At 54.1% G+C, this 57203-nt stretch carries 57 protein-coding genes (1 of these 57 only partly in view); 32 read left to right on the plus strand and 25 right to left on the minus strand.

All coding sequences use genetic code 11. From position 1 onward, the window contains the following. Positions 1 to 49: 49 nt before the first annotated feature. The 4 genes from aqpZ to NMK_RS16035 form a co-directional block, all read right to left on the minus strand. Entirely contained in the window at positions 50 to 739 is a 690-nt protein-coding gene (gene aqpZ / locus NMK_RS16025) for an aquaporin Z (protein ID WP_109016769.1), read from the minus strand. A gap of 550 nt (positions 740 to 1289) precedes the next feature. Next, positions 1290 to 1715 (minus strand): hypothetical protein, encoded by a 426-nt coding sequence (locus NMK_RS18575; RefSeq protein ID WP_181376314.1) that lies wholly within the window; start codon positions 1713 to 1715, stop codon positions 1290 to 1292. A 262-nt stretch (positions 1716 to 1977) separates the two neighbouring features. Further along, positions 1978 to 3114 carry a PilT/PilU family type 4a pilus ATPase gene (locus NMK_RS16030; RefSeq protein WP_109016770.1) on the minus strand — a complete coding sequence of 379 codons (1137 nt, stop codon included), beginning with the start codon at positions 3112 to 3114 and terminating at the stop codon, positions 1978 to 1980. A 66-nt stretch (positions 3115 to 3180) separates the two neighbouring features. Beyond that, positions 3181 to 4224, minus strand: coding sequence for a type IV pilus twitching motility protein PilT (locus tag NMK_RS16035; protein WP_109016771.1), 1044 nt, complete (start codon positions 4222 to 4224; stop codon positions 3181 to 3183). A gap of 55 nt (positions 4225 to 4279) precedes the next feature. Between NMK_RS16035 and NMK_RS16040 the strand changes: the two genes are divergently transcribed. The 8 genes from NMK_RS16040 to NMK_RS16075 all read left to right on the plus strand — a co-directional run bounded on the left by NMK_RS16040 (position 4280) and on the right by NMK_RS16075 (position 12653). Then, positions 4280 to 4984, plus strand: a complete 705-nt coding sequence (locus NMK_RS16040; protein ID WP_109016772.1) for a YggS family pyridoxal phosphate-dependent enzyme — start codon at positions 4280 to 4282, stop codon at positions 4982 to 4984. A gap of 90 nt (positions 4985 to 5074) precedes the next feature. Further along, on the plus strand, positions 5075 to 5884 hold the full coding sequence (proC, locus tag NMK_RS16045; protein WP_109016773.1) for a pyrroline-5-carboxylate reductase: 810 nt from the start codon (positions 5075 to 5077) through the stop codon (positions 5882 to 5884). Then, positions 5885 to 6460, plus strand: coding sequence for a YggT family protein (locus NMK_RS16050; protein ID WP_109016774.1), 576 nt, complete (start codon positions 5885 to 5887; stop codon positions 6458 to 6460). Then, on the plus strand, positions 6457 to 6750 hold the full coding sequence (locus NMK_RS16055) for a DUF167 domain-containing protein (protein ID WP_109016775.1): 294 nt from the start codon (positions 6457 to 6459) through the stop codon (positions 6748 to 6750). The genes NMK_RS16050 and NMK_RS16055 overlap by 4 nt, the downstream gene beginning before the upstream one ends. A gap of 3 nt (positions 6751 to 6753) precedes the next feature. Continuing rightward, the gene (locus NMK_RS16060; RefSeq protein ID WP_109016776.1) at positions 6754 to 8739 is read left to right on the plus strand and encodes a dynamin family protein; all 1986 of its coding nucleotides are present in this window, start codon (positions 6754 to 6756) and stop codon (positions 8737 to 8739) included. A 163-nt stretch (positions 8740 to 8902) separates the two neighbouring features. Further along, positions 8903 to 10879: a TonB-dependent receptor plug domain-containing protein gene (locus NMK_RS16065; protein WP_109016777.1), complete on the plus strand. Its 1977-nt coding sequence runs from the start codon at positions 8903 to 8905 to the stop codon at positions 10877 to 10879. After that, on the plus strand, positions 10876 to 11415 hold the full coding sequence (locus NMK_RS16070; RefSeq protein ID WP_109016778.1) for a YfiR family protein: 540 nt from the start codon (positions 10876 to 10878) through the stop codon (positions 11413 to 11415). Before NMK_RS16065 ends, NMK_RS16070 begins: the two co-directional genes overlap by 4 nt. Continuing rightward, a complete protein-coding gene (locus NMK_RS16075; protein WP_109016779.1) occupies positions 11415 to 12653 on the plus strand; it encodes a sensor domain-containing diguanylate cyclase in 1239 nt (412 codons plus the stop codon). Before NMK_RS16070 ends, NMK_RS16075 begins: the two co-directional genes overlap by 1 nt. 85 nt (positions 12654 to 12738) lie before the next feature. Here the strand turns inward: NMK_RS16075 and rng are convergent, their stop codons facing one another. From rng to NMK_RS16090, 3 genes are all read right to left on the minus strand, one after another. After that, the gene (rng, locus tag NMK_RS16080; RefSeq protein ID WP_109016780.1) at positions 12739 to 14187 is read right to left on the minus strand and encodes a ribonuclease G; all 1449 of its coding nucleotides are present in this window, start codon (positions 14185 to 14187) and stop codon (positions 12739 to 12741) included. A gap of 66 nt (positions 14188 to 14253) precedes the next feature. After that, on the minus strand, positions 14254 to 14841 hold the full coding sequence (locus tag NMK_RS16085; protein ID WP_109016781.1) for a Maf family protein: 588 nt from the start codon (positions 14839 to 14841) through the stop codon (positions 14254 to 14256). A gap of 10 nt (positions 14842 to 14851) precedes the next feature. Then, complete coding sequence (locus tag NMK_RS16090; RefSeq protein ID WP_109016782.1) at positions 14852 to 15406, minus strand: DJ-1 family glyoxalase III; 555 nt, start codon at positions 15404 to 15406, stop codon at positions 14852 to 14854. Positions 15407 to 15465: 59 nt separating this feature from the next. Between NMK_RS16090 and NMK_RS16095 the strand changes: the two genes are divergently transcribed. The 3 genes from NMK_RS16095 to mnmA are packed head-to-tail and all read left to right on the plus strand — an operon-like array spanning position 15466 to position 17685. After that, positions 15466 to 16104 (plus strand): MarC family protein, encoded by a 639-nt coding sequence (locus tag NMK_RS16095; RefSeq protein ID WP_109016783.1) that lies wholly within the window; start codon positions 15466 to 15468, stop codon positions 16102 to 16104. A 35-nt stretch (positions 16105 to 16139) separates the two neighbouring features. Beyond that, entirely contained in the window at positions 16140 to 16583 is a 444-nt protein-coding gene (locus tag NMK_RS16100) for an NUDIX hydrolase (RefSeq protein ID WP_109016784.1), read from the plus strand. 25 nt (positions 16584 to 16608) lie between these two features. After that, positions 16609 to 17685: a tRNA 2-thiouridine(34) synthase MnmA gene (gene mnmA / locus NMK_RS16105; RefSeq protein WP_109016785.1), complete on the plus strand. Its 1077-nt coding sequence runs from the start codon at positions 16609 to 16611 to the stop codon at positions 17683 to 17685. Between the two features lie 466 nt (positions 17686 to 18151). Here the strand turns inward: mnmA and NMK_RS16115 are convergent, their stop codons facing one another. From NMK_RS16115 to NMK_RS16160, 10 genes are all read right to left on the minus strand, one after another. After that, on the minus strand, positions 18152 to 18520 hold the full coding sequence (locus NMK_RS16115; RefSeq protein ID WP_109016787.1) for a Rap1a/Tai family immunity protein: 369 nt from the start codon (positions 18518 to 18520) through the stop codon (positions 18152 to 18154). Positions 18521 to 18608: 88 nt separating this feature from the next. Beyond that, on the minus strand, positions 18609 to 19448 hold the full coding sequence (locus tag NMK_RS16120) for a radical SAM protein (RefSeq protein ID WP_109016788.1): 840 nt from the start codon (positions 19446 to 19448) through the stop codon (positions 18609 to 18611). A gap of 61 nt (positions 19449 to 19509) precedes the next feature. Beyond that, on the minus strand, positions 19510 to 20838 hold the full coding sequence (locus NMK_RS16125; RefSeq protein WP_109016789.1) for an ATP-binding protein: 1329 nt from the start codon (positions 20836 to 20838) through the stop codon (positions 19510 to 19512). Beyond that, a complete protein-coding gene (locus NMK_RS16130; protein WP_109016790.1) occupies positions 20835 to 21491 on the minus strand; it encodes a response regulator in 657 nt (218 codons plus the stop codon). Before NMK_RS16130 ends, NMK_RS16125 begins: the two co-directional genes overlap by 4 nt. A 9-nt stretch (positions 21492 to 21500) precedes the next feature. Beyond that, entirely contained in the window at positions 21501 to 22016 is a 516-nt protein-coding gene (locus NMK_RS16135) for a diheme cytochrome c (RefSeq protein WP_109016791.1), read from the minus strand. An 11-nt stretch (positions 22017 to 22027) separates the two neighbouring features. Beyond that, entirely contained in the window at positions 22028 to 22432 is a 405-nt protein-coding gene (locus tag NMK_RS16140) for a DUF1924 domain-containing protein (RefSeq protein WP_109016792.1), read from the minus strand. Further along, positions 22425 to 23063, minus strand: coding sequence for a cytochrome b/b6 domain-containing protein (locus NMK_RS16145; protein WP_109016793.1), 639 nt, complete (start codon positions 23061 to 23063; stop codon positions 22425 to 22427). The genes NMK_RS16140 and NMK_RS16145 overlap by 8 nt, the downstream gene beginning before the upstream one ends. 88 nt (positions 23064 to 23151) lie before the next feature. After that, complete coding sequence (locus NMK_RS16150) at positions 23152 to 25302, minus strand: putative bifunctional diguanylate cyclase/phosphodiesterase (RefSeq protein ID WP_109016794.1); 2151 nt, start codon at positions 25300 to 25302, stop codon at positions 23152 to 23154. Further along, positions 25299 to 26066 (minus strand): oxygen-binding di-iron domain-containing protein, encoded by a 768-nt coding sequence (locus NMK_RS16155; protein ID WP_109016795.1) that lies wholly within the window; start codon positions 26064 to 26066, stop codon positions 25299 to 25301. Before NMK_RS16155 ends, NMK_RS16150 begins: the two co-directional genes overlap by 4 nt. A gap of 156 nt (positions 26067 to 26222) precedes the next feature. Then, on the minus strand, positions 26223 to 26828 hold the full coding sequence (locus NMK_RS16160; RefSeq protein WP_109016796.1) for a glutathione S-transferase N-terminal domain-containing protein: 606 nt from the start codon (positions 26826 to 26828) through the stop codon (positions 26223 to 26225). A 96-nt stretch (positions 26829 to 26924) separates the two neighbouring features. Here NMK_RS16160 and nadC point away from each other — a divergent pair, with 96 nt between their 5' ends. The 9 genes from nadC to NMK_RS19110 all read left to right on the plus strand — a co-directional run bounded on the left by nadC (position 26925) and on the right by NMK_RS19110 (position 36499). Further along, positions 26925 to 27752: a carboxylating nicotinate-nucleotide diphosphorylase gene (nadC, locus tag NMK_RS16165; RefSeq protein WP_109016797.1), complete on the plus strand. Its 828-nt coding sequence runs from the start codon at positions 26925 to 26927 to the stop codon at positions 27750 to 27752. Further along, complete coding sequence (gene tfpB / locus NMK_RS16170) at positions 27749 to 29530, plus strand: type IV pilus assembly ATPase TfpB (protein ID WP_109016798.1); 1782 nt, start codon at positions 27749 to 27751, stop codon at positions 29528 to 29530. Before nadC ends, tfpB begins: the two co-directional genes overlap by 4 nt. Before the next feature lie 164 nt (positions 29531 to 29694). Beyond that, on the plus strand, positions 29695 to 31404 hold the full coding sequence (locus NMK_RS16175; protein WP_109016799.1) for an acetolactate synthase 3 catalytic subunit: 1710 nt from the start codon (positions 29695 to 29697) through the stop codon (positions 31402 to 31404). A gap of 1 nt (position 31405) precedes the next feature. Further along, positions 31406 to 31897, plus strand: a complete 492-nt coding sequence (gene ilvN, locus NMK_RS16180; RefSeq protein ID WP_109016800.1) for an acetolactate synthase small subunit — start codon at positions 31406 to 31408, stop codon at positions 31895 to 31897. 96 nt (positions 31898 to 31993) lie between these two features. Beyond that, the gene (gene ilvC, locus NMK_RS16185; protein ID WP_109016801.1) at positions 31994 to 33010 is read left to right on the plus strand and encodes a ketol-acid reductoisomerase; all 1017 of its coding nucleotides are present in this window, start codon (positions 31994 to 31996) and stop codon (positions 33008 to 33010) included. An 85-nt stretch (positions 33011 to 33095) separates the two neighbouring features. Then, positions 33096 to 33740 (plus strand): phosphatidylserine decarboxylase, encoded by a 645-nt coding sequence (locus tag NMK_RS16190; protein ID WP_109016802.1) that lies wholly within the window; start codon positions 33096 to 33098, stop codon positions 33738 to 33740. A 152-nt stretch (positions 33741 to 33892) separates the two neighbouring features. After that, positions 33893 to 35170, plus strand: coding sequence for a glycosyltransferase family 39 protein (locus NMK_RS16195; RefSeq protein WP_181376315.1), 1278 nt, complete (start codon positions 33893 to 33895; stop codon positions 35168 to 35170). 2 nt (positions 35171 to 35172) lie between these two features. Continuing rightward, positions 35173 to 36108, plus strand: a complete 936-nt coding sequence (locus NMK_RS16200) for a glycosyltransferase family 2 protein (protein ID WP_109016804.1) — start codon at positions 35173 to 35175, stop codon at positions 36106 to 36108. Further along, positions 36092 to 36499 carry a GtrA family protein gene (locus NMK_RS19110; RefSeq protein ID WP_109016805.1) on the plus strand — a complete coding sequence of 136 codons (408 nt, stop codon included), beginning with the start codon at positions 36092 to 36094 and terminating at the stop codon, positions 36497 to 36499. The genes NMK_RS16200 and NMK_RS19110 overlap by 17 nt, the downstream gene beginning before the upstream one ends. A 37-nt stretch (positions 36500 to 36536) precedes the next feature. Here the strand turns inward: NMK_RS19110 and NMK_RS16210 are convergent, their stop codons facing one another. After that, a complete protein-coding gene (locus tag NMK_RS16210; RefSeq protein WP_109016806.1) occupies positions 36537 to 37037 on the minus strand; it encodes an RNA pyrophosphohydrolase in 501 nt (166 codons plus the stop codon). Positions 37038 to 37171: 134 nt separating this feature from the next. Between NMK_RS16210 and NMK_RS16215 the strand changes: the two genes are divergently transcribed. The 8 genes from NMK_RS16215 to wecB all read left to right on the plus strand — a co-directional run bounded on the left by NMK_RS16215 (position 37172) and on the right by wecB (position 45702). Next, positions 37172 to 38152 carry a beta-propeller fold lactonase family protein gene (locus NMK_RS16215; protein WP_227871537.1) on the plus strand — a complete coding sequence of 327 codons (981 nt, stop codon included), beginning with the start codon at positions 37172 to 37174 and terminating at the stop codon, positions 38150 to 38152. Between the two features lie 39 nt (positions 38153 to 38191). Continuing rightward, positions 38192 to 38728 carry an SRPBCC family protein gene (locus tag NMK_RS16220; protein ID WP_109016807.1) on the plus strand — a complete coding sequence of 179 codons (537 nt, stop codon included), beginning with the start codon at positions 38192 to 38194 and terminating at the stop codon, positions 38726 to 38728. A gap of 196 nt (positions 38729 to 38924) precedes the next feature. Beyond that, the gene (locus NMK_RS16225) at positions 38925 to 39392 is read left to right on the plus strand and encodes a pilin (RefSeq protein ID WP_181376321.1); all 468 of its coding nucleotides are present in this window, start codon (positions 38925 to 38927) and stop codon (positions 39390 to 39392) included. A 330-nt stretch (positions 39393 to 39722) separates the two neighbouring features. Then, positions 39723 to 41444, plus strand: a complete 1722-nt coding sequence (locus NMK_RS16230; protein ID WP_181376316.1) for a tetratricopeptide repeat protein — start codon at positions 39723 to 39725, stop codon at positions 41442 to 41444. A gap of 2 nt (positions 41445 to 41446) precedes the next feature. Then, entirely contained in the window at positions 41447 to 42301 is an 855-nt protein-coding gene (locus tag NMK_RS16235) for a glycosyltransferase family 2 protein (protein ID WP_109016810.1), read from the plus strand. Positions 42302 to 42310: 9 nt separating this feature from the next. After that, on the plus strand, positions 42311 to 43390 hold the full coding sequence (locus NMK_RS16240; RefSeq protein ID WP_109016811.1) for a UDP-N-acetyl glucosamine 2-epimerase: 1080 nt from the start codon (positions 42311 to 42313) through the stop codon (positions 43388 to 43390). 64 nt (positions 43391 to 43454) lie between these two features. After that, entirely contained in the window at positions 43455 to 44579 is a 1125-nt protein-coding gene (locus tag NMK_RS16245; protein ID WP_109016812.1) for a glycosyltransferase family 4 protein, read from the plus strand. After that, entirely contained in the window at positions 44572 to 45702 is a 1131-nt protein-coding gene (gene wecB, locus NMK_RS16250; RefSeq protein WP_109016813.1) for a non-hydrolyzing UDP-N-acetylglucosamine 2-epimerase, read from the plus strand. Before NMK_RS16245 ends, wecB begins: the two co-directional genes overlap by 8 nt. Here the strand turns inward: wecB and NMK_RS16255 are convergent. From NMK_RS16255 to NMK_RS16280, 6 genes are all read right to left on the minus strand, one after another. After that, positions 45631 to 46527 (minus strand): glycosyltransferase, encoded by an 897-nt coding sequence (locus tag NMK_RS16255; RefSeq protein ID WP_181376317.1) that lies wholly within the window; start codon positions 46525 to 46527, stop codon positions 45631 to 45633. The two genes, wecB and NMK_RS16255, sit on opposite strands and share 72 nt — an antisense overlap. Then, the gene (locus tag NMK_RS16260; RefSeq protein ID WP_109016815.1) at positions 46524 to 47570 is read right to left on the minus strand and encodes a glycosyltransferase family 4 protein; all 1047 of its coding nucleotides are present in this window, start codon (positions 47568 to 47570) and stop codon (positions 46524 to 46526) included. The genes NMK_RS16255 and NMK_RS16260 overlap by 4 nt, the downstream gene beginning before the upstream one ends. Positions 47571 to 47637: 67 nt before the next feature. Then, positions 47638 to 48921 (minus strand): flippase, encoded by a 1284-nt coding sequence (locus NMK_RS16265; protein WP_109016816.1) that lies wholly within the window; start codon positions 48919 to 48921, stop codon positions 47638 to 47640. A gap of 68 nt (positions 48922 to 48989) precedes the next feature. Continuing rightward, entirely contained in the window at positions 48990 to 50066 is a 1077-nt protein-coding gene (locus NMK_RS16270; RefSeq protein ID WP_109016817.1) for a cyclic nucleotide-binding domain-containing protein, read from the minus strand. A gap of 2 nt (positions 50067 to 50068) precedes the next feature. Then, positions 50069 to 50833, minus strand: coding sequence for a 3',5'-cyclic-nucleotide phosphodiesterase (locus tag NMK_RS16275; RefSeq protein WP_109016818.1), 765 nt, complete (start codon positions 50831 to 50833; stop codon positions 50069 to 50071). Between the two features lie 15 nt (positions 50834 to 50848). Further along, a complete protein-coding gene (locus tag NMK_RS16280; protein WP_109016819.1) occupies positions 50849 to 53068 on the minus strand; it encodes a CHASE2 domain-containing protein in 2220 nt (739 codons plus the stop codon). A gap of 115 nt (positions 53069 to 53183) precedes the next feature. Here NMK_RS16280 and NMK_RS16285 point away from each other — a divergent pair, with 115 nt between their 5' ends. Further along, a complete protein-coding gene (locus NMK_RS16285; RefSeq protein WP_109016820.1) occupies positions 53184 to 53837 on the plus strand; it encodes an alpha/beta hydrolase in 654 nt (217 codons plus the stop codon). Here NMK_RS16285 and NMK_RS16290 read toward each other — a convergent pair. Next, complete coding sequence (locus tag NMK_RS16290) at positions 53834 to 55273, minus strand: cyclic-di-GMP receptor FimW-related protein (protein WP_109016821.1); 1440 nt, start codon at positions 55271 to 55273, stop codon at positions 53834 to 53836. The genes NMK_RS16285 and NMK_RS16290 overlap by 4 nt on opposite strands. A gap of 103 nt (positions 55274 to 55376) precedes the next feature. Between NMK_RS16290 and NMK_RS16295 the strand changes: the two genes are divergently transcribed. The 3 genes in view from NMK_RS16295 to dxs are tightly spaced (each overlapping or abutting the next) and all read left to right on the plus strand, a layout consistent with a single transcriptional unit that may run on beyond the window. Next, positions 55377 to 55604 (plus strand): exodeoxyribonuclease VII small subunit, encoded by a 228-nt coding sequence (locus NMK_RS16295; RefSeq protein WP_109016822.1) that lies wholly within the window; start codon positions 55377 to 55379, stop codon positions 55602 to 55604. After that, the gene (locus NMK_RS16300) at positions 55597 to 56484 is read left to right on the plus strand and encodes a polyprenyl synthetase family protein (RefSeq protein WP_109016823.1); all 888 of its coding nucleotides are present in this window, start codon (positions 55597 to 55599) and stop codon (positions 56482 to 56484) included. Before NMK_RS16295 ends, NMK_RS16300 begins: the two co-directional genes overlap by 8 nt. Beyond that, positions 56484 to 57203, plus strand: partial view of a 1-deoxy-D-xylulose-5-phosphate synthase gene (gene dxs, locus NMK_RS16305; protein ID WP_109016824.1) — the 5' end (the start) only. It continues 1122 nt past the right edge of the window; the window shows 720 of its 1842 coding nt (coding positions 1–720); its start codon is at positions 56484 to 56486; the stop codon falls past the right edge of the window. The genes NMK_RS16300 and dxs overlap by 1 nt, the downstream gene beginning before the upstream one ends.

Genomic DNA, 57203 nt, shown 5'->3' on the forward strand with positions numbered 1-57203 from the left:
CGATCGATTTCACATCGGCTATTGTTGGGCTTCACAAGTTCAGCCCAACTTAGCTTTCCTCGCTGGCAATGAATTTATAAGTCATGGCCCCCAGCACTGCGCCAACGATGGGCGCGAGCCAAAAGAGCCAGAGCTGACTAATAGCCCAATCGCCGACGAAAACGGCGACTCCTGTGCTTCGCGCGGGGTTAACCGATGTGTTGGTCACTGGAATGCTGATGAGATGAATGAGTGTCAGCGCCAGTCCGATAGGAATCGGGGCAAAGCCAGTGGGGGCGCGCTTATCGGTTGCGCCGAGGATGATCAATAGAAAGAACATGGTCATGACGATTTCGCAGACCAACGCCGCCATCAGGGAATAGCCGCCGGGTGAATGTGCGCCATAGCCGTTCGATGCAAAGCCTTTGGAAACGTCGAAACCCGCCGCGCCGCTGGCGATGACGTAGAGCACACCGCCTGCGACTATAGCGCCGAGAACTTGCGCCACAATGTAGGGAAGAAGCTTGTTAGCGGGGAATCTGCCGCCCGCCCAAAGGCCCACCGATACTGCTGGGTTGAGGTGACAGCCTGAGATATGGCCGATGGCGTAGGCCATGGTCAGCACGGTAAGACCGAACGCAAGCGCGACACCGTGTAAACCGATACCGACATTCGGAAATGCGGCAGCAAGCACTGCGCTTCCGCAACCGCCAAGAACGAGCCAGAATGTTCCAAGAAACTCCGCACCGTACTGTTTCATTTGTATCTCCTCCCGAATATGGGTAAATCGTATGCAGCGGTGAAATGGTTATTTCTCAAATAAGGCGATGAAATACTAGCAAAATATTCCATCGGTATCTTGCTCTCTTGGTGGGGGCGGACGGGGTGGTGGTTGGTGGAGCGTAGGTGCCTTGTATTTAGCGGGAGGATGTAAAAGCCGAGGAAACTCGGCTTTTGTTTTTTGTGCCGGGGGTAGCCCGGCGGCTAGTTCCTTTATTTTGCTTGTCCAAAATAAAGGAACCAAACAAAAAGACACCCCCTGCCGCGGTCCTTCGGACTTCCTTGCGCTGCGCGCCAAGCCGGGCGGCTGCGGAACTCGGGCTTTCGGCCCTCAGACAGTCCTCGCCGAAAGCCCCCGGCTTGGCTGTGCTGCTCAGCGCGGCAGAGGGGAGTTTGGCGGCTTAGGCTACTATTCTTCACACGTACGCTTGCGTTTCATTGGTTAGATCATCGCTCTGAAAGGCTTATTTCATGCAGGTTCCAAGTCAATCCAACTTTTAATGAAGAATCTTAAGACTCTTGATGCTTGCTCAGACCTTGCGTAGTAGCTCTTTGTCGAGTGACTCTATGACTGTTGCGGAAAGATAGTGAAGCGCTTCACCCTCAAGTACGGATATCTCTGCTTCTAGTGTTCCGGTTTCAAAGTGGAATACTTGTATTTGTACAGAGCCTTCACGTTCTTGCCAGACAAACGACCAATGGGCAAAGCCATTTCTAACCTTGCGAAATAGGTCTGTATTGAAGGCATCACGTGCACTTGCAAGTAATGGAAAACTTGAATAGGTGGACTTGAGCACCGCTGCGAGTGGTGAAGGTGCTTGCTTGAGAAGACGTCCAAGCGGTCCGTCTAGTAGCAGAAAAGTTGGTAGCCATCGAGCAAGATGTTGGCCGCGACGAGCCAATACATGTAGGGATGGTTGAGCTTGCTCCCACTTAACACCTGCTGAGAAAGCCAACTGTGTGAGAACTGTCTCAACAGACTGGACAATAACAGGATTTGCTTCAAGGTAATTGGCCAGTTGTGAGCGGAAATTTAGATCGGCAAAGAGCTGCTGGCACTGTTTAATGAGTTGATCTCGTGGAGACTACGCAAGTAGACCAGGCTGATGCAATGCCTTTCGCTTGAAGCAGCGCGAAGAGCATGCGGTCGATATTTTCTTTTGAGTGAGTTTCAACCTGCCTCATTTAGCATCTAGTAGTCAGAACCCGTCCAAAAACTTAAACAATATCCAAATGCTCCAATCCCGCCGACAAGTCCTTGTTCTTCGATTCCTTCCCTTCCAGCTTAATCCGTAGCCGCAGGTCGTTCACCGAGTCAGCATTTCGCAGCGCATCTTCAAACGTAATCTGGCCGCCTTCATAGAGGTCGAACAGGGCCTGGTCGAAGGTTTGCATGCCGAGTTCTCTCGATTTGGCGATGATTTCCTTGATCTCGTGGACGTCGCCTTTAAAGATGAGGTCGGAGATCAGCGGGGAGTTGAGCATGATTTCCATGGCGGCGACGCGGCCCTTGCCTTCTTTTTTGGGGATGAGGCGTTGGGAGATGAAGGCTTTGGCGTTGAGCGAGAGGTCCATCAGTAGTTGCTGGCGGCGTTCTTCGGGGAAGAAGTTGATGATGCGGTCTAGCGCCTGGTTGGTGCTGTTGGCGTGCAGGGTGGCCAAACACAAGTGACCGGTTTCGGCGAAGGCGATGGCGTAGTCCATGGTCTCGCGGTCGCGGATTTCGCCGATGAGGATGACGTCGGGGGCTTGGCGCAGTGTGTTCTTCAGCGCGGCAAACCAGTTGTCGGTGTCCACGCCGACTTCGCGCTGGGTGATGATGCAGTGCTTGTGCTCGTGCACGAATTCGACCGGGTCTTCGATGGTGATGATGTGGCCGAAGCTGTTTTCGTTGCGGTAGCCCACCATGGCGGCGAGCGAAGTGGATTTACCGGAGCCGGTGCCGCCGACGAAGATCACGAGACCGCGCTTGGTCATGGCGACTTCTTTCAGCACTTCGGGCAGGCCGAGTTCTTCGAAGGTCGGGATCTTGGTGGCGATGGTGCGGAATACCAGGCCGGTGCAGCCGCGCTGGACGAAGGCGTTGACACGGAAGCGCGCCAGGCCGGGCAGGGCAATGGCGAAGTTGCATTCCTTGGTGGCGTCGTACTCGGCCGCCTGCTTGTCGTTCATGATGGAACGCGCGATTTCCTTGCACTGCTGGGGGGTGAGCGATTGGTTGGTCACCGGGGTCATCTTGCCGTCGATCTTCATCGCCGGCGGAAAGTTGGCAGTGATGAACAGGTCGGACGAGTTCTTGGCCAGCATCAACCGCAAGAGATCGAATACGAATTTCTCGGCTTGGCTTTGATCCATGATGAAGTCCTTTTAAATGCGCGCTGAGAGGGAGATGGAGCGCGGCAATCCGCGCTCCGGGGAGATTTAGCCGACGAAGGTGTCTTTGTTGGCGGCCTTGGAACGAGCCTCGGGTAGGCCGATGATGTTCTTGCGGACCAGCTCGGTGAGGTTCTGGTCCAGTGTCTGCATGCCGAGGTTCTGGCCGGTTTGAATCGCGGAGTACATCTGGGCGATTTTGGCCTCGCGGATGAGGTTACGGATGGCCGGGGTGCCGATCATGATCTCGTGTGCCGCCACGCGGCCGTTGCCGTCCTTGGTTTTACACAGCGTTTGCGAAATAACGGCACGCAGGGATTCCGACAGCATCGAACGCACCATTTCCTTTTCCGCGGCCGGGAACACGTCGACAATACGGTCGATGGTCTTGGCAGCGGAGGAGGTGTGCAGTGTGCCGAACACCAGGTGGCCGGTTTCGGCGGCAGTCAGCGCCAGGCGGATGGTTTCCAAGTCGCGCATTTCGCCCACCAGGATCACGTCCGGGTCTTCGCGCAACGCAGAGCGCAGGGCGTTGGAGAACGATAGGGTGTGCGGGCCGACTTCGCGCTGGTTGATGAGGCACTTCTTGGATTCGTGCACGAATTCGATCGGGTCTTCTACCGTGAGGATGTGGCCGTATTCTTCTTCATTGATGAAGTTGATCATGGCGGCCAGGGTAGTGGACTTACCCGAGCCGGTGGGGCCGGTAACGAGTACCAAGCCGCGAGGATTCTGGGCGATATCCTTGAAAATCGGCGGGCAGTTGAGCTGTTCCAGCGTTAGCACCTTGGACGGAATGGTCCGGAACACGGCGCCTGCGCCGCGTTGGTGATTGAAGGCGTTGACGCGGAAGCGGGCCAGGTTGGGAATCTCGAACGAGAAGTCGCACTCGAGGTTTTCCTCGTATTGCTTGCGCTGGCCATCGTTCATGATGTCGTACACCATGTCGTGGACCTGGCTGTGGTCCATCACCGGTACGTTGATCTTGCGCACGTCGCCATGGACGCGGATCAGCGGGGGCATGCCTGCGGAGAGGTGCAGGTCGGAGGCCTTGTTCTTGACGGAAAAGGCCAGCAAATCGGAAATATCCATGAAACCCCCTGATATAATTTTTGAAAGATGTAGAGATTCGAACGATTCGAGGATTATGACAACAATCTCAGAGCGCTTGCAAGCCACACGGGACCGCGTTCGCAAGGCCGCCGAAGCCGCTGGGCGCGATCCGCAGGAGGTCTTGCTGCTGGCCGTGAGTAAGGCGCATTCGAGCGATGAATTGCAAGAGGCTTTCGATGCAGGCCAACGGGCATTCGGCGAGAGTTACCTGCAAGAAGCACTGGCGAAACAGGAACTGCTGAAATCGCTGCCTATTGAGTGGCATTTCATCGGGCCAATCCAAAGCAACAAGACGCGGCCCATTGCTGAACATTTTAGCTGGGTGCATGGTGTGGATCGCCTCAAGATCGCCCAACGGCTTTCCGAGGCGCGGCCGGAAACGCTGCCGCCGCTTAATGTTTGTTTACAGGTTAACGTCAGCGGCGAAGCGAGCAAAAGCGGTTGCGCGCCGAACGAGGTTGCGGCGCTGGCCGAGGCTGTGTCGGCCTTACCGCGCCTCAAGCTGCGCGGCTTGATGACGATCCCGGAACCGAGCGACGACATTGCATTGCAACACCGGCGGTTTAGAATGCTAAAGGAATTACGCGATGGCCTTGCTGCACAAGGCTATGCGCTGGATACACTGTCTATGGGCATGTCGGACGATTTTGCGACAGCGATTGCGGAAGGTTCGACCATCGTTCGTGTGGGAACCGCGATCTTCGGTCCGCGGCAATATCGGACCGAGACTGAAGCCTGAGCAGAAAGTTTCTAAAAATGCAGGCGAGGCCGTCTGCGCTACATTCAAGCTGCCATCATCAAGGCAGCCGGGGCTAAAAAAGGATTTCAATTGAGAATCGCATTCGTAGGCGGCGGCAACATGGCCCGCGCCATCATTATCGGCTTGTTGGCCAAGGGCTGCCCACCGGCAGACATCACTGTGGTGGAGATGGATCGCGACCGCCGTTATGCACTTAACCAGGATTTCGGCATTAACGTCGCGGCCGAGCTGCCGGCGGCGTCTTTGTCCGATGTCATCGTGCTGGCGGTCAAGCCGCAGCAACTGCGTGACGTGGCGATTTTCCTGGGCAGCCTGCTCAGCAATCAATTGGTGATTTCCATCGCCGCCGGCGTGCGGTGTTCCGATCTTGCCCGCTGGCTGGGCAACTACGGTGCCGTGGTGCGCGTCATGCCCAATACGCCGGCCCAAGTGCAGGCCGGAGTGTCGGCACTATATGCTGCTCCCGCTACCACACCCGAGCAGCGTCATTTGGCCGGTCAGCTTATGAGCGCTGTCGGCGGGGTGGTTTGGCTGGAGGACGAGGTGCAGATGGATGCTGTCACTGCGGTTTCCGGCAGCGGCCCTGCGTATGTGTTTTATTTTCTCGAGGCCATGCAGCAGGCGGGTGTCGAACTTGGATTGTCGGCCGAGCAAGTCCGTGTGTTGGCGATGCAAACCTTCTTGGGCGCAGCACAATTGGCGCTGGGCAGCGAGCACGATTTTGCCACTTTGCGCCAGCAAGTGACGTCCAAGGGCGGTACCACCGAGCAGGCGCTGCTCAGCATGGAAACCAACCATGTCAAGGACAGCATCGTGCAGGCCCTGCATGCCGCCGCGAACCGTTCGAGAGAGCTGGGCGATATCCTAGGGAACCAATAAATGATCGCGCAAGCTGCCATATTTTTGCTGGATACGTTGTTCGGCCTCTTTACGCTGAGCGTGTTGCTGCGCTTTTACCTGCAACTGGTCGGCGCGCCGTTCCATAACCCGATTTCGCAAGCCATCGTCGCCTTTACCAATTTTCTGGTTCGCCCGACGCGCCGCATTATCCCTTCGCTGGGCGGGCTGGATATGTCCACCTTGCTCCTGGCGTTCATCGCGCAACTCATCCTGCAAGCCGCAACCTTGTGGCTGCAAGGCTATCCGTTGATGCTGGCGACAGGCACAGCTTATGCAGCACTGGTTGGGCTGGCTGCATTAGGCTTGGTCAAGCTGTCGATTTATATCTTTCTTTATGCGGTCATCATCCAGGCGATCTTGAGCTGGGTGAATCCTTATACTCCGGTCGCCCCATTGCTCGATAGTCTGACGCGGCCCTTGATGCGGCCTTTGCGCGGCAAGTTCACCATGGGGTCCGGCATCGATCTGACGCCGCTCGTCGTGTTTCTAATCGCCCAGTTGCTCCTCATGCTGGTGGTCGCGCCGATTGAAATGCAGTTGCAGAGGCTGCTGTGAGTGCATTGTGGTACACCTTGAAGGAAGACGGTCACAAGCTGGTGCTGAACCTGCACATTCAGCCCAATGCCAGTAAAACCGAAATTGCCGGGCTGCATGGCGATGCACTCAAGGTCAAGGTGGCCGCACCGCCTGCCGATCATCAGGCGAACGATAAGTTATTGGAATTCCTAAGAAAATCATTTAAAGTCAGTAAGAGCCAGGTGGTGCTCAAGCATGGGGAGCACTCCCGCCAGAAGGTGGTGGAAATCCTGGACCCGCCGATTGCGCCGGAGACGCTGCTAGCCTAAACCATGAGTACGACACAATTCGAACAAAAAATTGCCGACTATCGCCAGTGGCGCGAGCTCATCGCGACGGCTATCGCCGACTATCGCAACTGGCTGGACGCCAACGGGACGTCTGATTCGGTGCAGGATCTGCGCCTTTACGACATGGCCGAGGCGTTGAAGCACGACCGCCTGGTGCTGGCCTTCGTCGCCGAATTCGCCCGCGGCAAGACCGAAACCATCAACGCGCTGTTTTTTTCCGATTACAAAACCCGGCTGCTGCCTTGTGATGCGGGTCGCACCACCATGTGCCCGACGGAAATTTTCTGGGACCCTGACGATGAGCCTTATATCCGCCTGCTGCCCATCGAGACGCGCAAGGGCGACGACAGCATCGCCCTGCTGAAACACAATACTAGCGCCTGGAACAAGCTGCGTCTGGATACCAGCTCGGCCGAGGCCATGCAAGAAGCCTTCCGCGCCCTAGTGCAGCAGAAGGAAGTCACGCAGGAAGAAGCCAAGTCGCTCGGCCTGTGGGACGAGAACGACGTGATGATGGTGCAGACGTTGAAAGCGCGGGGCAAGGTGGAGATTCCATTCTGGCGCCATGCGATGATCAATTTCCCGCATCCTCTGCTGGAAAGCGGCCTGGTCATCCTCGATACGCCAGGGCTCAATACCTTGGGTAGTGAGCCGGAGCTGACGCTCAGCATCATTCCAAATGCCCATGCGGTGATTTTCCTGCTGGCCACGGATACCGGCGTGACCAAGTCGGACATGACTATCTGGAGTAATTTCATCCGCGACCGGGCGAGCCGCAAGCTGGCCGTGCTCAACAAGATCGATATCTTGTGGGATGACCTCAAGAGCCGAGGCGAGGTCGAGGCCATGATCCAGGCACAGGTCGTCTCCACCGCGCGGCAACTCACGATTCCTCCGGCTGATGTTTTCGCTATTTCCGCCCAGAAAGCGCTGGTGGCTCGTGTGCGCGAAGATGAAGCCCTGCTCGAACGCAGCGGCATCGAACGCCTGGAACGGACGCTGGCAAAGAGCCTGACGGCTGGCAAACACGCCATCCTGCGCAAGACCATCCTGGCCGAAACCGGCAACATGGTGAAAATCTCGCGCAAGGCTTTCCAGCAGCGCGTGGAAGCTGCAAAGGCGCAGTACGACGAGCTCAACGCGTTGCGCGGCAAGAACCAGGCCGTGGTGCAAAAGCTGCTCGACAAGGTCACTGCCGACCGGCATGTGTATGAAGAATCGCTGCGCACTTACAGCGTTGCGAGCCAGAAGGTGCATCAGCAGGGCGAAGCGCTTATGCATCAGCTCAGCATGAAACGGCTGGACCAGATGCTGGACAAGGCCCGTGAGGATATAGGCGATTCGTGGACCACCCGCGGCCTTAACAATGGCATGAAGCGGTTGATCCAGCAAACCAGTGCTCTCGCCCAAGGCATTACCCAGGAAGGCCTGGAACTGCAAAAACTGAGCGAAGAACTCTACCGGATGTTCCACGCTAAGCATGGCTTCGAGCCGCGTATTCCACCCAAGCTCGACATGAGCGAATTCCGGCAGAGTATGGAAAACCTGGTAAAGCTTACCGAGGATTTCTGCGAAGACCCGGTGAACGTCATGACGGAAAAGCATTTCCTGGTAAGGAAGTTCTTTTTCAGCCTGGTGACCGAAGCGCGCAATATTTTCGAAACTGCCCATCACGACGCCGGTGTCTGGCTCAAGGGGCTGCTGGCGCCCCTCAAGCTGCAAATCGCCGAACACAAGGCGCAACTCGACAAGCGTACCGAGTCGCTGATGAAAATCCACGAAAACCTCGATGCGCTGCAAAAGAACATCGCGGAAGCCGAAGCCAATTGCAAGGCAGTACAAGCGCAAGGCGCCGCCATCGACCAGATTTTGCTCAAGTTGGTGAAAGCCGCTCAAGAGAGCGGAGAAGAATCCCCGGCAGCAGCAGAGGTAACGGCCGGAGGCCCGGAACTGAGCTTCTCATCCTGACATTCGGATGCAGCTTTTGGCTGCATCCGAATGTCAGCAAAGTACTAATTTAACTGAGGGATAAGCTCTAGCGTGTCGGCTTTTCCTCACTGAATATAAACATTTGATTACGGTTGTGCTACTATGGCAACCTAATGAAAACAATAATAAAAAGCCACTTCCAATGGCGAACCCAATAAAACAAAAAATCATTCTGGCTCTGGTGGCCGGTCTTTGGGCCGCACCCACAGTGGCAGCCGAATCGACGGCGCTGGATGTTACGCAGGTGCCGATCGAGCAACTGGTCCAGACCGAATTCATACCCGCCAGCCGTATTGCGCGTCAAATCAGTGATGCGCCTTCTGCCGTTTCCATTGTTACTGCGCAAGACATTCGCGACTACGGTTATCGCACCTTGTCCGATGTCCTCAAGAGCATGCGCGGGCTCTATGTGACCTCCACGCTGATACAAGACTCCTTGGGCGGTCGCGGATTGGGGCATCCCGGCGACTATGCCGGCCGCATCATGCTTATGATTGATGGCTATGCGGTCAATGATAATGTCCAGAATCAAGTGTTTATCGGTGACGATGGACTGATCGACGTTGAACTCATCGATCGCGTCGAATTTATCCCTGGCCCTGGCTCAACCAGCTATGGCAACAATGCATTTCTCGGTGTTATCAATGTCACCACCAAGCGAGGTCGGGACATTGATGGGGTCCAGCTAGGCGCCGGATTCGGCAGTGAAAATGCCAATCAGCGCATGCAAAGGTTCTCCTACGGTAAGCATCTGGATAACGGCGCAGAGTTATTGCTTTCTGCCTCCCGTTATGAGGATGAGGGCCGCAGTATTGTATTCCCGGAACTGAGCGCCGTCGGGTTGGGGGATCATGATTTCCGCCATATGAAAGAGACGGATAATCATCGTCTGTTCTTCAAGGGGAGCTATGAAGGCTGGACCTTGGAGTTCGGCAATGCCAGATATGCGCTCTACGACGACACGTTCTTCGATAATGGCGTCCCAACAGAAGTTGGGCGTCGCGATAGTTCAACTATCAACGATAACGGGTTTATTAGCCTTAATTACGATGCCGAGCTGAATGAGCGGCTCAAATCATCAAGTCATGTGTATTACGGACAATACCTGTTCCGTTCCGACTACCGAGACCCGACCATCGATCCCGGTAATCCAGATCTACCCTACGTGCAGCTTAATAATGGGCGCTGGTGGGGGACTGATGTCAAGTTCGTCGGAACCTGGTTCGACAACCATACCGTTCTGTTCGGGGCTGAGCTACGCAACAATTATCAACAGAAGCTATCCGATAGCAGTGCTTCCGACGAGCCTTTGATCGATACGAGCGCGAGGACGCTCAGCCTGTACGCTCAGGACGAATACCGCCTGACCAATAACTTCGCGATTACTCCCGGGTTCCGCTACGACCATGACAGTCGAAATGGTGGGGCGTTCAGCCCACGTTTGGCAGGCGTCTATCAGCCCTGGTCATCTTCAACTTTCAAACTGTCCTATGGCAACGCATTCAGGTACAGAAATCCCTGGGAAGATACGCTCGTAGCGATCGATCCAAACAGGACCACCTTCAAGCAGGAAGTTGTCTCGACGACAGAACTGGTCTGGCAGCAGCAATTCTCAAGCAAGTCCCGGCTGACGACATCGCTTTACCATAGCCATATCACGAATGTCGTCGCTGAGTTTCACAAGGAGGTTACAACCGACGGGCAGGAAATCGGCTTGGAGCATATTACAGATGATGGTATGCGGCTTAATACCAGCTACATCCATCAGTATGTCGAGAACAATTTGGGACCGCATATCGCCAATGTTCCCCATTGGCTGGCAAAGCTGAATATTGCAAAACCGCTATTGCAGAATCAGCTGACTGCAGGGTTTGAGGTTCAGAGCATTGGGCCAAGGTATAAATTCGTCAATTTGTCCAAAGCCAAATCCGAAACGCTGGCCAACCTGACCCTAAGTTCAAGCCACCTTATTGAAAACGCGAATGTTTCGTTAAGTATTCGCAATCTCTTCAACACCTACGCAACCGATATCGCCCAACCAGGATATGTGAGCGATCTTCGCTTGTTGCCGCTCCCGCGTCGCAATCTCTGGCTTCAACTGGAGTACAACTTCAGATGAGGACGATATTGAGACATTGGGTGTTGTGCTTCTCCATTGTGGCTTGTGGATGGCATATTTCATTCGCCAACGCGGCTGGGGCGTTGCCGGAATATACGGTCAAGGCGGGCTATCTCTACAATTTCGCGATGCTGACCGAGTGGCCGGCGAATAGCCTGGGAGCCAGCCTCGAGCTGTGCTACCTGGGGCATGAGGACTTGGGGGCCGCCCTGGATGCCTTGCAGGATAAGGTGGTCAATAACCGGCGTATCAATATCCGACGGCTTGAAGCCTTGGGCGATGCCAAGGAATGTCAGGTGCTATTCGTTTCGGAAGTCGGACATTCGGACGTGTCCAAGCTCATGCGGGAAATTGCCGGGCGGCCAGTCTTGACTGTTACCGACGACGAGAATGTGGCGCGCGCCGGAATGGCGATTTTCCTGCGACCGGAAAGCAAACGCTTGGTCTTCGAGATCAATAACAACGTCGCCAAGAGCGTCAATCTCAACATCAGTGCACGGTTGTTGCGTCTGGCCCGCGGAGGCGGGAGTGAATAATGACTCGGCTGAACGATTGGTTTAATAATCAGCCGATTCAATCCAAGCTGATACTTACCAATACGTTCGTCGTATTGATCGCGCTTATTCCTATCGTATTCGTTCTGTTCGGCTACGAATACTACGCAACGCAACAGGCTACTTTGCAGGAAATCCGTATCCAGGCCGATATCGTCAGCGACAATGCTGCGGCGGCGATGGCCTTCGATGATGCGACCATGGCAAGAGAGGCGCTAGCGACGTTGCGCGCTTCTCCCGACATGCAACGCGCCACGCTAATGGCTCCAAATGGGGCCGTGCTGGCTTCTTACCGGCGATATGATCTACCGCAGCGTGATACTGAGCGCATCGAGATTTCCACGAAATCGACCGAAGTCTTGAGTTGGAAAGGGTTCAAGCTGACCAAGCCGGTTTACCTCAAATCTCAGTTCGTCGGCATGTTGGCGTTGGAAACCAGCCTGGATTCGTTTTATCACCGGGTGTGGCTGTACTTTATCGTGATCTCAGTCACGGTCTTCCTGGGGCTCGCGATTTCGCTCTGGCTGGCCATTCAGCTCAAGCATTCCATTACCAAACCGTTGTCCCAACTCATGGCGATGGTCAACCGCGTTGCTGACGAACAGGATTACAGCGTGCGTCCAGTGGCAGAAAGACTGGATGAAATCGGCGACTTGTCCCGGGCTTTTCGCGACATGATGTCTAACCTTCAGGAGCGCGACGAGCGGTTGCAGGAACTGGCGTTCTACGACAGCGTGACTGGGTTGCCGAACCGGCATTTTTTCAAGGAGCGCATCGAGCAGGCGGTGGCCAATGCCAAGCGTTATCACATGCGGTGCGGCTTGATGTTCATCGACCTCGACGATTTCAAGATCGTCAACGATACCTTGGGGCACCATGTTGGGGACGATTTGCTGCGAGAGGTAGGCAACCGTCTGAGCGCCGTCCTACGCAACAACGATCTTGTTTGCCGTATCGGCGGAGATGAATTTGCCGTGATCCTGGAAAACGTCAAGGACTTGCAAACACCTGCGATGCTTGCGGAAAAAATTATCGCAGCGGTATCCCTGCCGGCGTTACTGCATGGGCATGAGGTGGTGGTCGGCGCGAGTATCGGTATCAGCATGTGCCCGGACTTCGCCGACGATACTTCCACACTGCTGCAAACGGCCGATGCAGCGATGTATATCGCCAAAGGCCATACCAAGAATACCTACCATCAATACAGCATAGAACTGTAGCAAGCGGCTTGCCGGTATCAGCCTGTGTAACTTGTTTTACTGCACGAGGCTGTCTGCGCTACAGACTGATCTCCTCCGGGCGATCCTACATCAGCACGATATCGAAAGTTTCCTGCCCGTACTGCGCTTCTACCTGCAATGAAATCGGTTTACCGATAAAGTCGGACAGCATCGCAAGCGCCTGCGACTCCTCATCCAGGAAGAGATCGATGACCTTCTGCGAAGCCAGGATGCGATATTCGCGAGCGTTGAACTGGCGCGACTCGCGCAGCAGTTCTCGCAGGATTTCGTAACACACCGTCTGGGCCGTCTTGAGTTCCCCGCGGCCCTGGCAGCAAGGGCAGGGCTCGCACAGGATATGCCCCAGGCTTTCGCGGGTGCGTTTTCGCGTCATTTCCACCAATCCCAGCCCGGAGAACCCGTGGATGCTGGTGCGTGCGCGGTCGCGCGTCACAGCCTTGTGCAGTTCATCCAGTACAGCAGCGCGGTGGGTTTCATCCTCCATGTCGATGAAGTCGATGATGATGATGCCGCCGAGATTTCTGAGCCGTAGCTGGCGCGCTATGGTCTGTGCGGCCTCAAGATTGGTCTTGAAAATGGTGTCGGCAAGCGTGCGGCTGCCGACAAAGCTGCCGGTATTGACGTCTACCGTGGTCAGCGCCTCGGTCTGGTCGAAAATGAGGTAGCCGCCGGATTTGAGCTCGACCTTGCGCGAGAGCGCTTTCTCGATCTCGTTCTCGATGTTATGCAAATCGTACAACGGCCGCTCGCCAGGATAATGTTCGATGCGCTCCAGCGATGCGCTTGCATAGCGCTGGGCGAAGTCCTGCATCTTCTGGAACGTCTCGCGCGAGTCTACATAAATGCGTTCGGTTTCCTCGTTGACGAAGTCGCGCAGCACTCGCATCGGCAGGCTGAGGTCCTGGTAGATGAGTGAACGGTTCTTGGCCGTGCGGCTGGTCTCCCGGATATTGGCCCAGGCCTTGTGCAGGTAATCCAGGTCGGCCAACAGTTCCGCATCGGTCGCCGTTTCGGCCATGGTACGAATGATATAGCCGCCTTCCACGCCTTCCGGCAGCAGCCTGGTCAGGCGCTCGCGCAGCGCCTCGCGTTCGGCTTCGTTTTCGATGCGTTGGGAAACCCCGATGTGTTCCTGTTCCGGCAGGTACACCAGGAAACGTCCCGCGATGCTGATCTGTGTGGTCAGCCGTGCGCCCTTGGTGCCGATGGGCTCCTTGATCACCTGCACCATCAGCGGCTGGCCTTCGTGCAGCAGTTCCTGGATTTCTTTTTCCTGGTTGTTGCCGAATTCCAGCAAGTCCGCAATGTGCAAAAAGGCTGCGCGACTCAAGCCCACTTCGACGAACGCCGACTGCATGCCCGGCAGTACCCGGCACACTTCGCCCTTGTAGATATTGCCCACCAGGCCGAGGCTGCTGGTGCGCTCGATATGCAGTTCCTGTACCACGCCTTGTTCCAGCACGGCGACGCGGGTTTCCTGCGGGGTGACGTTGATCAGTATTTCTTCGCTCATTTTTATCCCTGTGGGAGCGGCGCCTCGCCGCGACAGCTATTTTGAAATCGCGCCGAGGCGGCGCTCCTACAATACATTGAGCCCGGCCTTTTTAAGTAATTGTGCAGTCTCGTACACCGGCAACCCCATCACGCCGGTAAAGCTGCCCTCGATGCGGCGGATGAATGCGCCTGCCAGCCCCTGAATGCCGTAGCTGCCGGCTTTGTCGTGCGGTTCGCCGGTGGCGATATAAGCCGCAATTTCTTCGTCGGAGAGCGGCGCCATTTCGACCTGCGTGCTGGAAATCAAGACTTCCACTTGCCCGTTCCAAGCCAGGGCCACGCCGGTATGCACGCTGTGCCAGCGGTCCGCCATGCGACGCAGCATGGCATGGGCCTCGGCGTCGCTTTCCGGTTTGCCCAGGATTTCGCCGTCAGCGCATACCGTGGTGTCGGCTGCCAAAATCGGCATCAATGGGCGACCGTCCTGTTGCAGCCGCTGCATGCAAGCTTCGGCCTTTTCGCGTGCGAGGCGCAGCACATAGTGTTCCGGTGCTTCACCCGGCCGCACCGATTCGTCGATGTCCGAAGGCAATACTTCGAAATCCACGCCGATCTGGCGCAGTAGTTCTCCGCGCCTGGGGGAGCGCGAGGCGAGGTAGATCTTGACCGTCATGTTGGGAGCGTTATTTTCCTGGACGTTGCAGTTCGGCTTCCACGGCGTCGCGTTTGGTTTTTCCGGCGAGCAATTCGACCAGTTGCAGCGCGAAATCCATTGCTGTACCCGGCCCGCGCGAAGTGACGATGTTGCCATCCATTACTACCGGATCTGTTTCGTAACGATGCGTGCCCGGCATTTTGTCGATGACGCCGGGGAAACTGGTGGCACGTTTGCCTTCCAACAAGCCGGCCGCCTGCAAGGCCATGGGGGCGGCGCAGATGGCGGCGACGTACTTGCCTTGGGCGGCCATGCTTTTCATGAGTTGGCCGAGTCGCGCATCGTTCTTAAGGTGTTCCGAACCCGGCATGCCGCCGGGCAAGGCCACCATGTCGTAATCCTTTCGGAGTGCTTCGTCCAACGTGACATCCGGCATCAGAACAGTGCCGCGGCTGGCACGAACCGGGCCGGGCTGCAAGCCTGCTGCAATGACTTCGATACCGGCGCGGCGTAAGATGTCGATAGCCGTGACGGCTTCAATTTCTTCGCACCCAGGTGCGAGCGGAATCAATACCCTAGCCATTTTCCGCCTCCTTGTTCAGTTGGGGAGTCGATACTAACCGATTCACTTGAGGCCATCAAATGATCGACTGGAACTATTTAGTCAAGATTGGTGTGGGCTTGTTCGCCATCGTTAACGCCATCGGCACGATTCCGATTTTCATCTCCGCCACGGACGGCTGGTCGGCGGCGCATCGCGCGAAAACGGCACGTATCATTGGTATTACCGTGTTTACAGTGCTGGCGCTCTCGCTCTTCATCGGCGACAGCATGCTGGATTTCTTCGGCATCAGTATCGCTTCGTTCCAGGTGGGAGGCGGCATCCTGCTGTTATTGATGGCGATTTCGATGATGCACGCCAAGGAGAGCGAAGCGCGCCAAACGCCGGAGGAAGCCCAGGTCGCCATCGAGCACGATGCTGTGGCCATCGTTCCGCTGAGTATCCCGCTCCTGGCCGGGCCGGGTGCCATCAGCAGCATGATTATCGCCGCGGAGCATAGCGGCGGCGTGGTCGGCCATATCAGCTTGTTGATTCCGGTAGCGGTAGTGAGCGTGCTGTCGTGGCGCATCCTGCTGCTGTCGGACTTCATTGCAGAGCGCTTGGGCACGATCGGCATCAACATCGTCACACGGCTGATGGGCTTGATCCTCGCGGCAATGTCCGTGGAGTTCATGGCACGCGGATTGGCAAGCCTGTTCCCAGGCCTCGTTAACGGGTAAAATTGCACGTTTTTTGCGCAATCTCGAGTAACTCCATGGTTTGGAAACCCAATGTCACCGTTGCCGCGGTTATCGAACACGACGGCAAATTCCTGCTGGTGGAAGAAGAAACCAATGAGGGTGTGATGTTCAATCAGCCCGCCGGCCACCTGGAAGAGGGGGAAACCCTGATCGAGGCCGCCATCCGTGAAGTTCAGGAAGAAACCGCCTACCGCTTCCAGCCCGAGGCACTGCTTGGCGTGTATCACTGGAAGCATCCCAGAAAAGACATCACTTACCTGCGCTTCGCCTTTATCGGCAAAGCGGATGGACATGATCCCGCTCAATCGCTGGACGAAGGCATTCTGCGGGCGGTGTGGCTGACCCCTGACGAAATCCGGGCTTGCGCGGATCGCCATCGCAGCCCGCAAGTACTCACCTGCTTCGAACATTACTGGGCCGGCCAGCGCTTTCCGCTCTCGGTCCTGACCCACTTGTGAAATCGTATTGATTGAAATTGCACCTATGAAAAAACAGCGCGTAGTCGTCGGCATGTCGGGCGGCGTGGATTCATCGGTCACTGCCTTGCTGCTGAAAGAGCAGGGGTATGAAGTCGTCGGCCTGTTCATGAAGAACTGGGAGGACGACGACACCGACGAGTATTGCCCCGCCAAGCAGGATCTCATCGACGCCGTGGCTGTGGCCGACCGGTTGGGCATCGAGATCGAGGCGGTGAATTTCTCCAAGGAATACAAGGACAAGGTGTTCGCCAACTTCCTCGCCGAATACCAGGCCGGCAGGACGCCGAACCCGGATATTTTGTGCAATTCCGAGATCAAGTTCCGTGCATTCCTCGATCACGCCATGACCATGGGGGCCGACAAGATCGCCACCGGCCACTATGCAAGAGTTCGCGAGCGCGACGGTCTGTTCCAGCTGTTGAAGGCGGAAGACGGCAGCAAGGATCAGAGCTATTTTCTTTACCGCCTCAACCAGGAACAACTTTCCAAGACCATGTTCCCGCTGGGCGACCTCTACAAGCGCGAAGTGCGCGAATTGGCCCGCAAGGCTGGTTTGGCGACCAGTGAGAAGAAGGATTCCACCGGCATCTGCTTTATCGGCGAGCGCCCGTTCCGCGAATTCCTCAACCGCTACCTGCCCAAGACGCCGGGCGAGATGCGTACCCCGGAAGGCAAGGTGGTCGGTAAGCACGAGGGCTTGATGTATTACACCCTGGGGCAGCGCCAGGGACTGGGTATCGGCGGAGGCAAGGACGGCACCGGCGAGCCGTGGTTTGTGGCTGGCAAGGACATGCAGAACAATGTGCTCGTCGTGGTACAGGGCCACGACCATCCGCTGCTGCTCAAGGACGGCCTCAAGGCGACCGACATGCACTGGATCGCCGGGCACGATCCCAGGACGCATTGGGTCTACTGCGCCAAGACGCGTTATAGGCAGCCGGATGCGCCTTGCGAGATCGATCTGATCGATGGCAAGGAATGCGAGATCAAGTTCGCTGAACCGCAGTGGGCGGTGACGCCGGGGCAGTCGGTGGTGGTTTATGAAAGTAATGTTTGCTTGGGTGGGGGGATGATTGCCTAGGTTTGGCTAAGCGTCCGCTGGCAATGGAAATTCCCTCTCACCTTGAGGTAGAGGGTTATGGTGAAGGTTGTCGTTTCATAAAAGCCGAGAAATCGGCTTTTTTATTTGCCGGGGGTAGCCCGGCGGCTAGTTACTTTCGTTTGCTCGCCCAAACGAAAGTAACCAAAGGAAATGGCACCCCCTGCTGCGGTCCTGCGGACTGCCTTGCGCTGCTCGCCAAGCCGGGCGGCTGCGGAACTCGGGCTTTCAGCCCTCAGACAGTCCTCGCCGACAGCCCCCGGATTGGCTGTGCTGCTCAGCGCGGCAGAAGGGGATTTAGGATATGGTGGCAAGTTCGAGATGAGGACTGGTTGTTGGAACGGCTTGAGCTTGAACTGTAGGGCAGGCGGCCTCGCCTGCATTTTTCGATAGCAGATGAGGCCGCCTGCCCTACGAGGAGAGCGGACACTTTGTGTCTTTCCAAGCGCTATTTACCCTTCTCCCCAGGGCACGTCATCTTGTCCAACAGCGCGCGGTACATTGCAATACTCTTGAGTTCCTTCTGATCTTCCTGATGTTCGCCCAGGTGGTCGACGACGGCTTTCAGCACTTGGCGTCTGGAGCGTTTTTCAATGTCGCTGCAGATTTGCGGGCTGCCTTCGATTTCCTTTTTGAAGCGGTAGCCTGAGATGTAGCCGTCGATATAGCCCATGCAGAGGCCGAAGGCGAGGTCGTTGCGTTTGGCGGGGTCGGCGGCTTGTTTGCATAGGGCGTATAAGTCCTGCCCGGTTTCGAAGTTGTCGGCTGATGCTATTTGCGGCAGTAGCAGGGCGAGTAGCCAAATCCAGCGGTTCATGCGCAAGGTCCTGTCATTTGTAGCGCAGGCGGCCTCGCCTGCATTTTGGAAATATTAAATACTGCAGGCGAGGCCGCCTGCGCTAAGGCTAGGGGCTGACGTTAACCGTTACGCCGAGGGCTCGAATGCGTTCACCGTAAGCCAGCAGCGCATCTTCCGACAAAGCCGATAAGTGTTCGGCGCCGGGCTGCATGGGTTGTCGGGCGATGCCGTAGAGATGGACGCCTTGGATATCCAACGCCACCGAGCGGATGAGCTCAAGGTAAGCCATTACTTCCGTCTCGGGCGGCGCTAAACCGTCGATGGCGAACCAGCAGGTTTGCAACCATGTGGGACAGTGGGCAACGCAAGCCAATAGTCGGCGTTTCGCGCCTTCCACGTTGCCTTCGACTTGATTGATTTCCGCCATGCCGGTTGCGGTGGCACGATCCACCTTGAACCATACCTCGCCGTTCATGGTCGCCAAGCGGCCGATAGCTTCCAGTACCGATTCGCGGTGCATGAGGCTGCCGTTGGTGATCAGGCGCACTTTCAGCTTTCCCAATAAACCCAGGTCTTGCAGCACGCGCTGTACTGTTTCAATGACGGCTGGGAACTCCTCGGCGCTGGTGGGCTCTCCGTTGCCGGAAAAAGCGATGTCTTGCAGTTGGCGCATGCCTCCAGGCACATGTCGATCCAGCCAGTCTCCATGCAGCACCTGGCCGAGAAACTCGCGGAGTTCCGCTTCTAGCTGGGCGATGTCGATCTTCGGCGCAGCACCGCGGACGAGGTTGGGCACCTGGCAGTAGATGCAGGCCCAATTGCAGGCGTTGTTCGGGTTGAGGTTAATGCCGACCGATACGCCGCCAGCGCGGCGTGATACCACGGGATACACGTAGGTGTAGCCGGCAACGTCGCGGCGGTGGTCGGTGGGGGTTAGCACGGTCATGGCGTGGATTTTAAACGTCTAGCCGCAACTCCGCTGCTTAAAAGCGTGCGGCAGGTTCGGTCTAAAGGGGGAAAACGACGCGGACGATCAATCCAGAGCCGGAGGAGGGTAATGATAGCGTCAGCTCAGCATGGTGTAGTTCTGCGATCCTGCGCACGATGGAAAGGCCAAGCCCGCTGCCTTCGGCGGCATTACCGGTCACGCGGTAGAAACGCTCCAACACTCTTGAACGCTCGGCTTCGGGAATACCGGGACCTGTGTCGCGAACCTCGAGCGTGGGGTGAGGATGGTCGATTAAGGCGACGATGACTTGCCCGCCCTCCGGGGTGTAGCGAATGGCGTTGTCGAGCAGGTTGCGCAGCAGGACGGAGAGTTGCGCGGCGTTGCCCTGGATGATGCAGGGCGCGTCGTTTTCCAGCGCCAGTTCGATATGGCGAGCCTGCGCCATGGGGGCGATATCGGCCAGGCTGGACGCAGCCAGGGTATGCAGGTTAACCGGTACATGTTCTGTGGCGGCAGCGTCCGGATCGACCCGTGCCAGGGTGAGCAGTTGCTCCACCAGATGCGTGGCGCGGTCTACGCCATGAATGACGTTTTTAAGCGCGTTGGTGCGCGCTTCATCTTCTGCGGCTCGCAAGGCGACCTGAGCCTGAATTTTTAACGCGGCGAGAGGCGTCCGCAGTTCGTGCGCAGCATCCGCGGTAAAGCGGCGTTCGGTTTCAAACGCGCGTTCCAGGCGGCTGAACAGATCGTTCAAGGCAGCGGCCAGCGGAGCGACTTCGTCCGGTACGCCTTGCATAGAGAGCGGGTCGAGCCTATCGACTTCGCGGCGTGCCACTTCGGCTTTCAGGCGGCGCAGCGGCAGTAGCCCGCCACTGACTGCCGCCCAGATCGCCAGCGCCAACAAAGGAAGCGCCGCCAGACTGGGCAGGAACATGCGAAGCGCGATATGCCGGGCCAGTGCTTCACGGGCATTCATGGGTTCTCCGGCTTGAATGACCAATGTTTGGTCCGGGTCACGGTAAGTGAAGACTCGCCATGTCTCGCCTCCAATAGGTACGTTGCTGTAGCCGGGCATGGGAGCGGCCATGGCATTCAATGGGGCGATGGGCGAGCGGAGTAGCAGGTGATTGCCCTCCCAAATCTGGAAGGCGATTTTTTGTTCGTATTCATGCAGGGGCGGGGCTTCGTCGCTGCCTTGCTCGAGGCGTTCGTACAACTCGTGACCGGCGGTGCCGATCAGGATTTGCGCCGATTGCGCGAGCTGGGCGTCGAACAGTTTATCGACCTCGGCACGCGCCTCGATATGACTCAACCAGGCGGCAAAGCCCCAGGCGAGGCTGAGCGCCACGCAAAGCATGAGCATGAGGCGAAGGCGGAGGGAATTCATTTATCGATGACGTAGCCGATGCCGCGCAGAGTGCGGATGAGTTCGGTGCCGAGCTTTTTGCGCAGATGGTGAATATGCACTTCCACCGAATTGCTCTCCACTTCCTCGCCCCAGCCGTAGAGTCGCTGTTCCAGCTGCTCGCGGGATTGCACGTGGCCACTGTGTAACAGCAGCTCATGCAATAAGGCGAATTCGCGCGAGGAAAGCTCGACCGGTTGGCCGGCCTTGCTGACCTTGTGGGCGGCAGGGTCGAGTTCGACGTCGCCGTGGCGCAATACAGGCGTGGCTTGTCCGCCGCTACGCCGCAGCAAGGCACGCAGGCGGGCGGTGAGTTCGTCCAGGTCGAAGGGTTTGATGAGGTAATCGTCGGCGCCGGCATCGAGACCGCTTACACGGTCGGCGACCGTATCCCGCGCAGTGAGGATCAGCACCGGCAGCTGGCGACCGCTGGTGCGCAGCCATTTCAACACGTCGAGTCCGGAAACCTTGGGCAGGCCGAGGTCGAGCACGACCAGGCAATATTCCTCGGTTTCCAGGGCCAGCCGCGCGGCATGGCCGTCGGTAACCCAGTCCACGGCAAAGCCGGTCTCTTTCAGACCAGCCTTGATGCCGTCGCCCAGCAGGGCGTCATCTTCGACAAGCAGGATGCGCATGGCCGAATCTTAACGCGGAATGTGGATTTGCGATTCCGAAAAGTCACCTTTCTCGGCGTTTTTGTGACAGGCCGCGCAGTTGGAGGCGCTACCTACACTCTTGCGCTTGAAGGTCGAAGGCGACACTTCGTCGTGACGTGCCTGGAAATAGCGCGTTTCCGTAATGCGCAACGGTGCGGTATCGGCCGGGATTGACTGAGCGATGCGGTGCGAGCGGCGGTTGTCCTGCTTGTCGGCGCTGTTGGCGACGAGGAAGTGCAGGATATCGTCGCGCGTCGGCGCGTCCAGCGCCGCATTTTCGCCGAAATGCTTGTCCAGCCCGTTCATCAGGCTGCGCCACGAGCGCTCGGGCAATAGTCCAGGGTGGTACAGCATATGGCAGCTCGAGCATTCGGCCTTCCAGGCAGCGTTGTTCACGGCTGGCATTTGACGGCTACCGCCTTCTTCGATGCCGCCGCTGGCAAGCAGAGCACCGGCAGCGGTTATGCCGGTGGTCAGGATTAGTAATTGCATCCATTTTTTCATGATTCGGCTCCCTATTTAACGTTGACCAAAAAGCGAATGAAATCGCCCTTTTCTTGCGCGGTACAGGCACGCTCCAGTACGTCCTTGCAGTTGCGGCCGAACCATTTCTCGACTTTGTTGATATCGGTGAAGCGCTGCGGGTTGACGATGGGCGCTAGCGGCTCGATCACCTTGTTGGCGCGGGTTTTCCCCTGCTGGCGCGGGTCCGGCGTATGGCAAGTGGCGCAGCTGGTTTGTCGGCCGTTGCTCGCGTGTTCGGTCTTGAAAAAAGCGGCGCCGCGCTCTGCCGAAAAACCGGTAAACGCCGGATTCTCCTGTTTGGCCTGGGCGGCATAGCCGTCAAGCAACTCCTGTGGCGTCGCTGCTTGAACAGCCAGGCTGAAGAGGCAGCTTGTAATGGCGATGAGCTTACGCATGGTGTTCTCCTTGGCTTTGGGAATGTTGCGTTGCCTGGTACTGGTAACCGCTCACCATGGCCTGGGCGAGGGGTGCACGGTCGTGCTTTTCGTGCCAGATCAACGCCCCGAGGTGCACGACGACGAAGGCGATGAGCAAGTTGTAGATTAATTCGTGGGGTTCTTCGAAAATATCCTTCAGCCAGGGCATGTCGCCTACCCAGGCATCGAGCGGCCCCATGCTGTGCCCCACGGCGGCAAGTCCAAGTCCGGTCGCGGCCATGACAACGAGCAGGAGGTAGACCGCAAGGTAGGCGCCGCTTGCGAGCGGGTGATGACCGAAGCGGTGCTTGGTTTCCAGACTGCGTGTGCGAAAAACTTGCAGCCAGGCTTGCGGATGCCAGAAGTCGGTAAAGCGAGCGTGCTTCGGCCCGATGATCCCCCACAGAATCCGTGCCGCGATGCCGGTGACCAAGGCGTAGCCCAGGTAGATATGCAGGGTCCACAGCGTTTTTTCGCCTGGACCTTTTTCGAACAGTTCGGACAGCCAGACGGTGGCCATCAGAAACAGGATGGCGAGGCCGTTCCAGGCGTGAATGACCCGCAGGATGGGGTCGTAAACCTTGAGCCTGCGATAGGTGAGGGTTTGCATGATCGTCTCCGGTTGTTGCAATGGAGCGAACTTTAGACCCGAATTCTTAAATCACCCTTAAGCCCTAAGGATTTTCCGGGGGATGCTTCTAGCGATGCATTTCTCGCGAGGGCATGCTGATATGGAAGCCTTGTGCGTAATTGATGCCCATGTGCTTTAGCGCATCGTAGATATCCTGGTTTTCCACGAATTCGGCCACGGTTTGGATGCCGATGTCCTGGCACAGCTTGGACAGGTTGTGCACGAGGGCATAGTCGATCTTGGAATGGAGAATGTTCCGGACGAAAGTGCCGTCGATTTTAACGTACTCGAACCGCAGCTCCCGCAAATAGTGGAAGGAGTTGTAGCCGCTGCCGAAATCGTCCAGGGCGAAGGCGAACCCTTTTTCGCGCAGGTTGCTGAGGAATTTGCGCATGTTGGTCATGTCGCCGATGGCGTCGCGTTCGAGGATTTCGAACACGATGCATTCAGGGGGTATTTGCAATTCAGCGCAAAGCTGCTCGGCGTAGCCCAACACGCCCCGTCCCTGGATTTCCTGGGCGGAAAGGTTGATGAACAGCTTGGCTGGACTAACCCCGTGCTGCATGCGCTGGTGCTTGGCCGTCAAGGCGGCATTGATCATGGTGCGGTCGAGTTCGCGGCCCAGGCCGTACTTCTCGATGGCTTCGATGAATGCCCCGGCCGAGATAATGTCACCATTGGGCTCACGCAGGCGAGCCAGGGTTTCAAAGGCGAAGATGTCCCCGCTGCTGCAATCCACGATGGGGTGGTAGAAGGGGACGATGCGATTTTGTTGCAAGGCTTCGCGCAGTTTTTCGGCGTAGTCCCGTGTCGCCCGACTGACTTGTACGTGGTCGCCCAGTTTTTCCAGCGCGCTGCTGGTGTTCTTACCCAATTCCTTGGCACGATACAGCGCGAGATCGACCCCGGCCAGCAGATCCGAATCGTTCTCTGCGTCGTGCGGGAAGGTAACGATGCCGACCGACATGGTGATGTGGAAGCGTCGGCCGTCCGTTGCGCTGAAGGAAACTTTGCGCAGGGCTTCGCGGAGTGCCTCGGCCACCTTGGCGGCGCCTTCCCGTCCGGTTTCCATGAGAATGATCGCGAACTCGTCGCCGCCGATACGGGTGACGAGATCGCCCATGCGGACATGTTCCCGCAATACCTCGGCGACGCCGCGCAATGCTTCGTCGCCCGTGGGATGGCCGTAGGAGTCGTTGACGTCCTTGAAATCGTCGAGGTCGATCAGGAGCAGCGAAAACTCGTGTCCATGACGCGCCGAACGGCCAATTTCGTATTCCAGCATGGCATTGAAATGGCGCCGGTTGTAGAGGCCGGTCAACGGGTCGTGCGCCGAGTAATACTCCAGTTCGCTCAAGGTGCGCGAAAGCGCCTTGCTCGACCCCACCACCATGACCATGACGGCGAGGATGGAGCGCACGATGCTTTCTTCCTGGACGCTCAGTTTGCCGCTCGAGACATAAGCCACGCCTAACAGCCCGGCCAGCTTGGGTGTGTGATCGGGCACGGTGACGGTAATCATGCGGATATCGTTGATATCCACTTGGGGGCCGTCGTGCTTGACGATGAACTCCTCGATATCCAGCGGCGCATCGTCCGGCAAGTTGAGGTTGGCCAGCATGCGGGCGCTTAGCATGTGGCGGGCTTGCTGCTTGACCTCTTCGGAGTAGTTGCCGAGGTAATACATGAACAGCGAGAGCGTGTGCTCCTCGGCAAAGGCGATGAAAAAGAAATTGAACGGGAAAATGGCATGGAATTCGGCGAGGATGTCCTGCACGAACTCTTTCCACTGCGAAATATGCTCGTGCGACAGGATGATCTTTTCCAGCACTTTGCTCTGTCGCTCGAGCAGGTCTTTTTCCACCAGCGTCGCGGCGAGATCGGTCAGGGTCTCGTTGAACTCGCCCATCATGGCCTGTACATGGTTGCCGTCGTTGATCCATTGGCGCTGCCGCTCGTTGATCAATAAATCCATCGTATCGTTGAGACGAGTACACATTTCCATCGTGTGATGGATGCGGTCCGCCAACGCCTGGGAGTCGGCCAGGGCCATAGTGCTCTCAAGCTCGGCGACGATTTCCTGATGCGTTTCCCTGACCAGATGACTCAGGCTGTTGGCGAAAGTCTTGGTTCGGGTTTTGCTCTCGAGTAGAGCCGCCATGCGATTGATGACTCGCAGGCGGGCTTGTTCAAGGTGATGTGGCAACGAAAGAGTCATAGGTTTTGAAAGCGGCCTCCGCTTTGCATGAGGTCGATCCCGCATTGCAAGTCGCGCAGCCAGGCGAGGAAGTCATGGACTGCTGCGCCGCGATAGATGGGGCCATGCTGTGGGGCGATCATGTCGATATCGAGGTCGGCGATAGTATCCAGCCAGCATCGGATGGCTTTGTTCGAACACATGTAGCGCCGATGAAAGCCTTCGATGTAGGGCAGGTGGGCAGCAAAATCGTCGACGAAAACTTCATCCTGGTCGTTCGGCAACATGGCCGCGCCGATATCGCCGCTGAAGAGAATTCTGGATACAGGGTCGTAGATGTTGATTTGGCCTTCGGAATGAAGAAAGTGGGCCGGCACGATTTGCAAGTTGAGTCCCGCCGTGGTCTCAAGGCGCATGCCTTGATCCGGCACGCCGACGAAACGCTGCATGTCGGTCAAGCCATAGTGCGGCAAGAAGCGCAACCAGATGCGCGAAACGTAAACCGGGCATTTGCAAAGCTCCAGCCATGTCGCGAGACCGCCAACGATGTCCGGGTCCTGATGCGAGAGAAATATCCCGCGAATTTGCCCTGGGGTAATGTAGCGCAGCATTTCCGCCAGTACGCGAGGCATTACGCCGAAGCCGCCTGGATCCATCAGAAATCCGTTTCCCTCGTGGATGATGAGAAACTGGTTGGAGCGCACACCGTCTTCCTCTCCCGGCTCGCTCTCGTTCAGCAGAATGAACTTGTGATTTTCGGTGTCGAATATTTTTTGGTTGCGCATGACTTCACCTTAAGGTTGTTTTTGTTGATTTTAATCTAGATAAAGGGACATTTAAGTATTAATTTTAGGCGCGATCCGATGTGCTTTACGACGGGTATGCCACTTACAGATTCTCAGCGTTGCGCCATCATGCTGCAATGCTGAGAATCCATGTGCTTAACCGGGTGGAACCGTGTCCTTGAAAGAGGGGCGCGCCAACAGCTGATTATGCAGTCGGGCGAGATTGGGATATTGCTCTTCCCACTTGAGTTCCGGCATGCGCAGGTTGATGTAGCCCAATGCGCAGCCGACGGCGATATCAGCCAGGGTAAAGGCTTCGCCGAGGCACCATTTGCTGTCGCCCAAGTCTTGCGACATATTGCGCAGGCCGCGTTCGACCTTGGGACGCTGGCGCTCGACGATGCTGTTGTCTTGCTTCTCCGGTGCGCGGCGGCCTTCCATGACGATGGCAACCGTGGCATCGCAAACGCCATCCGCCAGGGCTTCCCAGCGCTTGACTTCGATGCGATGGGCTTGGGGAATCAGATGAGCCACGGGCGTCTTGCTATCGAGGTATTCGGCGATGACGGGAGAATCGTACAGGCCGCTGCCATCGTCCAGCACCAGGGTCGGCACCTTACCCAACGGATTGTAGGCGGGCAAAGGACTGTCAGGGTCGGCCAGGGATGCCAACATGACGATTTCGCAATCGATGCGTTTTTCGGCGAGCACGACGCGGGTTTTGCGCGCATAAGGGCTGCCAGCGGTGACGAAGAGCTTCATACGCTAGGAAACATTTCTTTACGAGGATGGCCATTATAATCCCAGAATTAGTAGACCCCGTCTATTGCCCAACAGGACTACAGAGGCCAAAGAATAATGCTGCCCGAACACGACATCATTGCCAGTAACGTCGCTGTCGCACTCGCCGAAGACATCGGCGGGGGAGACCTCACCGCACGATTGATTCCACCCGATGCGATTGCCGAAGCGCACGTGGTAAGCCGCGAGCGCGCCATATTGTGCGGCTCGGCATGGTTCGAGGAATGTTTTCGCCAGGTGGGCGGAGATGTGCATATCGAGTGGCTGGCGGTTGATGGCGACGAACTGAAGCCGGACCAATGGATATGTACCCTGCAAGGTAACGCAAGATCGCTGTTGACCGGTGAGCGTTGCGCGCTCAACTTCCTGCAAACGCTATCGGGGACGGCGACGCATACTCAAATGTATGGCCGCGAGGTGGAGGGGACCAAGGCCGTGGTCATGGATACGCGCAAAACCTTGCCCGGATTGCGGCGTGCCCAGAAATACGCGGTGACCATCGGTGGCGGGTTCAATCAGCGTATCGGTCTGTACGACGGGATTCTCATCAAGGAAAACCATATCGCTGCCGCCGGCGGGATTCCACAGGCCTTGCAGAAGGCTTTCAAAGCGGGCGTTCCGGTGCAGATCGAAGTGGAGAGCCTGGATGAACTCGATGCGGCATTGGAAGCTGGGGCACGCCTGATATTGCTCGATAATTTCGATATTCCGTTGCTAGAGAAAGCGGTGGCCCATAATGCGGGAAGGGCCGTGCTGGAAGCATCCGGCGGAATCTCCCTGGAAACCTTGCGCGCTGTGGCGCAGACTGGCGTGGATCGTATTTCTGTTGGTAGCCTGACCAAGGACGTCAAGGCGATCGACTTTTCCATGAGGTTCAAATCATGAACAGAGAAGCCGGCATCAAGGTACACGAACACCGCCTCACGGTCGGCGAACTCCTGCGCTGGCTGGTGGAAGACGGACTAGTGTCCAAGGAGGACGCCGAACACGTCTATCAGGACCACAAGCACGAACGCTCGAGCCTGCATCCGCTGGTGATCCTTGGCGAACGCAAATGGACCAGCCTCAAATCGCCGCACAAGCCGCTGACGACGGAGTTCCTGACCGAATGGCTGGCGGAAAAAGTGGATATGCCGTATTTCCACATCGATCCGCTGCAACTCAACTTCGGTTCCATTTCCAGCGTGGTTTCCAAGGCTTACGCCGACCGTCTCAAGATCATGCCGGTCAAGGTCAATGGACGCGAAGTCACCATCGCGACCTCGGAGCCTTTCCTTCGCGACTGGATCGTAGAGCTTGAGCGCATGGTGAGTATCCGCATCGTCCCTGCGCTTGCCAATCCTATCGAGATCAACCGTTACTTGCCCGAAGTCTACAGCCTGGCCAATTCCGTGCAGCTTGCAAGCGAAGCCAAGGCGGGGCAGATCGTCGGGGTGCAGAACTTCGAGCAGCTGGTCGAGTTGGGCAAGAACAAGAACCTTGACGCCAACGAGCAGCACGTCGTCAATATCGTGGACTGGCTGTTCCAGTATGCCTTCGAGCAACGGGCCAGCGATATTCACCTGGAACCTCGGCGCGAGATCGGCCTGGTACGTTTCCGCATCGATGGCGTCTTGCATCAGGTCTACCAGTTGCCCTCGACCATCATGAATGCCATCACGAGCCGCATCAAGCTGCTGGGCCGTATGGATATGGTCGAAAAACGACGCCCGCAGGACGGACGATTGAAAACCCGCTCTACCACGGGTGAGGAGATCGAACTGCGACTCTCAACCATGCCGACGGCGTTCGGCGAGAAACTGGTCATGCGGATTTTCAACCCCGATATCCTGGTCAAGAATTTTTCCGATCTGGGGTTCGGTCCTGAGTACTCGGCGTTGTGGGATGAATGGGTGAACCAACCCAACGGCATTATTCTGGTGACCGGCCCTACCGGCTCAGGCAAGACCACGACCTTGTATTCCACGTTGAAGCTGCTGGCCACGCCGGAAGTGAACGTGTGCACGGTAGAAGACCCGATCGAAATGATCGAGCCCTCATTCAACCAGATGCAGGTGCAGCACAATATCGGCCTGACGTTTGCCGACGGTGTGCGTACGCTGTTGCGGCAGGACCCGGACATCATCATGGTAGGCGAAATCCGCGATATGGAAACAGCTGAAATGGCGATCCAGGCATCTTTGACGGGCCATCTGGTACTGTCCACCTTGCACACCAACGATGCGCCCGCGGCAGTCAGCCGCTTGCTCGACCTGGGTGTGCCGCCTTACCTTCTCAATTCATCGCTCCTCGGTGTGATGGCACAGCGCCTGGTACGCACCTTGTGCCCGTTCTGCAAGCAGGAGGGCGAGGTGAGCGACGAGTTGTGGGCAGAGTTGGTGGAATCCTGGAAGCTCCCCAAGCCTTCCACGGTGCAAGTCAGCGTGGGATGCCTTGAATGCCGGATGACCGGCTATAAGGGTCGAACAGGACTCTATGAAATGTTGCCCATGACCGCCGGTTTGAAGCAGCTCATCACCCGAGACGCCGACTTGGGCAAGATCAAGGACCAGGCGTTCAAGGAGGGGATGAAGCCTTTGCGTGTGAGTGGCGCCGAAAAAATCCTGGCTGGGTTAACCACGGTTGAAGAGGTTCTCAAGGTTGCTCCTTCGACCTTGCATTAACGCTTAAAAAAGCAGCAAAGCCCACCTGAGGCGCGGCAGGAAAGTTTGGAACCAAATTTTTCTGCCGTAAAGCCCTTGTTTCGACCCTTGCGACCTTGACCAAAATCCTCTGAACCATTACTGTTCAAGGTTTCGCAACAAATCCCCAAATTTTTGAATTTTTTATGGAATTAACTGGCGCAGAAATCGTTATCCGCTGCCTTCAAGAGGAGGGTACGAAGTTTTTGTTCGGCTACCCCGGCGGCGCGGTGCTCAACATTTACGACGAGATTTTCAAGCAGAATAAGTTCAAGCACGTCTTGGTGCGCCATGAACAAGCAGCTGTCCATGCTGCCGATGCTTATGCGCGTGCGACCGGCGAAGTCGGCGTGGCGCTGGTGACTTCCGGCCCGGGTGCGACCAATGCCATCACTGGCATTGCCACGGCTTATATGGACTCGGTTCCCATGGTGGTGCTTTCCGGCCAGGTGCCGACGCCGGCTATCGGCATGGACGCCTTCCAGGAAGTGGACATGGTGGGCATCACTCGTCCCTGCGTGAAGCACAACTTCCTCGTGAAGGATGTGAAAGATCTCGCTGCGACCATAAAAAAGGCTTTCTACATCGCTGCCAGCGGTCGTCCCGGCCCGGTCGTGGTGGATATTCCCAAGGACGTGACCGCGTTTACGACCAAGTTCGAATATCCCAAATCCGTTCAGTTGCGTTCTTACAGCCCGATGAGCAAGGGCCATACCGGTCAGATCAAGAAGGCGCTCAAGCTGTTGCTGGAAGCCAAGCGCCCTATGGTGTACACAGGTGGCGGCGTGGTGTTGGGGGATGCTGCGGACGAGCTTACGCGTTTCGTGAAGAAACTGAATTTCCCGATCACGAATACGCTCATGGGATTGGGCGGATACCCGGCAACGGACAAGCAGTGTGTGGGCATGCTGGGCATGCACGGCACCTACGAAGCCAACATGGCGATGCAGGAATGCGACGTATTGATCGCCATCGGTGCGCGCTTTGACGACCGCGTGATTGGCAACCCTGAACATTTCTTCAGCAATCCCCGCACGATTATCCATATTGACGTCGACCCGTCTTCCATTTCCAAGCGTGTGAAGGTGGACGTGCCTATCGTGGGCGACGTGAAGAGCGTGCTGTCCGAACTCAACGAGTTGCTGGATGCCGACGAAGCCCGTCCCAGCGCCCATGCGCTCAAGGACTGGTGGAAAATCATCGAAGGCTGGCGCAGCCGTAAATGCCTCGACTACGACCGTAGCAGCGGCATCATCAAGCCGCAGTTCGTGATCGAAAAACTGTATGAAGTGACCAAGGGCGAAGCCTTTGTGACTTCCGACGTGGGCCAGCACCAGATGTGGGCCGCGCAGTACTACAAGTTCGACAAGCCGCGCCGTTGGATCAACTCCGGCGGCCTGGGCACGATGGGCGTGGGGCTGCCGTACGCCATGGGCGTACAGTTGGCGCATCCCAATGCGCAAGTGGCCTGTATTACCGGTGAAGGCAGTATCCAGATGAACATCCAGGAACTGTCGACCTGTAAGCAGTTCCACATGCCGATCAAGATCATCCTGCTGAACAACCGCTATCTGGGCATGGTGCGCCAATGGCAACAGTTCTTCTACGGCAACCGCTATTCAGAGTCCTACATGGACAGCCTGCCGGATTTCGTCAAATTGGCAGAATCCTACGGCCATGTCGGCATGCGTATCGAAAAGCCGGAAGACGTTGAGGGCGCCTTGCGCGAAGCATTCATCACGCACAAGGAACGCTTGGTGTTCCTGGATTTCGTCACCGACCAGTCGGAAAACGTGTTCCCTATGGTGCCGAACGGCAAGGGCTTGTCAGAAATGATTCTGGCGGAGGATCTGTAACATGCGCCATATCATTTCATTGCTGATGGAAAACGAAGCCGGGGCCTTGTCACGCGTGGCAGGCCTGTTCTCGGCACGCGGCTACAACATCGAATCGTTGACCGTGGCTCCGACCGAAGATCCGACTTTGTCGCGCATGACCATCGTGACTTCAGGTTCCGACGATGTCGTGGAGCAGATCGTCAAGCAGCTCAACAAGCTGATCGACGTGGTGAAGGTGCTGGACCTCAACGACGGCCGCTACATCGAGCGCGAGCTCATGTTGGTCAAGGTGAAGGCGACCGGCGCCTACCGCGAGGAGATGAAGCGCATGTCGGATATCTTCCGCGGCCGCATCATCGACGTGGCGGACGACACCTATACCATCGAATTGACGGGCACGGGTTCCAAGCTGGATGCATTCCTCGAAGCCATCGACAAGGGCGCGTTGCTCGAAACCGTGCGTACCGGTGCTTCCGGCATCGGGCGCGGCGACCGTATTCTGAAAATCTAGCCGTTAGCCATCAGCTTTCCGCGGTCAGCGCATATCGCATTGAAAGCTGAAGGTTGATCGCTGACCGCTGATTGCTATTAATAAAGGGAAATTTGTATGAAAGTGTATTACGACAAGGACGCTGACCTTTCCATCATCAAGGGCCTCAAGGTCACCATCGTCGGCTACGGCTCCCAAGGCCATGCCCATGCACAAAACCTGAAGGATTCCGGCGTTAACGTCACTGTTGGTCTGCGCAAGGAAGGCTCTTCCTGGAAGAAGGCTGAAGCCGCCGGCCACAAGGTTGAAGAAATCGGCAAGGCTGTCAGCGGCGCAGACGTCGTCATGATCCTGTTGCCTGACGAAACCATGCCGCAAATCTACGAAGCCGACATCGCTGGCAACCTGAAGAAGGGGGCTGCACTGGCTTTCGCACACGGCTTCAACGTGCATTACAACCAAATCGTCCCGAGCAAGGACGTGGACGTCATCATGGTCGCCCCCAAGGGGCCCGGCCATACCGTCCGTTCCGAATACCTCAAGGGTGGCGGTGTGCCTTCCCTGATCGCTATCTATCAAGATGCGACCGGCAAGGCCAAGGATATTGCACTTTCTTACGCTGCAGCTAACGGCGGCACCAAGGGCGGCGTCATCGAGACCAACTTCCGCGAAGAAACCGAAACCGACCTCTTCGGCGAACAAGCCGTGCTGTGCGGCGGTGCTGTGGAACTGGTCAAGATGGGCTTCGAAACCCTGGTGGAAGCCGGCTACGCTCCCGAAATGGCTTACTTCGAATGCTTGCACGAGCTGAAGCTGATCGTCGACCTGATGTACGAAGGCGGCATCGCCAACATGAACTACTCCATCTCCAACAACGCTGAGTATGGCGAGTACGTGACCGGCCCCGAAGTCATCAACGAAGAGTCCCGCTATGCCATGCGCAATGCGCTGAAGCGTATCCAGACCGGCGAATACGCCAAGCGCTTCATCCTGGAAGGTAAGACCAACTATCCGGAAATGACCGCACGTCGTCGTCTCAACGCAGCCCATCCGATCGAGCAGGTCGGCGGCCAACTGCGTGCCATGATGCCTTGGATCGCCAAGAACAAGCTGGTCGACCAAAGTAAGAACTAATCAGGTATCAGCCTGATATAGACGGGGCTCGGCAGATTTTGCCCTGCCCCGTTTTTTATTGATGGACATGCATTAAGGATAAATCTTGAGCAACAACAACTACCCACATCCCATCATTGCCCGCGAAGGTTGGCCTTTCCTGGCGATTGCGATAATTCTGTCCCTGATCGCAACCGCTTATTGCGCCCTATGGTCAGTCCCACTTTGGATTATTTCGCTGTTCGTTTTGCAGTTCTTCCGCGATCCGGCACGCGTCATTCCCGATCAGCCCAACGCTATCGTCTCTCCAGCAGATGGTCGCGTTATTATCGTCGAGAAGGCGCACGACCCGTACTTGCAACGTGAGGCACTCAAGATCAGCGTGTTCATGAACGTTTTCAACGTGCACTCCAACCGCGCGCCCATCGGAGGCCTCATCAAGCAGCGCTGGTATTTCCCCGGCTCATTCGTCAACGCCGCAATGGACAAGGCTTCTCTGGAAAACGAACGCAATGCATTGTGGATTCGTACCAAGGAAGGTGTAGATGTGACGTGTGTACAGATCGCCGGCCTCATCGCACGCCGTATTCTGTGTTACGTCGACCAAGGCGATGGATTGTTTAAAGGCCAGCGCTACGGGTTCATCCGCTTCGGTTCGCGTGTGGATATTTATCTGCCGACTGACGCTGTACCCAAGGTCAGCCTGGGAGATAAGGTGAGCGCGAGCAGTACTATTCTTGCTGAGCTGTAATTGTAGTTAGGCCGGGTGGCTCATTAGGCGGCCATTCGGCTATCATTGCGGCACCGAATAAATCAAAAACACCTATATCGATGCCGAAACAGCCAAGTTCTTCTCGCGCATTCCTGTTGGCGCTGATTCTAATCACGTTGTTGGGCGCGTTCATGCGCCTCAACGCAACATTCCATACCACTGTATTAGCTCCGTTGCGGGCAGATGCCGGCGAGTACTTTAGTTACGCCTATAACCTGCGCCATTACGATGTATATTCTAGGCAGCCAATTTTTCAAGCGCCCGATCAGCAACACACTTTGCACCCTGATGCTGTCAGATCGCCTGGGTACTCCCTCTTCTTATTGCCTTTCGCTGGGGCAGAGCCGACTAATAAAACAGTACTAGACATTACGCTGGTGCAGGCGCTGCTCGGTGTCATGATGATCCCATTGGTGTATTTGTTAGGAAGGAGTGTCTTATCTGACGGCTGGGCACTGTTACCGTCATTGCTGGTTGCTATCTCTCCCCAGCTCGTTGTGGCTGGTACTTACGTGTTGTCTGAAGCGCTTTTTACGTTCTTCTTTCTTCTGGCCTTGCTTGCAGTACAAAAGCAATTTTCGCATCCTGAACGTTGGGCTTGGGGATTGTTGGCAGGGGTCTTATTAGCATCATCAGCGCTGATTCGCCCTACCGTGCAGTACCTATTGCCAATGATTGTGTTCTTCGGCGTGTATGCGTTTCCCGCAAAGTTTCGAATCAAGCAGATAATCGCCTTAGCAATTGGTTTTATTGGAGTATTCGGAATTTGGTTACTTCGTAACTACCTGACACTCGGTATTCTTTCAGACTCCACCTTAACTGTGTCTACGCTACTGCATGGGCATTACCCCGATTTCATGTACGCAGGAAAACCAGAAAGCTTAGGGTACCCCTATCGGTTCGATCCCGATGCTGCGGTCATTGGGGCGAGTCTTGGTAGTATTTTGCACGAGATAGGACGGCTCTTCTTAAACGAGCCACTGATCTATCTAAAATGGTATTTCATCGGAAAGCCACTGGCTTTCTTGGGATGGGGCGATATGGCTTCTGCAGGCGATATTTTTACCTATCCCACTTTGCAAAGCCCTTATTTTGGCCATCCAATCTTCGTATTATTAATGAAAGCTATGAGGGCAATCCATTGGGTATGGATGGTCTTAGGGCTGGTCGTTACGGTGCTATGTTGGAAAATTAATTTGGTGAATCGTGATACGAACCAAGTAAATGGCTTAAGGATATTTAGTATTGTCCTGCTGTATTTCCTTGCCGTGCATATGGTGGGATTTCCGATTGCTCGCTATGCCGTACCGTTGCTACCAGTCATGTTCATCCTGGCTGTATTTGCTATTTCATGGATTACCACGGGTATGGGCAAACGTACGAATGTAAACAGTTTGGAATTAAGATAGCCATGCCAAAAGTTGCCGTTCTGTTGCCTTGTTTCAATGAAGCAAAAGCGATTGGACAAGTTGTCGATTCCTTCAGGGCAATACTGCCGGAGGCTGATGTATACGTTTATGACAACAATTCTAACGATAATACGAGCCAAATTGCTAAAGCGCATGGAGCAATAGTTCGTCATGAGTATCGCCAAGGTAAGGGCCATGTAGTGCGCCGAATGTTTGCTGATGTAGATGCTGATCTCTATGTGCTTGCGGATGGTGACCTAACCTATCATGCGCCTTCAGTGAGAAAGATGATAGAAGTGCTGGTAGACGAGCGCTTGGATATGGTGGTCGGCGTAAGGAAAAGTCAGGAAGGCGAGACAACGTATAGAACAGGGCACCAGTTCGGCAACAAACTTTTCAATGTCATTGTTGGCGCCTTATTTGAACAGCGTTTTACAGATATTTTGTCCGGCTATCGCGTTATGTCCCGGCGTTTCGTCAAATCGTTCCCGGCCTTGGCCAAAGGGTTCGAGATCGAAACGCAATTGACTGTTCATGCGCTTGAGCTCTCATTACCTACAGCCGAAATGGAAACTCCATATTTTTCTCGGCCTGAAGGGGCATCAAGCAAACTTAGAACGTATCGTGACGGGACGCGTATCTTGATGACGATTCTGCTCTTGTTTAAGGAGGCAAAGCCATTCAAGTTTTTCTTTTCCTTAGCGATCATTGTCGCGGGGTTATCTCTGGGTTTTGGCGTACCAGTAGTGGTGGAGTATGCCAAAACAGGCTTGGTTCCTCGCTTTCCTACAGCCATTCTTGCTACCGGCCTGGGTCTCATAGGAGTAATTCTCTTCACCGCAGGCATCATTCTAGATAGTGTGAGTAGGGGAAATCGTGAGCTTAGACGACTACATTATCTTTCGTTGAAAAATGTAAGCAATGCTGCTCCCGATTGAGGCGTTTCCCCAATGGATACGTTTTGCATTTGTTGGATGTGTCGGATTTGTTATTGATGCGGGACTACTGGCTCTTTTTGTCCATGGGCTAGGATGGGAGCCACTCCCTGCGAGAGTCATTAGTTTCTTAACGGCCGTTCTGGGTACGTGGTGGCTTAACCGAACTATTACCTTTAAGGTGGTGGGCTGCAGTAGCGGAAAACTCCGAAATCTCCAGATGTATTTCGTTGTGAGCTTGTTAGGATTTGCACTCAATTTCGCCATTTATGCGGAATTGTTGCGTTTGAGTTCGACTGTTTACAAGTACCCGTTATTGGGGCTTGTGCCAAGTGCGGCGGTTTCTGCTGTATTTACTTATTGGGGCAATGTTCGTATGGCTTTTCGGGGCTAAGCGAGTGGTTCGCAATCTCCTGCTTCACAACTCTGTTTCAGGCAACGTTGCGGCGATGGTGATGATCGCTGTGCAGATGCGGTTCTAGTTCGCTTAACGCACGCTTGTAAACATCCCGCTTGAATTCGATGACAGCTTCCATCGGAACCCAGTACTCACTCCAGCGCCAAGCGTCGAATTCCGGATGGGAACTGGCGCGCAATGATACATCGGTGTCCCGTCCCGTCAGGCGTAGCAAAAACCATATCTGCTTCTGTCCGCGGTAAGAGCCGCGCCACTCGCGTTTGACCCAATGCGTGGGAACATCGTACCGGAGCCAATCGCGGGTGCGGCCGAGAATACGAACGTGCTCGGGATGCAAGCCGACTTCTTCTTCCAGTTCGCGGTACATTGCTTGCTCGGGCGTTTCGCCCTGCTTGATGCCGCCCTGGGGAAATTGCCAGGAGTGCTCGCGGATGCGCTTTCCCCAGAACACCTGATTGCGGGTGTTGCAGAGAATGATGCCTACATTCGGGCGATAGCCATCCCGGTCGATCATGATTGAATCCTTGAAAGTTACTGCGATTTTTGCACATTTCAGCTTTAATTTGAAGCCTGTAACGGTTGCGTTGGGTGTTTTGGACACTTATACTGCGCCGTCAACCGTTATCTGCTACAACGCGTTGTTAGGCCATGCTGCTCGACAACGACTCCATGAAATCGACCCTTAAACTGCTGGCTTCCACTATCTTGGGATTGGCGCTGCAAGCGCAATCTGCCGACTTTGCCTATATCACTAATCAAGGCGAAAACAGTGTTTCCGTGATCGATTTGGCGCAGGATCAAGTGGTGAAAACCTTAAGCGTGGGAAGCGGTCCTGTGGGCGTTACCGTGTCGCCTGCAACGGATCGGGCATTTGTCTCCAATGTGGATAGTCAATCCATTTCTGTGATCGATACATCTGCAAACAAAGTGATCGGCGAGTTCAAGCTGGAGGTTTCTCCGGTTGGGCTTACTGTGAATCCTTCTGGTGCGGAAATCTACGTGGCGGATTGGTTTAGTGATCGCGTTCTGGTGTTGGATTCCACGAACGGAAAAACTCTGAGTGCGATTGCTACTGGCAAAGCTCCTGCGGGAATGCAAGTGAGTCCGGATGGAAGGCTACTTTATGTGGCAAACCGAGATAGTAATGATGTTGCGGTCATCGACCTCGCAAAGCGCAAAGTGATCCAGCAAATACCCGTGGGCCGTCATCCGTTCGGGGTGACACTCAATCGCGACGGCTCCCGTCTTTATGCAGTTAATGTCTACAGTAATTCCTTGTCGGTCATCGATACACAATCTCGCAACGTTATTGCCACTGTTCCTGTGGGCGACCATCCCTATTGCGTGGCTGTGAATGACAATGGCGGGTTTGTTTACGTTACCAATACGCAAGGTGACAGTGTGGCGATAATTCGGGCGGCCGATAATCAAGTGTTAACGACGCTAGACGTGGGCAATGTGCCGGAAGGCATTGCCTATGATCGTGAGCATCAAAAGGTTTATGTCGCGAGTTGGGGCGACGACGCAGTTTCAGTGATCGATGCTGTAAGCAATAAACTGACCAAAAGTATCCCGACAGGCAAGCAAAGCCGTGCTTTTGGCCAGTTTATCGCCCAGGTTTCGCATTGAAGTTCAAGTAGTTAATTTTTAAATCGATAGGAGATTTGCATGAAGAACATTCTCGCAATTATTGCTGCTGCAATGCTGCCGTTGACCGCATTCGCGCACGGCCCATCCCCCCAAAAGGTGGAAAAGGAAGTCGTTATCAAGGCCGACCCGGCCAAGGTTTGGGCGCTGGTGAAGGATTTCGGCAACATGCAGAAATGGCATCCCGCCGTTGCGAGCGATAAGGTGGAAAACAAGAAGGATGAGAACGGCCAGGATGCTACCTTCCGTCTGTTGACGCTGAAGGACGGCGGCACGATTTACGAAAAGCTCAAGTCCGTCAATGACGCAGACATGAAGCTCAAGTACGAAATCGAAGAGGGCGTATTGCCTGTGACCGATTACAACTCCACCATTACCGTCAAGGCAGGCCCTGGTGCTGGTGAAACCACGGTGAATTGGCTTGGCCGTTTCTACCGCAAGTACCGTCTGAACCCGCCTATCCCGGCTGGTCAGGATGACGAATCTGCAATCAAGGCTGTGACCGGTGTGTACGACTCCGGCTTGGCAAACTTGAAGAAGGTTGCTGAGGGTAAATAATCGTCACGGGGTGACATTTATTGTCACCTGGTAATAATCAAAGGAGGCAGCTTAGGCTGCCTTTTTGTTTATTGCTATGTTATCTATTGACGTTAGACGTTGCGTAATTTGTGGCACGATGTATGCTTGATTCTTGACGCGGACTGTTCTAGAGCGGTTCGTTAAATTACCAAACTTTTGCAAAAGGGGTTTAATGATGAAAAAAGTTCAACAGGGTTTTACCCTTATCGAACTGATGATCGTAGTTGCGATTATCGGTATTCTGGCTGCAGTAGCAATTCCTGCCTATCAGGACTACACGATCAAGGCTAAGGTTCAGGAAGGCCCAAGCTTGGCAAGTCCTTCTTTGACTGCGCTTGGTGTGGCTTGCAGCGAAGGCACGCTTGCAACAGCTGGTACCAATGGTAGCAACCATGTTAATGGTACTTTAGGGTTGCCAGCAGATGGATCAATTTTAGGTAAGTATGTGACCAAGGTAACCACTACAGGTAATACCACTGGTACCGGTGGTACAGTCACTATCCTTTACAATGGCTCTATCAATTCACAAATTGCATCTGGTACGGGCGTTACCTATACAGGTACTTGCGCTACCGGCTCTGGTATGACGTGGAAAGTTGCACCTAGTGGTACTTTCCCAACCAAATTCTTGCCTAAGGTGTAACCTAGCTTAGTTTGAGTTGAAAAGGGGGCTCGGCCCCCTTTTTCATTTTCATTCTTTGAGCAGTAAATATACCGTTTGGAATTAGGGTAGGCTTTAAGTGATTGGGTAAGAAGGATGCTTGTACGACGTTTTTTTTCAATAGTCTCGTTAGTTATCGTACTGGCAATTGCCTTTTTAGCATATCGGCCCGGGTTATCCGGAACGTTTATTTTCGATGACTATGCCAATATTCTAGGCAATCCCCGTCTGAGCATAACCAATCTTGATGGTGCTAGTCTGCAGTACGCCGCGGTGTCTGGACGTAGTGGCCCTCTAGCACGACCTATTAGCATGGTATCGTTCGCCCTTAATTACTATGCAACAGGCGGCAACCCGTTTTATTTCAAATTGACCAATCTGGTCATTCACATGCTCAATGGGCTTGGCCTTTATTTTCTGACGCGATTTCTTTTTGAATTTTATCGTCGGCAGATTCAGCTGGATTTGACTGAATCCCAAGTGCAGTGGATTAGCCTTGCTGTGGCAGCGGCATGGCTGTTGCATCCGCTAGGCCTCACCAGCGTGCTGTACGTGGTACAGCGCATGACCAGTCTTTCTGCAGGATTCACTATTTGGGCGCTAGCACTGTTCGTGTGGGCGCGTGGCCGAATGATCGAAGGGCGGGGCGGCATGATTGCGGTGCTGGTGAGCCTGCTCTTGTTTTTCCCGTTAGCTGTGTTGAGCAAGGAGAACGGTGCCTTGCTACCGGCGTTCATGTTGATCTTCGAGATGACGATTTTTCGCTTCACGGGCAATCGCAACGAGCGGATTTTTTTGGGCGTGTTTTATGGGGTAAGTGTTGTGCTTCCCGCATTGCTGCTAGGCGGCTATACGCTGCTGCATCCTGAATGGATTACAGGTAGCTATGGTGGGCGCGATTTCTCACTCGCTGAACGCCTTATGACAGAGGCGCGGGCGCTATGGTTTTATATCAAGCTTATTCTGTTGCCGCGAATTAGCGACATGGGTTTGTACCATGATGATTTCCCGCTCTCGAGTGGTCTTTTGCAACCGCTTAGTACGTTGTGGGCGGTACTGGGTTTGGCCGCACTTTTCTTGGCCGCAATTGCACTGTGTCAGCGTGCTCCATTAATCGCGTTGGGTGTGCTGTTTTTTCTGGTCGGGCATGTGATGGAGTCAAGCGTGCTCGCGCTAGAAATCATGCATGAGCACCGCAATTATCTACCCATGTACGGGTTATTGTTGCCGTTCATTTATTATTTGCTATACCCATCCAAATTTCAGGATACCCTGCGTTGGCGAAGTCTCGCTGCTGTGGGGATAGTGGCGCTGTTTTCTGTCAACACCTATGCCCGATCCACACAATGGGCTAACCCGGTTGATTTTGGCCAAAGCGAAGCTATTCATCATCCATTATCCACTCGGGCCAATTTTGAGGCTGCCACCATTTTTTCGACTGTGACTTTTAATGATGCCAAACTTCAGGCTCAGTTTCAGGCATTGGCTCGCTATTACTTCCAACGGGCGCTGGCTACAAGCACTAATGATACCGGCGGGGCATTTGGCCTGATATTTCTCGATGCCCAGGAAGGTAAACCACTAGACCGCAGGAATTTCGACGAGTTGACCCGGAGATTAAGATATTCTGTGTTTGTACCAACTAACGGTGATCGGTTGCTGAATTTGGTCAGGTGCCAAATGAATGGAGGATGCAACCTTAGTAGGGAAGATTTCGATACGCTATTTACTGCTGCGCTTAATAATCCGACTATCGGCAATAGCAACAAAGCCATGGTGTTTAATGCACAAAATTATTATCTGAATAACATAATTCACGATACCGCAGGCACGATCGCGGCCATGCACAAGGCTATCGAGGTTGAACCAAGTGAAATTGAGTACCGGTTTAACCTAATTCGCTATCTAATGGCCTTACATCGATACCCCGAAGCTAAACAGCAGCTTCTCCAAGTGCGGTCGATGGACAAATTGAGTACATATAAAGCGGATATCAACATTCGACTCGCACAAATTGCGGCGCTTGGCTACTAGAAATGCATAATTTATCCCTCATACTGCCGGCAAAAAACGAATCTGCTGCACTAGATTTCCTGTTACCAAAGATTAGGCAATATGCCAAGGATGCGGAAATCATTGTTGTTGACGATGGTTCTTCAGACGATACCGAGGCTGTTTGTCAAAAGCACAAGGTCAAGATCGTATCCAACCCCTATAGCAAGGGAAACGGTGCGGCCATCAAAGCTGGTGCTAGGGCTGCGACAGGAGAGGTCTTAGTTTTTATGGATGCTGATGGTCAGCATAGACCTGAGGATATTCCGAGACTTTTGGATACTGTAAATCAAGGCTTTGACATGGTGGTTGGGGCACGGAGCAGGGCATCGCAAGCTGGCGTGCATCGGGCCGCTGCCAATGGTTTCTATAATCGTCTTGCTACATGGATGGTAGGTCATCCTATCCTCGATTTAACATCCGGATTCCGTGCTGTTAAAGCAAATAAGTTTCGGCAATTTATTTACCTCTTGCCCAATGGATTTTCGTATCCTACGACTATTACCATGAGTTTTTTTAGAGCAGGCTATTCGGTGGAGTATGTCCCCATCGTTGCTCCAAAAAGAATCGGTAACAGTCATATTCGTCTATTGAGAGATGGAGCAAGATTTCTGATCATTATTTTTAAGATCGGAACGCTCTATTCGCCGCTCAAATTGTTTGCTCCAATCAGTTTTAGCTTCTTTTTGATGGGGTTAGGGCATTACCTTTATACCTATTTGACGGTGCACCGATTCACTAATATGTCTGCTTTACTATTCATAAGTGCTGTCATGGTTTTCTTGATTGGGCTGATTTCTGAGCAGATCACAGCGCTTATGTACAAAGACAGCGAGTAGTCGCTCAATATGATTCATATCGTCATCGGGACAAAAGCTCAGTTGATCAAGATGGCGCCGGTTATGTCCGCCTTACGGAATGCAGGTCTGTCCTACCGATACATTTCGACTGGCCAGCATCGCGAGACAATGGAGGAAATCCTTAATAACTTCGGTCTGAAGGGGCCCGATATTACGCTTTATTCAGGCCCAGACATCACCTCGATACCCAAAATGTTGGTATGGGCGCTTCGCATCTTGTGGCACACGTTCAAAGACCGCAAGCGCATCTTTGAAAATGATCGCAAAGGTATTGTGTTGGTGCATGGCGATACCTTTTCGACATTACTGGGTGCGCTAATGGGTAAGGCCGCCCGCCTGAAAGTCGGCCATGTGGAATCCGGGTTACGTTCTTACAACCTGTTTCACCCTTTTCCCGAAGAAATTACTCGGCTGCTCACTTTCGCCCTGGCCGACTACTACTTTTGTCCGGGCACCTGGGCCATTAAAAATCTGGAACGCTACAAGGGCGTCAGGATAGATATGGGCGCGAATACGCTGCTTGACGCCTTGGAAATGGCTAAAAGCAAGATAGCAAACATCTCGGTTGATATTCCGGAAGAGCCTTACGCTATCGCCACGTTGCACCGCTTCGAAAATGTCTTTTCTAAACCGGCGCTTGAGCGGTTAGTCGACATCGTCGGCCGTATTGCAGAGAGCAAAAAGGTGGTATTCATCCTGCACAAACCCACCTTTAACAAGCTAAAGGAATTCAACCTCTATGACATCCTACAAAGTCATCCGCGAGTCGAATTAAGGCCTCGTTACGATTACTTCCGTTTTATCAAACTCATCGATTCGGCGGATTTTGTCATCAGCGACGGCGGGAGCAACCAGGAAGAATGTTTTTATCTTGGGAAGCCGATCTTGTTGTTGAGGCAGGCAACAGAGCGGGAAGAGGGGCTGGATGTGAATTGCGTGCTTAGTCGGTATGATTACGCGACAATAAAAGACTTCACTGAAAATTTTCAGCGATTTCAGCGGCCGCCTTTTCATCCAGCGATATCCCCTTCGGACCGAATAGCTCTCGAGTGCGTGGCATTTCAATAATCATACAAGGCGATAATGTCATTCTCCTTTTTGTGGTAACTGAGAAAGATTGGCATATCTCCTCATGAAAATTCTCTTCCTTGGCAAACGTTTTTATACAAATCGCGACGCGTATGCTGAACGGTTTGGACGCATTTATCAGCTACCCTATTTCTGGTCAAAAGCTGGCGAGGAAGTGCAGCTGTGGCTGTTCGATTATCACTCTAGCGAATCAGTGGTAAAGGTTGATGGTACCCTTCGGATCACTACATTTCCTATTGTCGGTTTCAAGGCTTGGGGGCAGTTAATAGGACAATGCCTATTCCCAGGGCAATTTGATGTAGTGATTGCCAGCGGCGATTGCTATGTCGGCATGGCTGGATGGCTAGTCGCGCAACGTAATAAGGCAATGTTTGTATTTGATATTTACGATAAATATGACGAATTTGGTGGATATCGTCGATTGCTTGGTTTTGATCCGTTTCATTTTTTGACGAAACATGCGCATATAAGAACATTCGCCAGCCAGGCACTGCCGTCAATTATCGGAGCTAGGCCAAGTGCGGACTATTTAATACCAAATGGCGTTGATACAAATCAGTTTCGTCCTTTGGATCGAGTAATGTGTCGACAGAACATTGGTTTATCGGAGGGTATGATCTATGCCGGATATTTCGGCAGTATGGAAGTTGATCGAGGTGTAGATGATCTGGTGGATGCCGTTCGATTATTGCGAGCCAAAGGCACAAAGATTCAAGCTCTCCTTGGTGGCAAGAATCCACCTATGCGTTATCTTGAAGATCCTGCAATACATTATTTAGGCGACATGCCTTTTGGCCGCATGCCGGAAGTTGTTGCGTGTGCCGATGTGCTTGTGGTGCCATATCGACGTTCTGCCGCAATGGATCAAGGGGCTTCATGTAAGATCGGTGAATATATTGCAAGTGGACGGCCTGTGGTCACGACCAGGACACCTAATTTCCTGGCTAATCTTCCTCAGCAGGCACTGGACTTGGGGGGTGCCGTCTGTGAACCCGAGAATCCTCAAGACCTTGCACGCGCAATTGCCATACAGCTTACTACCCCTAGATATACCCGCTTACCAAACGGTATGGATTGGAAAGATATTTCCATGAAAGCGCTCGCAAGAATTCAGTCGCAAGTCTCTAATCGTTCGAACAGTGAATTTGTCGGTAATACCAATGGCTAAGCGCACTGTATTATGCATCATCGGAACACGACCTGAAGTCATCAAGATGGCTCCGCTGATTCGCCGCCTGCAAAATACGGAATGGGCTCGGTGCGTTGTTCTTGCGACTGCACAGCATCGTGAATTGTTGGATCAGATGATCTTGAGATTCAACATTCACGTCGAATATGACCTCAATTTGATGTCTAAAAATCAGACACTCTCAGAACTGGCGGCACAAGCAATTCTTGGGATTTCTGAAGTAATTACCAAAACTCGAGCCGATGTTGTTCTGGCGCAGGGGGATACTACTTCTGTTTTTGCTGCGGCCTTGGCGTCCTTTTATAACAATGTTCCCTTTGGCCATGTAGAAGCTGGCCTTCGTACAAACAACCTTCAGCACCCTTTCCCTGAAGAGGGGACTAGGCAAATGATTGCTCGAATTTCTAAGTGGCATTTCGCGCCCACCCTAAGAGCATCATCGCAATTGATCAATGAAGGGATTGACGAGGCTTCTATCTACGTTACCGGCAATACAGGTATTGATACTCTTGTAGAAACGATGTCATCTTTACACCTTGACACAGAGCCGGTCTCCACAAAAAAGACTTTGCTACTTACGGTCCATCGCCGTGAAAGCTTCGGAAAGCCCTTATGCGATATCTTTGAAGCTATTAAAATTCTGGTAGAGCGTTATCCTGATCTGCATGTGATGTATCCCGTTCACCCGAATCCAAATATTCTGTTACCAGTTAAGCAATTCTTGGCTAATCATCCAAGAATAAATCTGCTTCCACCTCAAGATTATTTCCAATTTCTGGACTTAATGCGCCAGTCTTATCTAATCCTGACTGATAGCGGAGGCGTGCAAGAAGAGGCTCCCACTATGAAAAAGCCGGTGCTTGTGTTGCGTAATACAACGGAACGTCCAGAATCTGTCGAGGCTGGAATATCTAAAGTAATTGGGACTAACCGTGATGACATCATCCGGGAAACCAGCTTGTTGCTTGATAGTTTCGCTGCATATTCAGCAATGAGGACAGAGGATTCCCCTTATGGCGATGGGCATGCTTCAATGCGTATAGTTGAGATTCTCTCCCGACATTTTCGATCGACGCCCCAGACTCGAAATAAATCCAGCTAAGAATCCAAATATTTGTGCGCAAAGTATGGTGTAGGCAAAAATGAAGTCCTGTCGTTTACGCGGATCAATGAGTAGGCAAAACGGCATGAGCAAGCAAACAATACGCATCAAATGAAGACGTTTACGGAGATGAAGTTGTCCGTCTCCATACGAATACCATCGGTGTTTTTTGAGAGCCTCCATTAGTGTTAGTGGCGGAGTCCAAAAAACGAGCGCTTGTGGTTCAAATGCAAATTTATATCCAGCACGATGAAGATTAATGTCAAACATCGTATCTTCCCCGCTGTAGCTTAGCTCTGGATATCCCCCAACTTCTTGCCAGCATTTTTTTCTAAATGCGATACTCCGAGACGAAGGGAGAATAGTCATTGGATTGACATTTTCTGCGCTGGGCTCCATTAGACGAGCATATCGCCGTTGAAATGGTGATATTGCGTTGTATCGATACCACCCCGCCACAACGTCAGCCTGATCTAGTGGAGATGTAATTCGGGCTAGCCAATTCGGATCAAGAATGCAACCGGCATCCGTGACGGCAATAAATTCGTTATTTGCGTTCTTAATAGCTAAATTACGGCCCCGAGCAATCGGTGCTGGGGTATAAGCTCGCGAACATTCAGGCGCTACTATCAATCTGATATTTAATTCAGGATGTGTTTTAGTATAGGCGGAAATAGTTTCAATGGTTCCATCAGTGGAGCCACCGTCTACAATGATAAATTCGTCAGCATATCGATATTGGTGACGGTAACTGTCGAGAAATGTCTGTATAGAGGCTATCTCGTTAAAAATAGTTGTAATCAATGAGATCGGCGCATTGGTCATAATTCCCCCCATAACTTGTAGTACGCTTGTTTGACATCGCTCCAACTGTTCTCTTGCGCGAACTTATTGGCTTTGAGCGAACGTGAATTGATAGGGGTTGAATTGATGAGTTGGATTGCCTTACTGAGTTCTGGAATATCGCCACATATCCACATCATTTGTTCGCTTTCTGGCATCAGACAGAGATAGTCTTGTTTTAGTGGGTTGTCGTAGATAGCAATTACGGATTTTCCAAAAGAGAAAGCTTCTAAGATTGCCAAATAGCTGGAAGCGAATACCATCCTAGCTTGTCGATAATAGGGCATGGGGTCTGAAACCGCCCCTAGAAACTGAGCTTCTATCCCTAACTCAGTAGCAAGGGATTGGGCCTGTGTTCTTAAAGAGCCATCCCCGCACACAATTAAACGTAGATGTCGAGTTTCTTGATGTGCTTGAGATAATGCTTCCAAATATTGAAGAATCCCGGTGTCTCGCTCTAGCCGCCCTACGAAAAGAGCATAGTCACCACAGTGAGGCTCCAATGACGGTAGCCGTACACCGCCATAACAGATTACTGCTGAGTTTGTGGCATACCATTTGGAAATATAATGGCCTATCGCAAGAGAGCCATTGACAATGGCAGCAATGAACCGTCTCCTGAGTCTTGCTATAGGATTGGGTGGAAAGTGGCCTTCCCATCCATGAAAAGTGATGAAAATCCGTTTGCCGGCTAAACGCAGTAAAGGATGGAGCCACAATCCCCATCGCCACAAGGGCTGATAGTCATGGTAGTGAATAACATCTGCGTTGAGCAAAATAGGAAGGTGAATTCCCAAGGAGAGTCCACCAATGAAGCCGTTCAAAAGCTTAATGCTGCTTGTATGTAGCTGAATTCGCTTATTTTGGGCCTGATGCTTATCTTTTAATTCTAAAAGTTGCTTTCCTGGTGCGATTAATGTGACTTGATGTCCATCTGCGATCATTTCAGCCGTTAGCTCAAGAATATGCCGTTCAACACCTCCAATTGAAGGCCACGCACTTGCAGCTATAAAAACGATCTTCATATACCCTTGCTATAAGTTATTGATTAACCTTCAAGAAATATTCTTAATACAAAATTTAATCAATTGCTTAATATAGTTTTCTTGCTACCAATAGCATCGTGGAAGCCATAAATATTTCTGCAAAATAAGTAGCGACTACTGCACCTTGCCAACTCCACATCGGTATTAGCCATATATTGAGTGCAATATTAAGGGCAGCACCACTACCTAAAATAATCATAGTGAAGTTTTGATAATTACTGCTGATCAAGGATGTTTGGAAGAACTGGCGTGGCAATGATATTAACGGAAGCCATGCAAGCCATTGCAGGCTAGGCACTGCTGCTGCGAAGCTGTTGCCCAGCACTAATGGAAGTAACCCTGCCGCGAGATAAAAAACGATTCCAACAATCAGGGCGTAGACCAACGGAATTGGCAATATTTTACGTGCATATTGGAATGAATTTTGAACATTGGCTTCACCTGCTCTGAAGAATTGTGGAGTGGTTACCGTAAGGAGCGACATGATTGGAACTGTAGCAAAGTCAACGACACGATAAGCAGCAGAATAAGCGCCCACTGCATCTAATGTGCTGAATTTTGCAAGCATTGCTTTATCAATGTCAGTATAAAGTTTCATAGCCGCACTGCTGAATGCAAATGGCATTCCTTCACGTAAACCTTTATAAAAAATATCCATCGTAGGCAAAGATGGGCGACCAAGGCCTCGGTTAACTATGTTTAGGCTATATATTGCCGAAGCTAAGCCAGCTAGCGCATATAAAATAGCCCAGGATTTAAGGAGGGAAGTTGGGGAAACCATTGCTGATAATGGAAAAAGAATAAGGGCGCCAAATAGACGTGACAAAACCGGAATAAGCATGAGTTGAGCCATTCCGCGAATATGTTCATGCCCCTGGAAAGCACTTTGAGCTGCGAGCCCGATTGGATTAAAGAACAGCTCAGCTAAGCCGATTGAAATAGCAATAATGAAAGGTATATTGGATGGCAATATCAACCACGCGGTAGCTAAGTAGGCTACCAAAAAAAACGGGGTAGTAAATAATATGGTGCCTAAAATACGCCCCCATGCTATTGAAAAATATTCGGGATTTCTTGAAATATCCCTAACTAACAGTGTTTGGGTGCCAAATCCTGAAAAGCTAGCAAAAGCTCCTGCCAATGCGAGTACTGCTGAATAAGCTCCATAATCAGAAATTCTCAGTACGCGCGCGATGATAAGAAATACTGCAGCTTGCCCAAAAGTTCGTAGGCCTAAGCCGATAGTCATTATGAATGTATCTCTCGAAATCTTGCCAAGTTGCCATTTACGCAATAGAGCGATAGTTCGTAGCGCAAAGGGCAATTTCATAACTGATTTTCAGGGAGTACTTTTAGAAATACCGCTTTAAGGATTTGGGCGGCAACGTAATGGAAGCATTAGTCAAGTTGCGATTTAGGCAGATTCTCCAACACCCTAACATCAAACCCATGCTGCGCCATGATAAACGCTGCGGCTGAGCTTCTCCTGCCGCTCTGGCAGTAGGTGATGTACTCCCGGTGCCGGTCGAGGTTCTTTAGTGCGTCGCGGATGTCGTGTAGCGGGGTGTTGATGGCGCCTGGGAGGTGGTGATGGGTGTATTCCGAAGGGAAGCGAACATCGATCCAAATGGCGCCGCGTTTTACCATTGTTTCGGCAGCAGCCATTGAAACGGTCTGAACCAGAGGTAATTTCAACAGTTCGGCAAAATCACGCTTGCTGAGCCGCATGAGCACCCCGCTAGTGATCATGGTGACCGTCGCATTACGCTTGTTGTCCGATACCAACGCCTCTTCGCCGAAAGCATCGCCAGCCTTGAGTTCGGCCAGTAGTAAGGGCTGTTGGCCCGGAGCGGTTTCACGAGTGACGCGCGCAGTGCCTGATTCGATCAGATAGTAATAATCGCCTTCTGCGCCTTGGTTGATGATGGTCTGTCCCGCATGGGCCTGTATGCTGCTCATGCGGCGGAACATCTCGTCGATATTCGCGGGCGGCAATCGGCTAAAGATTCCGCTCTGGAGATTGCCCGCGCTGAATACGCCGGTGTGCTTCATCCAGTTGCCTGCATTGGGGGCAGGTTTTATTGGCGCAGCTGGCTCGGCTTGTGCCGCAGATTGCTCGTAATCTGCGAGTTGATCCCAGGTCATCATGATATCGAGAAGGTCCGTGTCGACGCGAACAATATCGATATCGGTCAATGCGACCGTATTCTTGAGTTGGGCGCCATGACCGACAGGATGACGCGCCTGCTCGCTCCCTCCCTGCAGCACTTCGCTCCGACCATCCGCCAGGTTGAGAGCGAGATTTCCCTTGATGAGATAAAGTGATTGCGCCGCTTGTACTACATTCATGCGAAACGGGTCGATATCCTTGCTCACGTGCTCAGCGAAGCACAGTCCGGCCATTTCCTTTAGCCGCCCGGGAGACAGCCTGCGCAAGGGCTCCAGCTGAGACAGTACTTCGATTGCGACGGCCATGCTTAGAGTTCTAACACTTGCAGGGCACTCAACGCCTGCGGGTTGAATGCCGTCGCGTCACGGTTGATCTGGCGCATGATCGCTTCGTCCTCGCCAGGCTTAAGATGGGTGATGAATATCTGGGCCGGGTGCTTGAGCTTATGCAGCTCATCGATGAGCAAGGATGGACACAAGTGCTTGGAGCGCCGGGCGAGGTCGATTTCAGCATTGCCGAACGAGGTTTCGATGATCAAATACTGGAGGTTATCGATGCGATTGACGGCTTCCCAAAGTGCGTCGCATGTCGTGGTGTCGCTGGTAAACACCAGGCTGTTGGTACCGCTATCCATTTGATAGCCTACCGTGGGCACGACGTGGTTCACCGGCAATGGTGTGATCTTGCGATCGCCGATGACGATAGTTTCGCCGACCTTGACCTCGCTATACACGATGAATGGATTGCTGGTGTCGGGAATAGTGGTGTAATCGGGCCAGATTTTCCAATTGAAAATATGGTCCTGGAGGATCTGCCAGGTTTCGCGTGTGGCATGCAGCTTGATGTGTTTGTCGCGTAGGCCGATGACGGTATCGACCAACATGGGCAGGCTGGCGATATGGTCAAGGTGGGAATGCGTGATGAAGATATGGTCGATCATCATCATTTCTTCAATCGACAGATCCATTGCGCCCGTCCCTGCATCGATCAGGATGTCGCGGTCGATCAGCATGGAAGTCGTGCGGAGCTTGCCCCCGATTCCGCCGCTGCATCCCAAAATTTTGACCTGCATGGTCTTGTGGCCCCGTTATTTGGTCTTGAAGGTAAATGCGCCGTCCCAGTCATCGCCAGGCGGATGGTCGCGGAAATAAGCGATACGCTCAATATAAACTTCGTAAAGATACCGTCCCGGATGCTGGCTGCGCAAGTTGATAAATTGCATCTCAGCCAAATCCCAATTCTGCGAGCGGTAAAGTTTGAGCGCTTCGCGATAAACCGCGAGTTCCTTCTCGGTCTCCGCATCCAATGTGCCCTTGGGGCCGACAGGTTCGAAAATCGCCACCGGCTCATCCTTGCCCTTGACCCGTACGCAATCGAGTTCGCGGAACACGAAATCAGGCAGTTTCTCAGCTGTGAATGCGCTCACGATGATATTGACGCCGTATTGCTTGGTCAGCCCCTCCAGGCGCGATCCGAGATTCACCGCATCACCCATTACGGTATAAGCCATGCGGAATTCTGAGCCCATATTGCCGACGGTCATCACACCAGTATTGAGGCCGATCCCGATATTGATCGGCGGCCAACCCTTGGCTGCAAAGTCTTTTTGCAATTGTTCCAATGCTTGCATCATCTCCATAGCCGCGAGCAGGGCGTGACGAGCATGATCCGGTTCAGCCACTGGGGCGCCCCAGAAGGCCATGATGGCGTCGCCCATGTATTTGTCGATGGTGCCTCGATGATGGTGGATCACGTGGGTCATCGGCGTGAGGTATTCGTTCATCAACTGCGCGAGTTGCTTGGGGTCCAGGCCTTCGGAAATCGTAGTGAACCCGCGTACGTCGGAAAATAGCACCGTCAATTCGCGGCTCTCGCCTTCGAGCGAGAAGGCATTCGGATCTTTCGCCATTTCATCGACGAGTTCAGGCGGCACGTATTGACCGAACAAGCCTGCTAACTGACGTTTTCCGCGCGATTCGACGAAAAACCCGTAGGACATGTTGAGCAGGTACAAGAGGCCGATTAGCAATAGTGTGGAAGCGATCGGCATGACCAGGTTGGCGTCTTGCCACAGATAGAGATTGAAGCCGACGACAGAGGTCAGGACGCCAACGGTCAGCAGCGACGACATCAGCGGTCCCATCACAGCTAATCCTAATGCCAGGATGATGCCGATAACGATCAGCATCATGAACTCTGCGCCCAACATGTAAGCTGGCTTGGATTTGATGTTTTGGTCGAGAATGCCGGCCACCATATTCGCGTGCATCTCAACGCCGGGATAGACGTTTTGGACCGGCGCGGCGCGCAAGTCCATAAGGCCAGGCGCCGTGGTGCCGACGAGCACGATGGCATTATCCAAGGTTTTTGGGTCTGCTTTCCCGGTTAGCACATCGGAGGCTGAAACGTATGGAAAACTACCTTGACGTCCGCGGAAGGGTATCAGCGCTGCTGCATTTCCATCGATGGGGATGTGCCGTGAGCCCAGCTTCAGCCATTCAAGTCCAGCGTAATCCTCTCCCGGCGTGCCCGCTACAAATCCTGCCTCGACCTTGGGCACTGCAAGCGAAGTACGGGCAACGGCCAGGGCGAGCGATTCGTACAGGTTGCCTTGGTATTCGGTCAGCAGGGCGATCCTTCGCGAAATGCCGTCGCTGTCGGGTTCCGGATTGAAATGCCCGGCGCCCGATGCCTGTTGTTGCAGGATGGGTAGGTTGGCGCCATAGGCATCGGCATGATCGAAATCGACGGCGGCAATGTCGAATGTGCCAGCAGCAATGGCAGGAGGCGGTAGCATGCCCACGTTGGCATCTTTGCCACCGTTGGCGCGAAAATAATAACCCAGGATGACAGGGCGATTTTTTAAACTCTCGGCAAATGCGCGGTCATAGTCCAAGGAGGGTTTGACGCGTTCCAGCGCTTGCGCAATTTCCGGTTTTTTTACTGCGCTGCCGATTTGTTGCAGCGCCAGCAGACCGGCATCGTCTTTTTCCGCAAATACTACATCGAAGCCAAGCACGCGAATGTGGTACTGGTCGAACAGTTTGTTCACCATCGCGGCCAGTTTATTGCGGCTCCAGGGCCAGCGGCCTTGTTCCAGCAGGCTGCGTTCGTCGATGTCTACGATGACAATGCGCGGATCGACGGTTTTGGGCATCATGAGGTTCAGGCGAAGGTCATAAGCCAGGTTTTCCATGCGATCGGCAAAGCCGAGCGGCAAGACGCCGATGACGTGCAGCAGGAATACCAGCAGCACGGCAATACTCAATAGCATGCGCATGCGATGACGTTTTAGGATGGATAGCATGGGACGCAGGTCGATTTTTTCAGGATTGTAGGGTTTTTCTTAAGGGTAGCCCAAAATAGAATAGCCCAAAATGCCAGGCTTTAACAGAAACGCGACGATTGAGAGATTTTTATAGATGCTTGAAACTATTGAGATTTGTGAAGTACGGCAAGCCGATGCCAGTATCATCTGGTTGCATGGGTTAGGTGCCAGTGGGGACGATTTTGTGCCGGTGGTTGAAGAACTAGCCTTGCCCTGCGCGGTGCGCTTCGTTTTCCCGCATGCGCCGCGTATGCCGGTGACCGTCAATGGCGGTTACATCATGCCAGCCTGGTACGACATCACTTCGTTGGATATCGCTGGGGTGCAGGATGAATCGGGCATCCGCCAATCGCAAGCGAGTGTGGAGATGCTGATCGAGCAAGAAATGGCACGCGGCGTGCCGTCCGAACGCATCCTGCTGGCAGGTTTTTCGCAGGGCGGCGCGGTTGTATTGCAAACGGCGTTACGTTGTCCGCAACGTCTCGGCGGCGTCATGGCGTTATCGACTTATCTCCCCTTGTATGCCAGTCTTCCGATGGAAAAAACCCCTATTAACGCCGGTATTCCGGTGTTCATGGCTCATGGACGATTCGATACGGTGATTCCTATCGAGGCGGCAGAAGCTTCACGCTCAGCGCTCGAGAGCGAAGGCTTCGCAGTGGAATGGCACGAATACCCGATGGCGCACACGGTGAGCACCGAAGAAATTGCTGATATCCGGCGCTATTTGATGCAGGTGCTGGGCTAGAGAATTGGGTTCGGTCGTTGTGCCAATTCATGCTGCGGCACGGCGACCAATTGTTTCAGCACGTCGATTTCAACGCGCACCCAATCGTCCTGCTGCTCAACCAGTCGATGCAGGCGAACCCGATGCAGCCGTTTGTCGAGCCTCAGGTAGCGTTCTGCCCCGGCCTCATATTCCACGGCGGGCATCAGCAGGGAAAGATTGAGCCGTCTCTCGTCGGATGAAACGAAGATGCAGGGGACCGCGCCAGCGGCGTTTGTGCCGCCCGCGACTTGATGGAGCGAGCCGTATAGCGCCATATAGGAAAGAATCTCCGTGCCGACATAAATCTTGCCCGGTTCCTGATGCTTGAGGTTGCGGATGACACCCACCACGCTCATGCCGAAGCTGATTTCTTCCTTGAATACGACGATGCGGCCGATCTGCAGCCAGTTGTTGAGCTCAGTGCTGACGACCGCCCCCAAGCCATGGGTGCTGATGGATTCTATATGCCAGATTTCGCCGCCTAGTTCCGAGGCTGTACCGGAAGTCTGGTTCAGTACCTCCTGGCATACCGCATAAATCCCATGGGCCACCGTGGCGCGGCGAGCCGTTTCGCTACGCTCGCCAGAGCGACGTTGACGCTTGTAGGTGGTGCGCGACCATTCGCTGTGCATGCTGCGCAGGACATCGAGGTCGGGGACATCGTGCGTGTCGTCCAGGATGTCGTTCTCAATGTCGGCCACAAGGTCGTCAGTAATCCAGTAGCGCTGGGAGGGTTGCAGCTTCAAGTTGCGGATGCGGCATCCTCCGCGATCCATACTCCGGTCGACGTAAAAAAGCTGGCGATCTGGATCATAAGTGGTGGCAAGCGCAATGCCTTGCACGTGATGCTGAATCCACTTGTCCGCTGCCAGAATCTGCGGGCGTGTCATATTCGAGAGATTTAGCGTTTCCAGCATCAGGATGCGCAAGTACAAGGCTGCGGCATCTGCATGTTCTTCATGCGGGAAAACTTCCAGCGCTTGCGCGGCAAAGCCTTTGGCCTCGGCCAATGAGTAAATTTTGTGAGTATCCAGCCACCAGCCTATAGGGGCGGGCAGGTAGCGGAAATTACGCCAAACGGCGGCCCGCGAACGATGGTAGAGCGTCCGGGCTGTAATCAGCACGACTTGTTCGGGAGAAGTTTCGGGATGCTGGAGTGTTCCCAGGTAGGCCCGCACCCAGGCTTCGTGCAGTGTGTGGCCGGCGTGCCAGAGGCGAGACTCTTCCTCCGTACTTAAGCGTTTGGCACGCGCGTAAGCCACTGCAAGCGCGTAGTGATAAGGGAAAAGCGCGTCATCCACTGCCAGCAGCCATTTCAGCCGCGCCTCCTCCGGCACGTTGAGCTTGCTGAGTTGAATGAGTGCGAGTTCATGCGCGGCCAGCGCATCCCCCGGGAGATTGTTGAGCCATTTCATGTTCAAGCCGGCACTCCTTTATTATGTCTGGAATGGTATCCTGAAATGGTCCGATTTGACCAATCCGGGCTTTTTTTGATAGCTTTGCGGACGAAAGGTGTTTATGACTCAAAGCGCTCCCCCCCAGAATTTCGAAGCCGCGCTCGCGGACCTCAGCGATATCGTGCGACAGATGGAAGAAGGCCAGCTCCCGCTGGAGCAGTCTCTGGAAGCTTACAAACGCGGGGCCGAGCTTTTGCAGTATTGCCAGAAATCCCTTCAGGAAGCCGAACAGCAGGTGCGGATCCTGAACGAACAAAATAACCTACAGAATTTCTCCATCGATGACTGATTTCACCGGCTGGATGCAAGGCATCCAGTCCCGTACCGAAGCTGCACTGGAACAATGGCTCCCCGGTCCGCAAATCGCTCCTGAACGCCTGCATCAAGCCATGCGCTATTCCGTCCTCGGGGGCGGCAAGCGGGTGCGAGCCTTGTTGGCGCATGCCGGAGGTGAATTGTGCGGCGCCCAGCCTGAAAAAATCGATGCTGCGGCCTGTGCGGTTGAAATGATCCATGCCTACTCGCTGGTCCACGACGACATGCCCTGTATGGACGACGACGATCTGCGCCGCGGAAAGCCTTCCTGCCATAAGCAGTTCGACGACGCGACCGCTTTGCTGGTGGGCGACGCCTTGCAAACCCTGGCATTCGAAGTGCTGAGCCAGCCTGATTTGCTGGCCCAGCCATTGCGCCAGCTGGCCATGTGCCAATTACTGGCACAAGCTTCGGGATCGAGAGGCATGGCAGGCGGACAGGCCATCGACCTTGCCAGTGTGGGGCTGGATCTCAACCAGACCGAGCTTGAGTTCATGCATATCCACAAGACCGGCGCGTTGATTCGTGCGGCTGCCTTGCTGGGCGCTTACTGCGGCGATTGCGACGAACAAGCGCTATCTGCCCTGGACCATTACGCCAAGAGCATTGGCCTGGCTTTCCAGGTGGTGGACGACATTCTCGATACCGAAGCCGACACCGCAACCTTGGGCAAGACCGCCGGCAAGGATGCCGCCAACAACAAGCCGACCTACGTGACCATCCTCGGCCTGGAACGCGCCAAGCAATTGGCCCGCGACTTGCACGATAGCGCGCTGGCCCAGTTACAGGTTTACGGCCCCCGCGCCGAGCGCCTGGTTCAACTCGCCGGATTCATTACCCAACGCCAGTTCTGATGACATCACTCCTCGAACAAATCGATTCTCCCGCCGCGCTTAGGCAGTTGGAACGCAAGCAATTGCCTCAACTTGCTGATGAGTTGAGAAGTTTTCTCATCGAGAGCGTCTCGCAAACCGGCGGGCATCTAGCGTCCAACCTTGGCGTGGTGGAACTCACCATCGCGTTGCACTACGTTTTCAATACCCCGGACGATCGTCTGGTATGGGACGTGGGGCACCAGACTTATCCGCACAAGATTCTGACCGGCCGTCGTGGAGCCATGTCGGGCCTGCGCAAGCAGGGCGGAATCGCCGGTTTTCCACGCCGCAGCGAGAGTGAATACGATGCCTTCGGCGTGGGGCATTCCAGTACTTCGATTTCCGCGGCACTGGGCATGGCGGTGGGGGCGCAAAAGCTGGGACTGGACCGCCGCGCCGTGGCAATTATCGGCGACGGCGCAATGACAGCCGGCATGGCCTTCGAAGCCTTGAACAACGCAGGTGCCATGGACGCCAATTTGCTGGTGATCCTCAACGACAACGACATGTCGATCTCGCCCAACGTCGGCGCGCTTAACAATTATTTGGCCAAGCTGCTGTCCGGCCGCCTCTACGATCGCATGCGCCGCGGCACGGAAAAAGTGCTGGGCGTAGCACCGCCGCTCCTGGAGTTGGCCAAGCGCACGGAAGAGCACGTAAAAGGCATGATGACGCCGGGGACGCTGTTCGAGGAATTC

It is taken from the genome of Novimethylophilus kurashikiensis, from assembly GCF_003112435.1.
Lineage (GTDB): Bacteria > Pseudomonadota > Gammaproteobacteria > Burkholderiales > Methylophilaceae > Novimethylophilus > Novimethylophilus kurashikiensis.

Bases quoted from the DNA above. Each gene is read 5' to 3' on its own strand.
- NMK_RS16280 (WP_109016819.1), bottom strand. From the start codon at position 53,068: ATGCTATCCATCCTAAAACGTCATCGCATGCGCATGCTATTGAGTATT.
- NMK_RS16260 (WP_109016815.1), bottom strand. From the start codon at position 47,570: ATGAAGATCGTTTTTATAGCTGCAAGTGCGTGGCCTTCAATTGGAGGT.
- rng (WP_109016780.1), bottom strand. From the start codon at position 14,187: ATGAGCGAAGAAATACTGATCAACGTCACCCCGCAGGAAACCCGCGTC.
- NMK_RS16175 (WP_109016799.1), top strand. From the start codon at position 29,695: ATGGAATTAACTGGCGCAGAAATCGTTATCCGCTGCCTTCAAGAGGAG.
- NMK_RS16050 (WP_109016774.1), top strand. From the start codon at position 5,885: ATGATCGCGCAAGCTGCCATATTTTTGCTGGATACGTTGTTCGGCCTC.
- NMK_RS16160 (WP_109016796.1), bottom strand. From the start codon at position 26,828: ATGAAGCTCTTCGTCACCGCTGGCAGCCCTTATGCGCGCAAAACCCGC.
- NMK_RS16235 (WP_109016810.1), top strand. From the start codon at position 41,447: ATGCATAATTTATCCCTCATACTGCCGGCAAAAAACGAATCTGCTGCA.
- NMK_RS16140 (WP_109016792.1), bottom strand. From the start codon at position 22,432: ATGCGTAAGCTCATCGCCATTACAAGCTGCCTCTTCAGCCTGGCTGTT.
- aqpZ (WP_109016769.1), bottom strand. From the start codon at position 739: ATGAAACAGTACGGTGCGGAGTTTCTTGGAACATTCTGGCTCGTTCTT.
- NMK_RS16245 (WP_109016812.1), top strand. From the start codon at position 43,455: ATGAAAATTCTCTTCCTTGGCAAACGTTTTTATACAAATCGCGACGCG.
- NMK_RS16040 (WP_109016772.1), top strand. From the start codon at position 4,280: ATGACAACAATCTCAGAGCGCTTGCAAGCCACACGGGACCGCGTTCGC.
- NMK_RS16300 (WP_109016823.1), top strand. From the start codon at position 55,597: ATGACTGATTTCACCGGCTGGATGCAAGGCATCCAGTCCCGTACCGAA.
- wecB (WP_109016813.1), top strand. From the start codon at position 44,572: ATGGCTAAGCGCACTGTATTATGCATCATCGGAACACGACCTGAAGTC.
- tfpB (WP_109016798.1), top strand. From the start codon at position 27,749: ATGAACAGAGAAGCCGGCATCAAGGTACACGAACACCGCCTCACGGTC.
- NMK_RS16075 (WP_109016779.1), top strand. From the start codon at position 11,415: ATGACTCGGCTGAACGATTGGTTTAATAATCAGCCGATTCAATCCAAG.
- NMK_RS16265 (WP_109016816.1), bottom strand. From the start codon at position 48,921: ATGAAATTGCCCTTTGCGCTACGAACTATCGCTCTATTGCGTAAATGG.
- NMK_RS16035 (WP_109016771.1), bottom strand. From the start codon at position 4,224: ATGGATATTTCCGATTTGCTGGCCTTTTCCGTCAAGAACAAGGCCTCC.
- NMK_RS16295 (WP_109016822.1), top strand. From the start codon at position 55,377: ATGACTCAAAGCGCTCCCCCCCAGAATTTCGAAGCCGCGCTCGCGGAC.
- NMK_RS16200 (WP_109016804.1), top strand. From the start codon at position 35,173: ATGCCAAAAGTTGCCGTTCTGTTGCCTTGTTTCAATGAAGCAAAAGCG.
- NMK_RS16225 (WP_181376321.1), top strand. From the start codon at position 38,925: ATGAAAAAAGTTCAACAGGGTTTTACCCTTATCGAACTGATGATCGTA.
- NMK_RS16150 (WP_109016794.1), bottom strand. From the start codon at position 25,302: ATGACTCTTTCGTTGCCACATCACCTTGAACAAGCCCGCCTGCGAGTC.
- NMK_RS16090 (WP_109016782.1), bottom strand. From the start codon at position 15,406: ATGGCTAGGGTATTGATTCCGCTCGCACCTGGGTGCGAAGAAATTGAA.
- NMK_RS16290 (WP_109016821.1), bottom strand. From the start codon at position 55,273: ATGAAATGGCTCAACAATCTCCCGGGGGATGCGCTGGCCGCGCATGAA.
- NMK_RS16135 (WP_109016791.1), bottom strand. From the start codon at position 22,016: ATGAAAAAATGGATGCAATTACTAATCCTGACCACCGGCATAACCGCT.
- NMK_RS16240 (WP_109016811.1), top strand. From the start codon at position 42,311: ATGATTCATATCGTCATCGGGACAAAAGCTCAGTTGATCAAGATGGCG.
- NMK_RS16070 (WP_109016778.1), top strand. From the start codon at position 10,876: ATGAGGACGATATTGAGACATTGGGTGTTGTGCTTCTCCATTGTGGCT.
- nadC (WP_109016797.1), top strand. From the start codon at position 26,925: ATGCTGCCCGAACACGACATCATTGCCAGTAACGTCGCTGTCGCACTC.
- NMK_RS16065 (WP_109016777.1), top strand. From the start codon at position 8,903: ATGGCGAACCCAATAAAACAAAAAATCATTCTGGCTCTGGTGGCCGGT.
- NMK_RS16030 (WP_109016770.1), bottom strand. From the start codon at position 3,114: ATGGATCAAAGCCAAGCCGAGAAATTCGTATTCGATCTCTTGCGGTTG.
- NMK_RS19110 (WP_109016805.1), top strand. From the start codon at position 36,092: ATGCTGCTCCCGATTGAGGCGTTTCCCCAATGGATACGTTTTGCATTT.
- NMK_RS16155 (WP_109016795.1), bottom strand. From the start codon at position 26,066: ATGCGCAACCAAAAAATATTCGACACCGAAAATCACAAGTTCATTCTG.
- NMK_RS16215 (WP_227871537.1), top strand. From the start codon at position 37,172: ATGCTGCTCGACAACGACTCCATGAAATCGACCCTTAAACTGCTGGCT.
- NMK_RS16210 (WP_109016806.1), bottom strand. From the start codon at position 37,037: ATGATCGACCGGGATGGCTATCGCCCGAATGTAGGCATCATTCTCTGC.
- NMK_RS16120 (WP_109016788.1), bottom strand. From the start codon at position 19,448: ATGACCGTGCTAACCCCCACCGACCACCGCCGCGACGTTGCCGGCTAC.
- NMK_RS16145 (WP_109016793.1), bottom strand. From the start codon at position 23,063: ATGCAAACCCTCACCTATCGCAGGCTCAAGGTTTACGACCCCATCCTG.
- NMK_RS16115 (WP_109016787.1), bottom strand. From the start codon at position 18,520: ATGAACCGCTGGATTTGGCTACTCGCCCTGCTACTGCCGCAAATAGCA.
- NMK_RS16230 (WP_181376316.1), top strand. From the start codon at position 39,723: ATGGTATCGTTCGCCCTTAATTACTATGCAACAGGCGGCAACCCGTTT.
- NMK_RS16085 (WP_109016781.1), bottom strand. From the start codon at position 14,841: ATGACGGTCAAGATCTACCTCGCCTCGCGCTCCCCCAGGCGCGGAGAA.
- NMK_RS16220 (WP_109016807.1), top strand. From the start codon at position 38,192: ATGAAGAACATTCTCGCAATTATTGCTGCTGCAATGCTGCCGTTGACC.
- NMK_RS16275 (WP_109016818.1), bottom strand. From the start codon at position 50,833: ATGCAGGTCAAAATTTTGGGATGCAGCGGCGGAATCGGGGGCAAGCTC.
- NMK_RS16125 (WP_109016789.1), bottom strand. From the start codon at position 20,838: ATGAATTCCCTCCGCCTTCGCCTCATGCTCATGCTTTGCGTGGCGCTC.
- NMK_RS16270 (WP_109016817.1), bottom strand. From the start codon at position 50,066: ATGGCCGTCGCAATCGAAGTACTGTCTCAGCTGGAGCCCTTGCGCAGG.
- NMK_RS16195 (WP_181376315.1), top strand. From the start codon at position 33,893: ATGCGCCTCAACGCAACATTCCATACCACTGTATTAGCTCCGTTGCGG.
- NMK_RS16060 (WP_109016776.1), top strand. From the start codon at position 6,754: ATGAGTACGACACAATTCGAACAAAAAATTGCCGACTATCGCCAGTGG.
- mnmA (WP_109016785.1), top strand. From the start codon at position 16,609: ATGAAAAAACAGCGCGTAGTCGTCGGCATGTCGGGCGGCGTGGATTCA.
- NMK_RS16255 (WP_181376317.1), bottom strand. From the start codon at position 46,527: ATGACCAATGCGCCGATCTCATTGATTACAACTATTTTTAACGAGATA.
- NMK_RS16285 (WP_109016820.1), top strand. From the start codon at position 53,184: ATGCTTGAAACTATTGAGATTTGTGAAGTACGGCAAGCCGATGCCAGT.
- ilvC (WP_109016801.1), top strand. From the start codon at position 31,994: ATGAAAGTGTATTACGACAAGGACGCTGACCTTTCCATCATCAAGGGC.
- NMK_RS16095 (WP_109016783.1), top strand. From the start codon at position 15,466: ATGATCGACTGGAACTATTTAGTCAAGATTGGTGTGGGCTTGTTCGCC.
- NMK_RS16130 (WP_109016790.1), bottom strand. From the start codon at position 21,491: ATGCGCATCCTGCTTGTCGAAGATGACGCCCTGCTGGGCGACGGCATC.
- NMK_RS16100 (WP_109016784.1), top strand. From the start codon at position 16,140: ATGGTTTGGAAACCCAATGTCACCGTTGCCGCGGTTATCGAACACGAC.
- ilvN (WP_109016800.1), top strand. From the start codon at position 31,406: ATGCGCCATATCATTTCATTGCTGATGGAAAACGAAGCCGGGGCCTTG.